Here is a 57,671-nt window from a genome sequence, read left to right on the forward strand (position 1 = left end):
TTCTGTAGCGATTCGTCATGCAATTAGAGCGATTAATGCGTCGGATAAAGACAATGGTTTTGAGGTTGAAATTGAAAGTTTCGGAAATTTATTTGACGAAGAAGATTTCAAAGAAGGAACAACTGCTTTTGTAGAGAAAAGAAAACCTAATTTTAAGTAAATTTTAATTTAAAATAGTTCATATAAAAGCTTCAAGATTACTTGAAGCTTTTTAATTTTACATCATGAAAAAAATAGTTGTTGGATTCATTTTGATGATGAGTTCTGTTGTGTTTTCACAAGAAATCTATCAAGTTATAGCACAAGAAGGATTGACTGTTAGAACAAGTCCTAATGGAAAACGAATAGGTAAAATTCCGTATGGTTATCCTGTTAAAATTTCAGAAAAAGGTGAAGCGTTTGCTATCAAAGATAATGGGAAAGCAAAAAGTGGAAATTGGGTAAAATTAGATGTTAGTGCCTCGAAATTAATTTTGGATGAAGGAGTCAACGATTCTTCTGCTCAAGGCGATTTGTATGCGTTTAGTGGTTATTTAATTACACAACAAAATTTTGTCAATCAATTCGAAACCGAAATTTCTACACATCCAGCTTTTAGTGAATTTTATTTGGCTACAGCTTATAAATGTTTCGCAATAAAAGGCGATTTTTTTGGAGATGGCGTGGTTGATTATTTGTATAGAATGATTGATACAAAAGGAAATATCCGTTTATTTATTGTGAATAACATGAAAACTGGAAGTCAAATTTATGGTTTGGGAGGAGCAAAAGATCCGTTCAAAATTACAAATTATGATTTCGGAACGTTGATGATGATTCCGAAAGGAACGCCACTTTATTCGAATTATAAAGATGGAGTGAAACGAAATTTAAATGGAGTTTCTAAAAATGAAATCGTAACTTTAGATTATGATGCGATTTATGTGCATCAAGATAATGCGAAAGAAGGCGGATTTATTTACCGAAAAGATGGTAAATGGAATTGGTTGAATCAAAAATAAAATAATTATGCAAAATATAGAAGGTAAAGTAGCTTATATAACGGGCGGAACAAAAGGAATTGGATTAGGAATTGCAAAATCATTGGTAGAAAATGGTTTAAAAGTAGCAATTTCTGGACGAAATATTGATGATGTTGAAAAGGCACGTCATTATTTAGGAAATCAGAATGTATTGGCGATTCAATCGGATGTGAGACATTTCGAAGATGAACAAAATGCAATTGAGCAAATTATTTCTGCGTTTGGACGTTTGGATATTGTGATTGCAAATGCTGGTTTAGGAAAATTTGCGCCAGTTGATGAACTTTCTTTAGAAGATTGGAATGCGATGATTGATACTAACCTGACAGGAGTTTTTCATACAATAAAAGCGTCTGTTGAAGCACTAAAAGTTTCGAAAGGATATTATATTTCGATTGCTTCTTTGGCGGGAACAAATTTCTTTGCGAATGGAGCGGGTTACAATGCTTCGAAATTTGGCGTTGTCGGTTTTACCCAAGCAGCGATGTTAGATTTGAGAAATTATGATATCAAATGTACAACGATTATGCCTGGTTCTGTGACTTCAAACTTTAATGATCATGTGCCAAATTCGGAGGATGGATGGAAAATTCAGCCCGAAGATTTAGGACAAATGGTAGTTGATTTATTGAAAATGAATCCAAATGTTTTGCCAAGTAAAATAGAAGTTCGTCCTACGAAAACAAAATAATTTAAAGATCTCGATAAGAGATCTTTTTTTATGAAAAAAATATTTCGTAATTACCAATAGTTTACATAGTTTCGTGGAAAAATAAGAATACAATAAAGGTATTTTTTTAACGAGCACTTTTTAATGAATTTTAAAAAATCAGTCAATCATTTTCGTCGTACAATTATGCGTCGATTAACAGGAGGAATAGGTGATGGTAATTTGCCAAAGATAGACAAAGAAAAACCTCTTGAACTTAATAGAGTACTGATAAACAGACCCAATCAGCGTTTAGGAAATATTCTATTGATTACACCTTTGATTCAGGAAATTATCCGATATAATCCTGGTGTTAAAATTGACTTATTTGTAAAAGGTAAGGTTGCTCCGATTATTTTTGAGAACTATCCTCAAGTTGATCAAATTATTGAATTACCTAAAAAACCTTTCAAAGAATTGATTCAATACGCTAAAGTTTGGCTAAAAATCAAAAAAAAGAATTACGATTTAGTCATTAATGTTGATAAAAATTCATCTTCAGGACGACTTTCAACTTCTTTTACGAATTCTAAGTATAAAATTTTTGGAAATGAATTTGAAATGAATTCGAATCAAGAAATTCATATTCATCAAGCGCAATATCCAGTTTATCTGTTTAGAAAATTCATAGAATTATTTAAAAATAAAGAAGGGAATTTAGATATTCCAACTCTAAATATTCAGCTAACAGAGAAAGAATCTTTGAAAGGAGTAGAAATGTTAAATGAATTGATTCAAGATCCTTCAAAGAGAACGTTGGCGTTTTTTACGTATGCAACAGGTGTAAAATGTTATGATGAGGAATGGTGGATAGAATTTTATAATTTATTTTATCCAAAATATTCGCAAGAATATAATCTAATTGAAATTTTACCTGTCGAAAATATTTCGATGTTAAATCATAGATTGCCTACTTATTATAGTAAAGATGTGAGAGAAATTGCAGCGTTGATGAAAAGTTGCGAATTTGTGATTGCAGCCGATTCTGGTATGATGCATTTGAGTTGTGCTGCGTCTACAAAAACAATTGGTTTGTTTAAAGATCAAAGCTTCTTAGAGCGTTATAAACCTTATGGAGTAGGAAATGCTGTAGTCTTGATTAATAATGAAGATAAGAGGATTCTTATTCAAGAAATGGATAAATTATTGGTTTAAAAAGCTGTTTTTTATCATTGAATAAAATTTATATTGATTTGATATAGAGTAAATTAACTTCTATAAAAATATTTTAATTTCGTTTGATAATTTCATAGCTTTGTCCTTTGAAATAATATAAAAATGTCAACAGAGTTTACAATTGTTATCCCAATTTATAATGAGGAAGATAACTTGATAAGATTGGAAGAAACAATGAATCAATATCTGTCAAAGTCAATAAAACAGACTGAAATTTTATTGATTAATGATGGTTCTAAAGACAAAAGTTTGGCTCTTATGAAAGAGATTTGTAGTAGAAATCAAGCTTTTCATTATATTTCTTTTGACAAAAATTATGGCTTATCTGCTGCTATAAAAGCTGGTTTTGATACAGTGAAATCTAAATGGGTTGGTTATATTGATGCAGATTTACAGACAGATCCAGAAGATTTCAATAAATTATTAGAGTTAGCAGATCAATTTGATTTGGTGACTGGTGTTCGTGCAGATCGCAAAGATTCTTTCGTGAAAAATATGTCATCTAAAATTGCCAATTCTATTCGTAGAGCATTTACCAATGACGGAATGGATGATACAGGTTGCCCATTAAAAGTTATAGATGCTGAAAAAGCGAAAAAAATTCCGATGTTCAAAGGATTGCACCGATTTTTACCAGCTATGATTTTATTACAAAACGGAACAGTAACTCAAGTTCCTGTCAAACATTTTCCACGTATAGCAGGCGAATCAAAATTCAATTTATGGAATCGTTTATTAGGACCGTTAATGGATTGTTTTGCATTTGTTTGGATGAAGAAAAAATACATCAATTATAAAATTCAAGAAAGAGCATAATGCCAAATTGGGTTATCATCAGTATTGGATTTCTTGCACAAGCACTTTTTTCGAGTCGTCTTATTTTACAATGGATTGTTTCCGAAAAGAATAAAAAAGTTCTTACACCAAAATTATTTTGGGAAGTTAGCTTGTTTGCCTCTGTTTTGCTATTTTTATATGGTTATTTGCGTCATGATTTTTCAATTATGTTGGGACAAACATTGACGTATTATATCTATATCAGAAATATTCAACTTCAAAATCATTGGAAAGAATTTCCAAAAATAGTACGTATTTTTCTGTATATTTTTCCTGCATTAATTGTTTTTTATGGCTTCAATAACGGAATTTTTGATGTAGATTTATTATTCAAAAACGAAAAAATTCCGATGTGGCTTTTATTTTTAGGAGTCGTATCTCAGGTACTTTTTACATTTCGTTTCGTCTATCAATGGATTTATTCCGAACGAAAACACGAATCGCAATTACCAATGGGATTTTGGGCAATTAGTTTAACAGGATCATTGTTGATTTTAATTTACGCGATTATTCGAAAAGATCCCGTTTTATTTGTTGGTCATTTTATGGGATTTATCGTTTATGCTCGAAATATATTAATCAAACGAAAAGAAAAAAATGGTTCAGTGGATTAAGCAAAATTCAGTTTTATTTTTAATCATCGTAACAATTTTGATGTTGTTTGTCAATCTTGGCGCTTTACAAACCAACATTATGGAAGCTCGAAACATTATTTCGGCGCGAGAAATGGTACACGATGGAAATTGGATTTTTACCACGCTTAACGGTTTGCCTCGTTATGAAAAGCCACCTTTACCAACTTGGATTACAGCTTTTTTTGGAAGTGTTTTTGGTTTCGAAAACTTTTTTTGGCTACGCATTCCAGTTGTTCTAATTACCATTTTATTAGTCGTTTGGTTCTATAAAACATTAACGCATTTCGATTTAACAAAACAACAAGTTGTTAATTCTTCATTGGTTTTAATCACTTCATTTTACGTGTTTTTCTCAGGGAGAGATAACAATTGGGACATGTACACGCATAGTTTTGTGATGGGAGCAATATTGTTTTTGGTGAAAGAATTTCAATCATCAAAATTTAATTTATTCAATTTTATTGCTGCATTTTTCTTGTTGGCTTGTTCGATAATGAGCAAAGGTCCAGTTTCGTTGTATGCGTTATTTTTACCTTTTTTAATTGCCTATTTTATTGTTTATAGATACAAATTAGGAAGAAATTTAGGAATTACAATTTTAACGATAATATTAGGTTGTGTTGTAGGATTTGCATGGATGATGTATGTGAAATATTTTGATCCAGAACATTTTTTAGCGGCTTCTCAAAAGGAAGTGAACAATTGGCATAGCTATAATACTCGCCCAATTTATTATTATTGGAGTTTCTTTACGCAATCTGGTTTATGGACAATTCCGGCTTTGGTAAGTTTGATTTATCCCTATCTAAAGAATAAAGTTGCAAACAAAAAAGCCTATCAATTTGCTTGGTTATGGACGATTTTATCGGTGGTTTTATTATCTGTAATTCCAGAAAAAAAATCAAGATATTTATTACCAGTTTTAATTCCTTTAGCGATGAATATTGGCTTTTACATCGAATATTTACGATTAGAATTCAAAAATTTATCAAATAAAACCGAACGATATTTTACCAATTTTACGTTTGGTTTATACGGAATAATAGGAATTGCGATTTCAGTTGGTGTTTTTATTTATACAAAAGATCGTTTGTCAGAATTTTTAATTTGGTCGATTCCTTTTGCTGTTGTTGGATTAATTTTAGGAATCTCAATTTTTAAAGGATTGAAGATAAAATCATTTGAACAGATATTTTACTCAACTATTTTATTGATGTGCTCGGTTGTAGCATTTGGATTTCCACTTTCTAAATTAACTTTTTCTGAAGAGTTGTATGCTTCTGCTAAAAATCTAAAGAAATTAGAACAACAAAATCAAATTAAAACATACGAATGGCAAAGTTTTGTTCCAGAAATAGTGTTGGATTATGGGACTTCAATTCATGCAATTAACGATGGAAAGAAAACTATTTTCCCGAAAGAAGAGAAGTTTGGAATGTTAGCTAGTCCGTCAGATTCTACTTTTTTTGCTAATCATTTTAATAATTATTCAATCAAAAAAATTGGTGTGGTCGATTTGAATCATTCTTCAAAAGATCAAAAAAATTATAACGATCGTATTCAAAGAAACTATTATTTGATTCAAAAAAAGTGATTAAATTTCGAGTAAAATTTTTAGCTTAAATTTTCGTTATTCTAATAAAATCTTTTGCAGTTTCGGATTCTATTTTTTCTATGTTTTTGGTTAGTGAACAGTTTTGTTTTTGCTCAACATTTTGGGTGGAAAAATCCTAATTTTAAACAAGATTCTGTTCAACTTTCTGATACGATAAAGCTGAAAAATAAAGGAATTTTATCCGAAAAATTTCAAATTTTAGATTCAACAGGAAATCCAATTTCAAAAGAATTTTATACGATAAATTTCGAACGAAACGAAGTTTATTTTAATTCATCAATTGCCAAACAAATGGTGAAAATTCAGTATTTTGTTAATCCAAAATTAGCCGAATCTATTTTTTATGCTAAAAATCCGAACATTATTGTCAACGATGCGAAACCAGTTGATATTTTTCATCAAATAGAACCTAATTCAAAACAAGCGAACAAAGATGTTTTTGATGGTTTGAATAGCAAAGGTTCGATGGTTCGTGGAATTCGTTTTGGAAATAATCAAAGTGCGTCTGTGCAATCTTCGTTGGATTTAGAATTGTCAGGAAAATTATCAGATGATATTACGGTAAATGCGGCGATAGCAGATAATAATGTGCCAATAGAATCGGATGGTTACACGCAAAATTTGCAAGAATTTGACAAAGTTTACATTGAATTAGCGAGTAAAAACTCAAAAATTCGAGCTGGTCATATTGATATTAATACGAATCAAGAACGAGATTTTTTTAATCCGTTTAATCAAAAAGTAACAGGTTTACAATTATCAACTCAGTTAAAAAGCGAAAAATCGTCGACCAATATTTTTGCTTCTGGAAGCATTACACGAGGTGAATTTATGCGTGTTAATTTTGTTGGACAAGACGGAAATCAAGGTCCTTACAGGCTTTCTGGAAAGAATAATGAATTGTATGTGATTATTATTTCGGGAAGTGAAAAAGTATATATTGATGGTGTTTTGTTGGAGCGTGGCGAGCAAAATGATTATGTAATTAATTACAATACAGGAGAAATTTCTTTCACTTCAAACCGATTGATTACCGCAAATACGCGTATTAATGTGGAGTATTTGTACAATTCTCGAAATTATTCACAAGTTTTACTTTATGGTGGAGCTGAATACGAATCGGAACGATTGAAATTGTCAGGTTTTTTCTTTTCTCAAGGAGATTCGAAGAATAATTCACTTGGAAATGATTTGACAGATGCTGAAAAGCAAATTTTAGCAAATGCAGGAAATGATCCAGATAAAATGTACACCATTTCTGCAGAGAAAACGACGTATGATTCGAATAAAATCTTGTATCGAAAAGTAAATCAAAATGGATTAGATATTTTTGAATATTCGACGGATCCAAACGATGAATTGTATCAAGTGGCTTTCACGTATGTTGGCGCTAATCAAGGAAATTATCGACAAATAAATGCGAATCAAAATGGGAAAGTCTTTCAATATAACGAAGCAATTGCTGGAGTTTTACAAGGTGATTATGAACCAATAAAGCAATTAATTTCGCCTAAAAAGTTGCAGATTTATACGTTGAATGGACAATATCAATTGAGAAATAATGGAAATGTTGGTTTTAATTTAGGTTTGAGTAATTATGATCAAAATTTATTTTCATCGATTGATGATCAAAACAATTCTGGTTTAGCAACTCGTGTTTATGGTGAAAAAACATTTTCTTTCAAAAATTGGAAAATTACACCTTATGCGGAATGGAATTTTATTAATAAAAATTATAAAAGTGCAGAGCGTTTACGAGCTGTTGAATTTGCACGAGATTTTAATTTGGAACAAGAATTAAGTGGCGTAAATCAGAATTTTATCACAGCAAAAATCAATTCATCTTGGAAAGAAAAATTTAATGCACAATATAAATTCGATTATCTTGAAAATACTGGTTTGTACAAAGGTTTGAGAAATCAACTTGATGCAAATTATAAAACTGAAAAAGACGAAATCGTTGCGCAAGCAAATATTTTATCAACAAAAGCAACGCTTCAAAATACCAATTTTGCGCGTTATATGGTAGATGGAAAACGAAAAATTGGAAATAAATTTTGGGTTGGAGCGAGAGTTTGGGGCGAGAATAATGACATGGATGATTTGACAAAAAATCAAAAATCAGATTTAAGTTTTAAATGGAATGAATTTCAGTTGAAAGGAGGTTTTGCAGATTCGCTTGGTCATAAAATCGATTTGACGGTTTATCAACGTCAAGACGATTCGGTTCGTTTAGGAACTTGGCAAAATATTCAACAAAGTAAAGGCGCTATTTTAAATTCAACTTTAATTCAAAAACAAAATCATCAATTGAGTTTAAATTTCCATTATCGACGAGTTAATTATCAATTTTTAGATGCGCCGAACGAAGATTTTATGACAGGAAGCGTAAAGTGGTACAAAGCTTTTTTCAATCAAGGTTTACAGTTAAATGTAGATTATGAAGTGGGAAGTGGTGTGGAACCGCAGCGTGAATTTCAGTATGTAAAAGTTTCGGATGGAATGGGAATTTACAAATGGACGGATTATAACGGCGATGGAATTGAGCAAATTGATGAGTTTGAAGTGGCAGAATTTATTGATCAGGCAAATTATATTCGCGTTTATACAAACACAATCGAGTATTTGAAAACGAATAAAAATCAATTCAATTTTACGTTGCGTTTTCGTCCAAAACAAGTTTTTAATACCGAAAATGAATTCTGGAATCGTTGGATGTTTCAGCAAAATATCTCGGCAAGTAATTCGTTACGCAAAGAAGGAACGACTTTGGAATGGAATCCTTTTACGAATTCGGCTCAAATTTTAGGAAAAACAAGAAGTATTCGTTCGTCAATTTTCTTTAATCAAGGGACACAATATAAATGGTCGTCGAATTTTATTTACAATCAACAACAATCCCAAACGTATGTTTATACAGGTTCTGAATATCGTGATTCGGACAGTTATTTGTTGCAAACGCGTTATAAGATTTTGCAAGATTTAATCGCAAGTTTCGATACCGAATATATGGTAATTAATAGCGATTCTGAATTATTTTTGAGTAGAAGATACAAGTTAAATAATCTTCGTTTATCACCAAAAATTACGTATCAAACAGAAAAAAATCTTGTTGCGTCGTTGTTTTATAATTATCAAAATAAGAAGAATGTTTCGGGTGAAGAGCAATTAAATCAGTCGGATTTGGGAACAGAAATTCAATGGAACGGTTCGGATAAAATGAGTTTGTTGGGAAGTTTTAGTTTTATCAACAATAAATTTATCGGAAACCAAGAATCTGTTGTTGGAAATCAAATGATGGAAGGTTTGCGCGCTGGAAATAATTTTGTTTGGCAGTTGCAAATCCAACGGCAAATCACAAGTTTTTTGCAATTGAATATTTCGTATGATGGACGAAAAACCGAAGAAAATAAGCCAATACATACGGGAAGTGTGCAAGTGCAAGCGAGGTTTTAAATAAAAAAAGACGATTTTATAAAATCGTCTTTTTTTATTATTTTTACATTCTATTTACTTCATCTTGATTTCCAGTTTCGCGATTTTTTACTGATAATTTATTACTTCCGAATTTATAATTCAATCCAATTCTTATGCTTTGAGTATCCCATACATTCGCAAAAGTTTGTACGATTCCATTGTTATTTTGTGATAAATATTCTTGCGCTTTGAAAATATCTGTTGCATTCAAACTCAATTCTAATTTTTTATCTAACATCAAATATTTGAACGAAAGATTGAAACGAGCATAAGGTTTTAGTTTATAATTTTGGAAAGTTTCTCCAAAATTTTGAAAATAAATCAAGTTAATAAACATCGTTTTTTGTTGATTAAGCGTAAAATCATTTGTCGAAAATAATGAACTCGACCAACCTTTGAATCGCTTAGAAGAAATTGCAACATTTGCGCTCGAATAAGAAACTTCAAAAGTAGTAACGCTTGACCACCATTTTGTAGGATTTATCGTCATATTTTGGCTCAAACCAAAGCTATCCGAATCTACAAAATTCATCCAAACAAAAGTATTATGTTTTGTGTTCTCATCAATGATTGAAGCTTGATTGACACCATCTCTCAAACTTGAATAATAAAGTCGAGTATCAAATTTTTTGTAAGTAAAAGTAAGTTCTAAATTGTGTGTAAAAGCTGGTTTCAAAAAAGGATTTCCTTCGTTGTAAACATATTCGTTTTGTATCATTCGAAAAGGATTTAAACTTTCGTAATTTGGACGATTGATACGACGCGAATAATTAATTCCTAAACTTTTACTTTTATCAAAAGTATGCAACAAATAAAATGACGGAAACAGTTTGATATAATCTGTTTTATTCGTTTGATTATTTTCTCTCGAAAAACCTTCTGTTTGTGTTGCTTCTAATCTCAAACCAGCTTGCATCTGCCATTTTTCTCCAAACTTTTTACTTCCGTTCAAATAAATTGCTTCGTTATTTTCTTTGTATTTGAAAAGATTCGACAAATTTTTATCAAATGTATAGTTGTAATTTTCGTCTGCTTTATATGCTTCAACCAAATTATTTGATTTTGATTGCGAAAATTTAGCCCCAAAACTCCAATTGAAATTTGTTAAAGGAAGTTCTACATCAATTTTAGATGAAAAATTCTCAATACGATTGTTTAAATTACTTTTTCCACCAAAAAAAGAATCTTCTATTAACTGATTATTTTTGTAAGAATTGGTTGCATAAGTTCTATTCATAGGAGATGAATAATTGGCGTAATCGGCATCAAATGAAATCTTTTTACCTAATGAATCAAGTGCAAATTCAGAATAAAGATTGACCAAAGATTGATTCGTCTTACCATTTTCGAATGAATTTCCTTTATTTGTTTGATAAACTTCGTTCGCTAAATTCTTGAAAAACATTTGTTGTGGATTTTCTGAATTATATTTCGAATTGTTGAATGAAAATTTAGAACCAATTGTCCATTTATCGGTTAATTTATAATCAACAGAGAATCGTCCTCCAAGATATTTGTTGATATAATCTGTGTAAGAAATGTTGTGTCTGCGCGCATCAGAGAAAAATAATTCGTTGTTCCATGTTCTCAGAAATCTTCTATCTCCAGCATTCAACGAAGTCTGAACTGTCCATTTATCTTTTTGTAAATTGTAAGCTGCATTGTAGCGCTCTGTGTTTCTTTTACTTCGCGTATATGATGCTCCAATAGTGGAATTCCAGCTATTATTTTTTATTTTTTTTGTTACAATATTTATAATTCCACTATTTCCTTCTGCTTCATATTTTGCAGGCGGAGTCGTGATGACTTCAATTTTTGAAATATCAGAAGCGCTAATACTTTCCAAATAATTAATCAAATCCGTTTGTGACATATAAGTTGGTTTGTCATCAATCAAAACCATTACAGAATTTTTTCCAGAAACCGCAATATTATCATTTGTTACATTCAAACCAGGAGTGACGCGCAAAACATCCATTGCAGTTCCGCCAGCCGCTGAAGTAGAATTTTCTACATTGAAAACAAACCGATCGATTTTTCGTTCCATGATTTTCTTTTCTGCTCCAACGACAACTTCTTTCAAGTTTGTAGATGTTTTAATTTCAATCTTTCCTAAATCGATAGAATTATTCAATTGAATATCTTTCTGAAAAACAATTTCTTCAAAATAGTTGATTTCAAATTTGTACGTATTTTTCTTTGCTTCAATAGCGAATTTTCCAAGTTCATCTGTTGTTAAATTGATAATTGTGTCTTGATTAGATAAGGTAATGTCAACATAAGGAAGCGCTTTATTTTGCTCCATAACTTCGCCTGTTAGTGTATAGTTTTGAGCAAATAGAAAACTAGCGCTAAATAAAATGATAAGTTGAATAAATGTTTTCATGTTGAATTAATTTTAAACAAATATTCTCCAAATCGATTCTTTTTGAACTTTAAAATCGACAAACCCTACTATATTATCGACGAATTTGATTAAAACCAAAAACCTCGAGAATCTCTTGAGGTTTTTGATTTAATTTATTTTTCCTTCATAATAAACAGGATTTCCTTTTTCATCGAAACCAATTATAGTTAATTGATAATCTTTTGGTTTATCGTTGTTGAAATATTCTATTTCTGTGTCTTCTCCTGGAGCTGTATACAAATTAGGATTCCAAAATAAAGTACTTCTTATGTCATTCGGAACATCGTTGTAAAGCGATTCGTAATCATCATTGTTAAAATATGGAAGGGATTGATTATAACCACCAATTTGAATTAAATTATTAGGTAACATAGGCGTGTTATCAACTGGCGCATCACTTCCTCGTTTAGAGTAAATTGCAATTGCATTACCAAGTAAACCAGCGCCTTTGAAAATTTTTACCATCGCAATATCTCTAGGATTAATACTAGTTAAATTATCTGAAGTCATTTTCATTTCGTTCCAATAAATTGCAACTTCAGAATTTCTAATTTTTGGAACTCCGTTAGAAACCGTTAATCCTGCAACTCGTCCAGCTAAAAAGTCCATAATATTTGTATAACCTTCTATTGGCTGAGATTCGTTTACGAAATCTATCACAGTTTCGTTTATGTTATTGAACATTCCGCTACTTAATTCATTGTTCAGCTTCTCAGTTTTCGATTTTTTATCCGCTTTTACAACAACTTCTTTCAGACGAATACTTTTATCATTGATGATTTTGATGTTCTGTTTATACGTATTCTGCTTCTCGACTTCTTCTTTATTCGTAATTTCTTCTAATAAATAAGGCGTTGCAGGCAATTTGGATTTATAACTTGTACTTTTATAATTTGGCACAACAGATAAAGTTAAAGTTCCGTTGTTGGCAGATTTTCCATTTTCCGAATTCAAGAAATAATTCATCGCCATTGGCCCATAATAAAACAAATTATTCATCTCGAAGTTTCCTTCATAATCAGTATCAAGCGTTGCAAATTCTTTTCCATTATTCTGCATTTTATAAATAATACTCAACGAAGCATTGCTCAATTCTCTCCCGTTATTATATGCTTTCACTTTGTAGGAAAGATATCTACGATCGTTGTCAATAGTAGGTTTTACGATATTTCCAACCACTAAATCTTCCCAATTAAATCTTTTCCATTTTTCTGTTATTAAAAGCGCATCCAGATTTTCTGAGAATTCATTATTTTTAAAATATTGTGTAGGATGATTAATTTTCGAACTAAAATCTCGCGTCAATAACATTGCAGAAATTAAATTGTCTTCATCATTATTTTTTTGATCTTTGATAACAGCCGAAAAATTAATTTCTTCAGGATATTTTACCTTAATTGTGTTTAATTCTCGTGGATTAGCCGTTGTTTCGAAAGAAATTTCAGGTTTTTTGTACGATTCTTTTGGATTGATAAATATCAAACGATGAGCAACCTGAATATCATTTGCATCAAAAATGGCAATGTTCAAAATACCTTTGTCATTGTCTAAAACCTCTTTTGGAACATAAGTTGAAACCGATTCCACACTTTTTACAATTTGAGAACTCATTACAAGTTCATTATTAATTGTTCCAATAATTTTATGATTCAATAAAGGATTTTCTTGATTGATGCTTTTTAATTGGATCACAATGTCTTTGCTATTTCGAACAACTTTCATCAGAATCCCATCTTTTTTAGCTTCAGGTAAATCAATAATTTGTTGATTTCCTTTTTCGTCATTTAATTGTACTTGATAAGATTTGCCTTCTTCTGCTCTCAACGCAAAAGTCGCAACGTTTTCATCTAGATTATCAAATGTTGTAATTTTATTGGTAGGATTATTTTTCTCGAATACAAAACCATTCCATTTTTTTGGTAAATCTCCGTCCGATTTTAATCTTACAGCAAATTTAGTTGTCTGATTTTGAATAAAATTTCCACCTTCCGCAAAAGCTTTTGCATTCCATTTTAAATTTGGATTTGGAACAAGTTTTAACTTAGAATTTGGATTATAAATCTTGACTTGATTGATATGTTGAAATTCTTCTGAGAAGAAAGTCATGTACGTTGTGTAGGCTCTTACAAAGTAAATTCCTTCCTCGTTTTCGTTTTTGGTATTTAGCGTTCCGTCACTTTCACCGTTCACAATCGGAACCAGTTTTCGGTCGATTAATTTTTTGTCTTTATTGTATAATTCTACAATAAGATTTGTAGAAATTAAGCTCGGTTTGTAGCCATTTAATGTATAAGCTTTGAACCAAATATTGTCGCCAGCAATGTAATTTTCCTTATCAAATAATAAATAAACTTTTTCTTGAGCGTAATTTGTATCCAGACTTTTTATAGCCGTTTCTAATTTTGATTGCGCAAAAGTTGTAATCGAGCAAAAGTATAATGCGAGTAAATAAATATATTTCATGCGAGAATGATTTATCTAATAGAATGAATTTGAATTCTTAAAATTATCATTATTTAGATGATTTTCATTCAAATATTTTATTAAAGTTTATCATAACTTTTGATTGAATGACGATTTTTCTTCTCGAATAATGTTAATTTTTGTTAATGAATTTAATTAAAAGACTTTAAACAAAAAAAAACCTCGAGAATTTCTCGAGGTTTTAATTTATAAAGAAATGTTGTTGGATTAAATTCCGTCAACAATTGCATTTAATGTTGCAGATGGACGCATTGCAGCAGTTGTTTTAGCAAAGTCTGCTTTGTAGTAACCACCAATATCTTGAGGTTTACCTTGCGCACCAATTAACTCTTCGTTAATTTTTGCTTCGTTTTCTTCCATAGCTTTTGCAACTGGAGCAAATTTAGCAGCTAAATCAGCATCTTTTGTTTGATTTGCTAACGCTTCTGCCCAGTACATTGCTAAATAGAAGTGAGAACCACGGTTATCGATAGTTCCTAATTTACGACCTGGAGATTTATCTGTAGCTAAGAATTTAGCATTTGCTTCATCTAAAGCGTCAGCTAAAGTTTGAGCTTTTGCGTTTCCTTGTGTTTGAGAAACGTGCTCTAAAGAAGCTTGTAATGCTAAGAATTCACCTAAAGAATCCCAACGTAAGTAACCTTCTTCAATAAATTGCTCGATGTGTTTTGGAGCAGATCCTCCCGCACCAGTTTCGAATAATCCACCTCCGTTCATTAATGGAACGATAGATAACATTTTAGCAGAAGTTCCTAATTCTAAAATTGGGAATAAATCTGTTAAGTAGTCACGTAAAACGTTACCAGAAACAGAAATAGTATCTTTTCCTTCTCTTGCACGGCTTAAAGTTTCTTTCATAGCATCTTTAACGTCCATGATACGAATATCTAAACCTGTTGTATCGTGATCAGCTAAGTATTTTTCAACTTTTTTGATGATTTGTTGATCGTGAGCTCTTCCTTTATCTAACCAGAAAATTGCTGGAGTATCAGATAAACGAGATCTGTTAACCGCTAATTTAACCCAGTCTTGAATAGGAGCGTCTTTAGTTTGAGACATTCTGAAAATATCAGAAGTTTCAACTTTTTGCTCTAATAAAGTGTTTCCGTTTGCGTCTTCAACTTTGATTGTTCCGTTTGCAGGAGCTTGGAAAGTTTTGTCGTGAGAACCATATTCTTCCGCTTTTTGAGCCATTAATCCAACATTAGGAACTGAACCCATTGTTGTAGGATCTAATGCTCCATTTGCTTTCATATCGTCTACAACAGCTTCGTAGAAACCAGCGTAAGAACGGTCTGGGATGATCGCTACAGTATCTTCTTCAGCACCATCTTTGTTCCACATTTTACCTCCGTTTCTTACTAATGCAGCCATAGATGCATCAACAATAATATCAGAAGGAACGTGGAAGTTAGTGATTCCTTTATCAGAATTAACCATTGCTACACGTGGTCCGTTTGCTAAATCAGCTTCAATTGCAGCTTTAACTTCTGCTTCTTGAGGTTGACCTTTTATTTTTTCGAATAAATCTGCTAAACCATTGTTTGGATTAATATCTAATGCTTTGAAAGTATCCGCATATTTTACGAAAACATCTTTAAAGAAAGTTTCTACGATAGCTCCAAAAATAACTGGATCAGAAACTTTCATCATTGTTGCTTTTAAGTGAGCAGACAATAATACGTTTTTGTCTTTTGCTTCTTGAATAGCTTCTTGAACAAATGATCTTAAAGAGTTTAAGTTCATTACAGAAGAATCAATTACTTCTCCAGCTTTTAAAGGTGCTGCTGATTTTAATTCTTGAACAGAACCATCTTCTCCGTAAAATTTGATTGTATATTCAGTTGCGTTTTCTAATGTAGTTGAATTTTCAGTACCATAGAAATCACCAGATTTCATGTAAGCAACTTCTGTCTTACTGTCTGTAGCCCAAGCTCCCATTTTATGAGGATTAGCTTTTGCATAGTTTTTAACAGCTTTTGGTGCACGACGGTCAGAGTTTCCTTCACGTAAAACTGGATTTACAGCAGAACCTAAAACTTTTCCGTATCTAGCTTTGATTGCTTTTTCATCTTCATTTTTTGGTTCAGCTGGATAATTTGGTACAGCAAAACCTTTCGCCTGCAATTCAGCAATCGCTTCGTCTAACTGAGGAACAGAAGCCGAAATATTAGGTAACTTAATGATATTTGCTTCCGGAGTAGTCGCCAAAGCTCCTAATTCTGCTAAAGCATCAGGAATTCTTTGTTCTTCTTTTAAGAATTCAGGGAAATTAGCTAAAATACGTCCAGCTAAAGAAATATCTGGAACTTCGATTGTAATATCAGCTGTTTTCGTGAATCCTTGTACGATTGGCAAAAATGAGTGAGTTGCCAACATCGGAGCTTCATCCGTAAGTGTGTAATGAATTTTTGACATTATGTTTTAAATTTTTTTGAGACTATTTTAATAATAGTCAATTAAAAATACATTTTTTCAATTTTGAATGCAGAAACTGCAAACTTTGCAAATATACAATATTTAGCAGATTAAGTTGACCATAAATCAATCATTTACACTAATTTTAGTATAATTTTTAACATGATTTTTGATAGGTAGTCAAGTTGATAATTTATTGAAACAAAATTGTTCAAGTTGATAATTTTTTACTGTTTTTTTTTTCAACTTCATGTATAATTTCACTTTTGAAAGAGCTGTCTATTTAATTCTTTTTAAGAAACCAATTTTTATACACTTAGTTTCTTTCTTAATTTTGCATAAAAACAATTCTTTTGAAACAAAATCTAGTGACAATCGCATTTTATAATGTCGAAAATTTTTATTCTAAATCTTCAGACGAATCTTTTTTGCCCAGTAATTTTATCAAATGGAAAGATAATCGTTATGACACAAAGGTGAAAAAGATTGCATTCTGCATCTCTAAAATTGGAAAATTAGAAACAAATGAATTACCATGTTTGGTTGGTTTGGCTGAGGTTGAAAATGAAGAGGTTTTGCAAGATTTGATTCAAAATGATTTTTTGAAAGATGGTGATTATAAAACACTTTTATATAAATCATTAGACGAAAGAAAAATAAATGTTGGATTAATTTATCGTCAACAATTTTTTGAAGTTATAGAAAGCGAACCAATTAGATTTATCTTTAAAGATCAGTATGATACAAAATCTTATACACGAGATATTTTATATGTGAAAGGAAATTTAGTTGGCGAAATTATTCATATTTTTATTGTTCATTTGCCTTCTAAAATTGATAAAGAAATCAATCAATTAAAACGTCAACATATTTTTAAAACGATTCGAAAAAGAATTAACGATTTGTTAACCGAAAATTATTCGGAAAAAATTGTTGTGATGGGAGATTTTAATGATTCTCCAACAAATTCTGACTTAATTGATGAATTGGATACGCGTTCTAAACAAGAAGAGATAAACAGAAACGAATTATTCAATCCAATGGTTAGTCTACAATCCTATAAAAGAGGTTCGATGATTTTTAAAAAACAATGGATGTTGTTTGATCAACAGCTTTTTTCGAAAGGATTTTTTACTTCTCACACAAATTTAGAATATATAAAAACAGATATTTTTGATGCTGATTTTTTGAAGAATACAGGCGGAAAATCAACAGGTTTACCATTTAGAACTTTTGTTGGTGGAAAATATTTCGGTGGATATAGCGACCATTTTCCCGTTTATACCATTTTAAAATATTAAATTTGTAGCAGTATAATTTAAGAATAGGTGAGAATCCACGAAAATGGTCAGGTTGAGATTGACGGAATCGATAAGTTGATTCTGAATGCCTTTATGGACAATGCTAACATGCCTGTTTCGCAATTAGCAAAAGAATTAGGTATATCAAATACGGCAGTTCATCAACGTATCAAGAAATTAGAAGCTTCTGGTGTGATTGATTCAACTAAAGTAATTGTAAATCCAGCAATTTTAGGTTATTCAACGATGTCATTTGTTGGTGTTTTTATGGACAAACCTTCTTCTTATAAATTAGTTGTGAAAGCTTTGGAAGAGATTCCAGAAGTAGTGGAAGCTCATTTTACAACGGGAAATTACGGGATTTTCCTTAAAATTTTGAGTCGTGATAATCTACATTTAATGAATGTGTTGAACAAAAAAATTCAGCAAATTGATGGCGTTACACGTACAGAAACTATAATTTCGTTGGAGCAACCAATAGATAGACAAATAAAACTTTAATATACAAAGATGAATATTAATCAATATTTAGACTCGACGTATCTTAAAACACCTGAACAAGCAGGTATTTCGAATTCTGATACATTAGAGATGGTGCATAAGTTAGCACAAGAAGCTATTGATAATGATATCTATGCGGTAATGATTCGTCCTGATTATGTAAGATCAGTTCGTGAATTATTGGATGAGAAAAAATCGAATGTTGTTTTGGGAACTGTAATTGGCTTTCCTGAAGGGACTTACGATTTGAATGAAAAGTTGAGAGAAGCGCAAAAAGCAATTGCTGATGGAGCCGATGAATTAGATTTTGTAGTAAACTACGAAGCGTTCAAAAAAGGTGATAGCGATAAAGTAAAAGAAGAAGTAGAAGCTGCAACATTAGTCGCATTGCGTGAAGGTAAAGTTGTAAAATGGATTATCGAAACTGCTGCTTTAACAGATGAACAGATTGTTGCTATAACACAATTAATTCGTGATACTGTTTTAGAAAAAGCAGGTGAAGAAAAAGCATCAAAAGTTTTTGTAAAATCTTCTACAGGTTTTTATAAAACTGAAAATGGAGAACCAAATGGAGCAAACGAGCATGTTATTAAATTGATGCTTGAAAATTCAGGTTCACTTCCAGTGAAAGCTTCTGGTGGAGTTCGCACAACAGAAGAAGCTGAAAAAATGATCGCTTTAGGCGTGAAAAGAATTGGAACATCTTCTGCATTGGCGATTGTAAAACGAGAGCAAGGAGCAGACGGTTATTAGAAAATTTCTACATTAAAATACGTTTTAAAAGTCTCAATATTTTATGAGACTTTTTTTATTCATTAAAAATAAGCTTTCTTTTTTAGTTAATTTTTTAAAATACTTAAATAGCATATTGTATTTTATTATTTTTGGAGTACTAAAATTATAACTATATTTAAATCAATTAATTTGGTTAAAAAAGGTCGTAATTTTGCATTGATAACACTGATAAAATAGTATAGACGTATGTTGTTGAATAATCGTAAAGTTTATAATAATTTGGTTTTTGATGTAGGTATAACTGCATTTGAATTGAATGATACTCTACAAATAGAGGAATTGAGAAAAGAGTTATCTGTTGATGAGTATTTTGGAATAATCTGGTCTGGTTCTAAAAAATTTGTTCATAAAATAAATGGAAAAGAATATTCGATTCCTAAAAACCATTTTCTTTTTATAGCTCCCAATATCTCTCAAGAATTTGTGAAACAAACTACTCGTACTGATGCTTATTATATTGTTTTTAAACAAGAATTTTATTCAAAATCAATCGAAGAGAACTTGAAGTTAGAAAATTCTACACTTTTTTCGCGAGATATTATAAATATTGTTGAGAATACAATTTGTTCTGCTCCAATTTTTGAGGCTAATTATTTGCAATATTTCTTTACTGCATTCGAAAATGAATTAGATATGAAGCTTGCTCATAATCTTTTGGAACGTATTATTATCAATGGTCAAATGGAAACATTTGATATGCAAACCCAATTTATACAAGATGATTTTGATGTAGAACTTGCGACAAAATTCAAAAAACTTTTGCAAGAAAATGTCAAGGAAAATAAACAAGTATCTTTTTACAGTGATAAACTTTTTATTACAAAAAGAAGGTTAGATAAAGCAACTCAAATCGTTTTTGGAAAAACAGCAAAAGGAATGATTGTTGAAGAATTGATGAAAAATGCAAAGATTTTATTAGTCAACTCAAAAATGTCAATAAAAGAGATTGCGCTGGAACTCAATTTCCTTCAAGAAACCAATTTTACTGCGTTTTTCAAGAAAAACACGGGGATTTCTCCGACTAAATTCAGACAAAGTACTCCGAATTAAATAGTTAGAATTGTCGTTTTTCATCATCTTTTGGTATGATTTAATCTTTTAAAAATAAAAAACAACTTCTACATTTGCAATCGCATTTGAGAATAACCAATCTTAAATGTACAAACTAATAGATTGTTTAACAAATATTTTTTAATAAATTTTTAACAAATTTTAAAATGATGAAAAAATTAGCATTTATTTTAACGATTTTCTGTGCATTAGTTTCTGGAATAGCTTTCGCTCAAGTGGGATCTAAAACTGCTTCAGCAACATTGAATGTAAAATTATACCCAATTCAAACAATTGTTATTGGAGGTGATAATACTGTAAACTTAGAATATAAAACAAAAGAAGATTATTCTACTGGTGTAACTGCAAACATGAACGACCACTTAATTGTATATAGCACAGGAGGTTTTGCTGTTAAAGTGAAATCTGAGAATGAAAATTTAGTTTTTACTAAAGATGGAACAACTGATAAAATTGCAGCTAATACAATTAATTTACAAGCGACTTTAGGTACTGGAAATGTATTAAATTCATCTTCTTTCAGTAACGTTGTATTAGATAAATCAGACAAAAACTTGATTTCTAGTACAGTTGGTGGTACAGATTTAAAATTCAACGTTGCGTATAACGGAAAAGGAAACAACGATTATGTAAACAAATATTACAATGTTGAGAACCCTAACGTGTATACAACTACTGTAACTTACACAATAGAAGCACAATAATATAAAAAATAGGAAGTGATATTGAAAAATGTCACTTCTGTTTTTGCTTATGAAAGTTCTTCGTTTTTTAACAATCGTTTCTTTTTTAGCATTAATCGTTTCAATTAAGATTAGTGCACAATCAGGTATTTCTGTAAGTCCTCCAAGGACTTATTTTACGTTAAACCCTGGTGAGTCTGAGCGTAAAAAGATTATGGTAACCAATGTAAGCGATGTACATACATTAGAGTTATCGGTTTCTTTTAAGGATTGGAAGTATGATGAGTTTGGAGGTAATGTTGTCTCTGAACCTAATACTTTACCAACAAGTAATGCAAACTGGATCACAGTTTTACCAAGCAATACATTTACACTTTTGCCAAGAGAATCGAAAGAAATAGAAGTTCTGATGCAAGTTCCTGAAAAGATAAATGCAGAGAGTGTGCATACTACGATGATGTACATCACGCAAACAAATCCGATCGATGGACAAAACAAAAGTGGAGAAAATATTAAAATCTCCATTCGTACAGGTGTCAAAATTTATCAACGATTAAATATTGCGCGTGATACAAATGTTGAGTTTACAAATTTTGTTTACGATAAAACTGAAAATCGTTTGGTGTTAAATATTTCGAATGAAGGAAATGTTTGGAGCGAAGGAACGATTAGAAATGAAATCATTAATCAAGAAAATGGTCAACAAATAAAATTGCAAGATGCAGTTTTTTATAGTTTACCAAATGATAAAAGAATTGTATATATACCATTGCCAAAGGATTTGCCAAAAGGTTCGTATATTGTTACCTCAACTTTAAGTTTTGAGAAAGATGATCAATTGAAAATTGCTGAATTGACGTTCTCAAATGATAAATAGTAATTCGTTTCAGAAAATAGTTTCAACAATTACATTATTGTTGACAATAGCGGTTTCTGCTCAGTTTACATTAAATGCCCACAATAATGGTTGGGTGCAGGTAAATGGAAGTAGTGGAGTTACGGTGACTAATGTTGTGGCTGTAGAAATGCACATGTCTGGTGCTTTAAATTATAAAAATTGGTCTTTAGTTGCGCGTGTTGTTTCGCCTATTGTAAATTCTCAGAAAAAAGAATTTCCTGTCGAAAAACTGAAGCTAAAATTCAATAATTATACAACTTCTCAATATTATTCAGAGAATTATCCTACGCTAAATCAATTAGGAGTTATTCAGAATAACATCGCGATGAGTTTTTCACCAAACTATTTTATCCGAAATTCTCCTTTAACAATTGCAACACCAGCAGGAAAATATGGTGCAATTGTACTGAATTATGATATTGTGATTGATGCAGGAGCATATCTAAATCCTCTAAAATCATGGAACAATTATCCAATTCAATTCGAGTTTTCTTTATTGAATGAATTTGGAACCCTGATTGGTAAAAGTCTTTTTTCGATTGAAATGCAAATTAGTCCAAACGGAAATTATGAACCAGTTCCGACGCTTTCTATTGCGGTCGATGGTTCTGCTGTAAATGGAGAATTGGTTTTCAATACGATACAAGATTATAAAAATGGTGTGAAGAAAGAATATCAAAATGGCTTAATTGTTTCTTCTGATACAGCTTACGATATTCAAGTTTCGTCGATTAATCAATATTTACAATCAAGTGATGCGCAGAATTTGGAATTAAATTCAATCAATGTTCAGATAAAAGACATCGAAACAAATAATCTTTCTAAGGTTATAAAACTTTCGAATTACAATCAATCATTGATGACGAATAGTTCTAAAACAGCTTCAAAAAAGTATAATATTATTTATTATACAACTCCGTCGGATAATAAAATTTTGAATAGCAAACCTGGGAATTATTCAACTTCTTTGTTGTACACGATTACACCTTTGTAAAACAATATGTTCTTTTCAATCAATTATTTTCGGAGCGTATTTTTTATTCTGCTTGTGCTTGTTAGCGGACAAAATTTGCGTGCTCAAACAATAAATAACGGATTGAAATTTAGTACAATAAAAGAAGTTAAATTAGAAGATAGCAACAACTTTTCTGTTATTCTTCAATTAGAAAATACAACCAATGATACGATAAATGCTCGTCTGGCACTTAAAATCCCTTCGGCTATAAAATCGTATTCGCAAGATAATCTTCAAATAAAAATCAATCCAAACAAGAAGGCTTTTATTCCTATGCAATTTACGGTGAGTAAATCGCAAATGGCTGGGAAATTAGATTTAGAATTCAATATTATTGATTTTTTAAGTAAAAAAGAAATAGGAAAATCTGTTACTTCAGTTGTTGTTTTGCAAAAGAGAAACATCAAAATTTTTCCTGTCCAGAGTAATATTTTTTACCGTCAAGAAGGAGATTCTATTCATTATGAATTAAAAGTAATGAATATGGGAAATCAAGCCGAAGAAATTTTGTTAACCAATGTACTTCCTGATTTCAGAGGAAGTTATACTTATAATAACAAACGACTTATAGTTGAAGCTTTTCAAGAAAAAATTGTTCGATTTTCTAAATATGTAGACCGAGATATGATTAAAATTGAAAGTTTTCAGGCAAATGTTTCGGGTTATACAACGACCAAAGATTTTGCAGGAAATGTGTTTTTTACGATACAGAATGCAAGTTCCAATCGTGTGTATATAGATCCAACAATGCTAAATCAGAATTGGACCAATTTTTCTTCAAATTATGTTCGATTAACTGCTCGCGATATTAATTCTGCTAATGCGAATTATAACTTAATGGCTCATCAAGAATTTTCGGTTGGGTTGAATGAATTTGCATATAATATTAATGGAACAACTTGGAATAAGAATCAAGACATGGTTTTGACAGATTCTTGGGTGAAATATCAACGCAAAGACAAAGGAATTTTAATCGGATCAATCAATAACAACGATTTTGATATTCCAGTTAACGGACGAGGAGTGATGTTGTTTAATAATTATGATAAGAATGATAACCGAATTGTAGTCGGAACGGTCGAAAAAAATTATAATTTATTAGATGATTTGAGTAATGATGTTTTCAAGAATAGCAACACAACTTTTGCGAATGGACGATTTTTGATAAAAGATAAAAACGAATTAGAAACAACCGCTTTATTTGATAGAAATTATTCGACAACGGACTTTGTTTTGACAAATGGTTACAAATGGATTACGCCAAATAAGTGGAATCACTCGGTGAAATTTGGGTATGGTTTGTCAAAATTTAAAGAGACAAATGATGTCGAAAATTCATTATCAGTTTCTGCAAATGTTTCAGGAACAATAGGTAAATTTGATTTTTATAGTTCCAATTATTACAGCTCAGGATATTATCCTGGAACGCGACGTGGAGCTTTGTATCTGAATCAGCGTTTGCAACGTACGTTTTCTAAATTTTCGTTGTGGTCTTCGTTAACGATTACGAATAACAATCCGAAATCTATCGATCCGTATTTGATTAATTATATGCAAGCAAATGAGTCGAAAACGTTGCGTTTTGAGACGGGTATATCATTCAAATTGGCAAGTCATTTTAATGTTTCGATTTCTCCTAAATTGAATTTAGAAAAATCAAATATTCTGAATTATGAGACGTTTAAGTATATGCCGATGGACTTTAAATCAGCTTATTTGAACGGAACATTTACGTGGTTGTCTAATTCTCGTGTGCATCAGTTGGTGTTGAATGCTTTGGGAGGATTTTCTGAACTAAAAGAATTGAGAAATGCTGATCCAATTGTTTATGGACAATTAACGTGGAGTGTTAAAAACTTTCAGTTAAACTCAATTTATCAACGAGGAAGTATGATGATTGCAGAAGTATATTCGACGAATAATCTAAATCATCAATTAGAACGTTTTACAACTTCGGCGAGTTTTCGTCAAAGCTTTTTTCAGAAAAAATTGAATACAGCAGTTTCTACTTATTATAATATTGACAAAAATTTTGGAAATACCTTAACTTTTGGAGCTTCTTTAGATTATCAACCAATTGATAATTTTATTGTGAGTACACAAGCGAATTTTAGCCATTACGATTCGAAAACATTGAATAGCAAACAAACTTATTTGCAAGTTGGTGTACAATATAATTTGCCTGCGAAACGTACTGTGACAGATGTAAAAGACGGAACATTAAATTTGTTTGTGTTTTATGATTACAATGCAAATGGTATTTTTGATGAAGGTGATAAAGTGGCTGATAGTCGTAATGTAAAGATAAATGAAACTAACTTTATTACAGATTTAGAAGGAAATATCAAGTATAAAAAAGTGCCTTATGGTAATTATTTAATCAAACTTCCTGGACAAAAATGGTTTGCACAAGATTATGCGGTTAATATTAATTCTAAAACGACTTCTATTTCTATTCCAATGCAACAAACTGGTGTTGTGAGAGGAAAAGTTGAGTATGAATTATCTTCAAATTTGGAGTATCAGGTTTCGGCAAATTTATTCGGTTTTACGTTGATTTTTAATCACGAAAATGGACAGATTTTTACAGTTAAAACAAATGATAGAGGTGAATATACAGCTTTTTTACCTGTCGGAAATTATACGTTTCACCTTTTAGAAAATAGTTTGCCAGAACATGTTTATGCAAAAACATATTTGAATAAAATAACGGTAGAAAAGGAACAAAATACAGAATATGAACCGCTTATCCTGAAAATTAAGGAGCGAAAAGTTAACATCAAACGTTTTGGGAGTTAATGGATATTTTGATTTACTTTGTATCAAAATAAACTCTAAATGCCACTAACTTTTTGTCATCCAGCAATTGTTCTTCCGTTAAAAAAGTTAAAATCGAATTGGTTTTCGATGACGGGATTAATCATTGGTTCGATGTCGCCAGATTTAGAATATTTCTCTCGAATGGAGATTGTAGCGACGCACAGTCATTTGTTCTGGGGTGTTTTGTATTTTGACTTACCAATTGCTCTTATTTATTGTTTCGTTTTTCACTTATTTGTCCGAAATGTTTTAATTCATCATTTACCAAACTTTTTAAAAGAACGATTTGTTCAATTCCTAACTTTCGATTGGATTGATTATTTCAATAAACATTGGTTAATTGTTGTTATTTCAATTATAATAGGAGCTTATTCACATCTTTTTTTTGGATGCTTTTACTCACGAATGGGGATATTTTGCGAAATTAATTACAACTTTAGAGGAAACTTGGTTTCAAATTCCTTTCAATAATTTCGAAGTAAAAGTGTATAAATTTCTACAACATTTTAGCACATTTTTAGGTGCAGTTTTTATTGCTTTTTGGATTTATAAAATACCAAAACAAACCCTTCCTAAAACTAAACTTGATTACATTTTTTGGTTAAAAGTAGTTCTATTTACAACAATTATTTCCGCAATACGATTTGTTTTCTTCCCAATAGAAATTGGATTAGGCAACATCATTGTCGTTATCGGAATGAGCGTTTTTTTGAGTTTGGTTATTTTTGGGATAAAGGAGAAAGTTTTTTAATCTTTCATTTTAACAATATTTTTCTCCGTTTTTCTGTAATTTCAAATCGCTTACATAAGTTTTTATAAACTGTACATTGCTTCGAGGACATATGAGTAATCCTTTCTCCGAATTAATAACGACATAACTATCTAACCCATCAATAATAATAGCTTTGTCTTGCGTAGAATAAATAAAATTATTTTTGGCGTTGTAACCAGAAAAGTGTTTACATAATAATGTATTGTGATTTTCGTCCTGATCTTCACCTGTATATTTATACTTTTCGTTGATTGCCGACCAAGTTCCAATATCACTCCAGCCAAAAGTTGTCGGAATGACATAAACATTATCTGCTTGCTCTAAAATTCCTTTGTTGATAGAAGTTACATCTAACGTTGTGTAAATAGGTTTTAACGTTTCTGTATTCTGTAAAGAACGATCAAGATCAAAATACTTTTTCAAAGTTTCTTTCATCGAAGGTAAATGTTGTTGAAAAGCTTTTACAATACTATCTACAGACCAAATAAGGATTCCTGTATTCCAAATAAATTCGCCACTTGTTATAAAAGATTCAGCAAATTCTAAATCAGGTTTATCGATATAAGATTTTACTTTTTTTATAGGTGTTATATTTTCGATGAACTGAATATAACTGTAATTAACATCTGGTCGTGTTGGAGCTACTCCCAAAGTAATCAATCTATCGTTGTCAGCATCCTCGAAAGCAAGATTTACTTTTTCTACAAATTCATCTTCATCAAAAATAAAATGATCTGAAGGAGAAATTATCAATTTTGCATTTGGATTAATTTGTTGGATTGTCATTGCGGCCAATAAATTACAAGCTGCGGTATTCATGACTCTTGGTTCGATGATAAAATTTTTATCCTCAAAATCTGGTAATTGTTCTTTTACAATCTCTTTATAATCTTGAATAGTTACAATGAAAATATTTTCTTGCGGAACGACTTTTTTAAGGCGATTATACGTTAATTGAATAAAAGTTTTTCCTATTCCTAATAAATCATGAAATTGTTTTGGTTTTTTAATTGTACTCAAAGGCCATAATCTCACTCCTGTACCACTGGCAAGGATAACAGCGTAGTTATCTTTATTATTCATGATTGTCTTTTAAAGTTTATTTACAGTTGCAGTTGCGTTTATCAAATATTTTTTCTTGGTTTTCAACTCTAAACAAAGATACCTTAATTTTCTTTTAGATTCTTTTTTAAAGATTCTTTTTCCTATCGAAAATATTGTACCATCCTCCAAATCTTCAAGATAAATTTGAGCAGGATTTTTATCATCTATAATATATTTTGAGATATTAATATCTGCTCCTAAACTCGCTTTCGGATGTTTGGCATGATGAAGAATATACGGTTGCAATTCTTCGGGATAAATGTGAAGAGATTCTAATAATAAATGCCCAAAAATGGTTTTCCATTCTTTTCCATGCGGATTTATTTTACGCGAATCAAACTGAACAAAAGTTTTGAGATGCGCCACTTCATGTGTAAAAACAAAAAAGAAAGCATACTGATTTAAGTCGCCATTCACTGTAATTTGATGACGATTATTTTCGACCAATTTGCGATAATCTCCCAACTTAGTTTCACGTCTTCTTGTAATTTTTAACGTTATAAAATGATTTTCTAACCACTTTTTTACATACAAGTCTGCATTATGAGGGAGATAAGAAGTTAAATGTTCTAAATTCACATTGTGCAAGATAAATAAAAAGCCTTTCCAATAAAAATATTAATTTTGTCGTAATGAAACTAATCGAAAATTTAGGGTCATACTTTATGCTTATGGGTAAAGTATTTAGCAAACCTCAAAAATTGAGCGTTTTCTGGAAATTGACCGTTAGAGAAATATATGATTTAGGTGTCAACTCTTTGGGAATTGTAACCTTTATCTCAACATTTATGGGTGCAGTTGTAGCAATACAAATGGCGAAAAACTTTCAGGGAGCGTCTATTCCTGTTCCAGATGCTTACATTGGTTATGCGACCAAAGTGGTTTTGGTGTTAGAGTTTGCCCCAACCATTATGTCGCTAATTTTAGTTGGTAAAGTAGGTTCGTACATCGCATCGAGTATCGGAACTATGCGTGTTACAGAACAAATTGACGCGTTAGATGTAATGGGGATCAATTCTGCAAACTTCTTGATTTTACCAAAAATTATCGCCTGTGTATTTTTCAATCCTTTATTGGTTATGATTTCTATCGGATTTGGATTATTAGGAGGTTACTACATTGGTGTTTTTACAAAACTATGGTCTGCAGCCGATTTTATTACAGGTTTACAAATGAATATGGCAACAAAATTGTTTGTCTATACATTCCTTAAAACAATGGTATTCGCGTTTGTTATCGCAACAATTCCGGCATATTATGGTTATAAAGTAAAAGGAGGTTCGTTAGAAGTTGGTCGTTCTGCAACAACAGCTGTTGTATGGACATCAGTAGCAATTATTGTGATCAATTTAATATTAACACAAACAATTTTGAGCTAATGATTGAGGTAAAAGATATCAGAAAATCATTTGATGCAGTAGAAGTTCTGAAAGGTTTTTCTGTCACTTTCGAGAAAGGAAAAGTTAGTTTGATTATTGGTCAAAGTGGTTCTGGAAAAACAGTTTTCTTGAAAAATTTGATTGGATTATTAACACCAACTTCAGGTCAAATTTTGTACGAAGGAGATAATATGATCGAGTTTGATTACAAAGAAAAACAACGTTTACGTTCAGAAATTGGAGTAGTTTTCCAAGGTTCGGCTTTGTATGATACGATGAATATTGTAGAAAATGTAAAATTTCCATTGCAAATGTTTTCGGATATGTCAAATGCTGATGCCGAAAAACGTGCGCGTGAAGTGTTAGATCGTGTAGAAATAGCTCGTACAGCGCTTAAAAAATATCCGTCAGAAATATCTGGAGGAATGCAAAAACGTGTGGCGATTGCGCGCGCGATTGTAAATAATCCAAAATATTTATTTGCAGATGAACCTAACTCAGGTCTAGATCCAAAAACAGCTTTGGTAATTGATCAATTGATCTACGATATTACAAAGGAATTAAATACTACTACAATTATCAATACACATGATATGAACTCGGTAATGGAAATCGGGGATCATATTGTATTTTTAAAGAATGGATATTTAGAATGGGAGGGAAACAAAGACGAAATTTTAGTTGCTGATAATCCTGCTGTGATAGATTTTGTTTACTCATCCAACCTATTCAAAAAATTAAGAGAAGCTTTACTTAAAGAAAAATAAAAAACATGAAAAAATTATTATTTACAGCTTTAGTTGCTGTTTCATCATTTGCTTCTGCTCAAAGTATAGATTTTGGTGCAAAAGCGGGGATTGTATTTAACGCAGACAATGGGTTCTGGGAAGGAATGGGTGAAGTTTCTGAAGGAAATGGATCTACTGGTTTTCAAGTGGGTGCTATGTTAAGAGCTCGTTTTGCAGGATTCTATGTTCAACCAGAATTAATGTATACGCAATTCAAAAACGAATATGATGTTGATGGACAAAAACTGAATGTAACTAAAAAACGTATGGATATTCCTGTAAATGTTGGAAAAAGATTTTTAGGAATCGGACATATTCAAGCTGGTCCAGTTTTCTCTTACTATTTTGATGATAAATTATCTGTAAAAGATTTTACAACTGCAAAACAAGACGAATTTAATGTCGGAATGCAAATTGGTGCAGGTGTAGAAGTTTCTAAATTATTATTCGATTTACGTTACGAATTCGGTTTAGGAAAAGTTGGATCTGACATTTTGAACGGATCAAATGGACAATATAGAACAGAAAATCGTCCGCAAATGTTAAACTTATCAGTAGCATATTTATTCTAAAAGGTTGTTTGTAAATAAATTTATTGGATATATTTGTTCCAAATTGTATTTTTGCAACCTCGTAAATTATTAAAATGGCAAAAAATAATAAAAAAGAAGAATTCGCTACAGAGCAATTCGTAGAAAAATTAGATAGAACAGCTTTCAACGTAGAGTTTTTTGTTGAAAAATATGCTAAAGCAATTGGTATTGGTTTAGGAGTAATTATTGTAGCTGTTTTAGGTTATTTTGCTTACTTAAAATTAGTCGTAGAACCTAAATCAGAAGACGCTTTCAAAGAAATGGTTCAAGCAGAACGTCTTTTTGATCAAGATTCTATTAACGTTGCTCTTAATGGTAGCGCAGGAAGTTTCCAAGGTTTACAACAAATTGTTGATGAATATGGAAATACTGATGCTGGTAATTTAGCACGTTTCAAAGCGGCAAGTTCTTATTATAAATTAGGAGATTACGCATCTGCGGTAAAATTATTAGAAGATTTTGACACAGATGACAATGTAATGTTGGCGCAAAAATATGGTATGTTAGGAAATGCATTAGTTGCTTCTAACAAATTAGAAGAAGGTTTACCTTACTATGTAAAAGCTGCTGAAGCGACAGAAGTTGAAACATTACAATCGACTTACTATACAAAAGCGGGTGAAATTGCGATGGAATTAGGTAAAAATGCTGATGCTTTAAAATATTTTCAAGCTTTAGAGGATAAATATCCAAATGCAAATAATGGTGAAACTGCGAAGTTTATTGAGCGTTTAAAATACGCTTCTGAAACTGCGAAATAATTCACTTCAAAAGATAATTACAAGCCGAACAATTTGTTCGGCTTTTTTTATTGATTCAAATCAAAGTTTATCCTAAATCATTTTTGTAATTTTACCATTCAAATTTTAAACAAAATGGCAACAGAAAATAAAAATTTATCTCAATATAATAAAGCAGAATTACCAAATGTAGCGGGCTCTAAGTTTGCAATCATTACATCTGAATGGAATAATCATATCACATTTAATTTACGAGATGGAGCAAAAGATACATTGATTGATTTGGGCGCAAATCCTGATGATGTTACATTATATGAAGTTCCTGGTAGTTTTGAGTTGATTTATGGAGCTGATAAAGTCGCGCAAGTTCATCCAGATTTGGACGGAATTATCGTTGTTGGATGTGTGATTCGTGGAGCAACAGCGCATTTTGATTATGTTTGTCAAGGTGTGACACAAGGTGTAAAAGATTTGAATATCAAACACAATATGCCAATTATTTTTTGTGTTTTAACGGACGAAAATGAACAGCAATCAATTGATCGTTCTGGCGGAAAACATGGAAATAAAGGAGTTGAAGCTGGTGTAGCTGCGGTTATGATGGCGGATATGAAAAAGAAATTAGGTAAATAATTTCAGCATAATAGATTCAAAGCTTTATCGATGCCAATAGCAGAAGATTTTAAATCAATTTATACGAAAAATTGGGAAATTTATTTTTCTCAATGTGATCCGACAGGTAAAATGAAATTGTCTGAAATGGCAAATCTTTTTCAATTAACAGCTTCAGAACATGCGATAAAAGGAGGTTTGGGATTCTTTGATTTACAAGAATTTAATCAATCTTGGGTAATGAATCGACTTCGAATAGAAATTGATGAATTACCTTCTTGGACAGATTTTGTTGATGTAAAAACGTGGATTGAGGTGCTGAAAGGTGCAAAATCTATTCGTGATTTTACGATTGAGAAAAATGGAAAAAAATTAATTGGAGCTTCAAGCTTGTGGGCGGTTTTCAATACAGAAAAACGTCGTCCGGATATTCTTCAACTTGATTCATCTCACATTGAACGTTTTCCAAATCTGAAACCTACAGAAGTCGAAAATTCTATTTTGAGCATAGACTTCGAGCCGACAGAAGTTGTTCAATATAAAGTTCAATTCTCTGATTTGGATATCGTAAAACACGCAAATAATACCAAATATTTGGATTGGTGCTTGAATATTATTGATCCTGAAATTATATTGAAACATCGTATCAAAGCGATTGATATGAATTTCTTGAAAGAATTAAGTTTACATGACGAAATAGAAATCCAGAAATTAGAAACGGAGCATTTAATTCAGTTTAAAATTGTTAATCAAGAAAAAGTAAACTTTGTTTGTCGATTGGAGTTGAGGTAGGGTTATTTGAATAGATATCAAACTGAATTTATTTCAGCTTATCATTAAATTTGTATATTATTCTAGTTAATAATAAAAAAGGTTTCATTACGAAACCTTTTTTATCTATTTTTCTTTTGTCAAAACAAATTTTATAGAATCAGCCGATTCGATTTTCTTTTGATTCTTATTTAACTGGATAATTTTTCCTTCTTCAACTAAAAAAGCATTCGGAACATTGGCAATTTCAGGAAAAACAATTGTATTTCCATCTTCTTTAAACTGAAAAGTTCCAGTTGTCATAATAGCCATTTTATCTAACCCCAAACGTTTTGTAGAATAAACATATCCTTTGTTTGGTAATAGTTTTATTTCCATTTCAACCTCTTTGCAATCTTTCTCGTAACAAGGCAAAATTCCTTTGTAAGCTCCTTCGTATTGAATAGATTCTTCTGCAGTTTTTGCTTCAACTTTTACTGAATCTTCTACATTTTCTACTTCATTTTTTACAGGTTCTGTTTCGCTTTTACAACTTGACACAACAAAAGCTGCGATTGTAAATGTGGCTAAAATTATTTTTTTCATTTTTTAGAATTTGATTTAAAGGTAAGTAAATTTTGAGCCAAAAAAAATCCTTCCGAATATTTTCAGAAGGATTTATATAATGTTTTGTAATCTTATTCGATTAGAAAATTTCTTTCGCAGCAAAGTGGAAAGCAGCTTCAATAGCAGCATTTTCGTCAGAATCAGAACCGTGAACAGCGTTAGCATCGATAGATTCAGCGTATTTAGCACGGATTGTACCTTCTGCAGCCTCAGCTGGGTTAGTAGCACCGATTAAAGTACGGAAATCAGCAACTGCGTTGTCTTTTTCTAAAACTGCAGCAACGATTGGTCCAGAAGTCATGAATTCTACTAAATCCTTGAAGAAAGGACGCTCTGCGTGGATAGCGTAAAATGCTTCAGCATCTTGTTTTGCTAATTGAGTCATTTTAGCTGCTTTGATTTTGAAACCAGCGTCAGTAATGTCTTTTAAAATATCTCCGATGTGTCCTTTTGCAACTGCATCAGGCTTAATCATTGTGAATGTAATGTTTGCCATTTTATTGAATTGTATTTATTACTTAATTTTTGAGGTGCAAAATTACAAAAATGATTCGAATGTTTGCGTTTTATGATTAAAATTTCTTGTTTTAATAAAATACATTAATTGTTATTCATTTAAGATTATTCCAATTCGATAATATTTTTTATTTTTAAGAAAAATCTAATAACTTATGAATACAAATAATCTTTCCACATTTCATCATAAAACGAAGCTCAAAAAGGTTGGTGATAAATATTTTCTGCCTTTCGAAATTTGGAATTATTTGGATTTAGGTTGGATGCTTTTACTTATTTTGTTGTTTACTTATGCCTCAAGTGAAATCAATATTATTTTTATTTCAATGATTGTAATTTTTGGAATCCGAATAATAACGACAATTAATGATAGATTTTTTGTAGAAATTAAAACATCAAAATCGTTAAGTGAGAATATTAATTTAATCAAAGAATTAGCGCAGCGACAACATAATTTTACAGAATCGTTGGATGAACAAGGTTTGTTTCTTTTTGAATATTCAGAACGAAATATTTTTTATAAATACAATTATCGAAGAAGAGATTATATCGAAACAGTTGTAATTTATTGTGAAGACAATTCGATTTGGATGAACTCTTTTAATCAACGTTATTTAGGAATTTTTAGACGATATAATCTAAAACAATGGATAAAATTAATCCAATTAAAAAGCGAGAATTAATCTCGCTTTTTAGTTTTAATATCTTTCGATTAAATCGTTTCCTATTTCGTTGATAGAATCATCAGTTTCTTTTGGGTTTGGTCCCCATTGATTAGAACCTGGTTGGCTATCTGTAATAAAGAATATTAATAAAATAAGATTTCCTCCAGGTATAAAAGTTAATAAATAAAACCATCCACTTTTTCCTGTGTCATGCAATCTCCTACTTATTAAAGCTAATCTTGGTATAAGAGTTATTAAAAAAAATAAAATGATTATTCCTCCGATAGTATATGAAACTATGTCTGATATATTTATAAATTTAAATAAACAAATGAAAGATATTAAAAAAAATATAGTATTAACTAAAGTTGTATACCAAAATTCACTTCTGCGGGCTCTTCCAGAGAAGTTAGCGTAATTGTCAAACATTACTCGTCTGTATATTTCAAACATAAATTAGGTTATTAAATTATGTTAAATATATTAAAAATAAATTTTATTACGCAACTCTTAATCTGCTTTTAAACGTTTAGTTTTGAACATTTCTGTCTTATAATTAATAATAAAAACACCAAGAATAATTAGAATTGTAGCGACAATAAACTTCGATGAAATCTGTTCGTCAAGAACTAACCAACCCAAAATAATTGCAATAATCGTATTGAAATAAGATAGAATAGAAACTTGAATCGGAGAAATTTTGGTCAACGCATAATGAAATGAAAAAAACGTAATCACAGAACCAAAAACAGCTAAATAAAGCATGGCAGAAATACTTTTTGTACTCCAATTCTCGAAGTTGTAATTTTCTGTAAAAGCGAAAGCAAAAATAATTTGTACAATTCCAGCAAATATAAATTGGTAAAAAAGATTGAGAGAAATATTTTTGGATTGAATATTCATTTTTTTTGTAAAAATAGTTCCTGTTGCCCAACCTGTAATCGCACAAAAAAGTAAAATAATTCCAGTTCTAAATGCTGGATTTGCTAATTCTTGAATTCCGTCCCAAAATATAAAAATGACGCCTCCAAAACAAAGTAAAACGCCTAATAATCCGCGGTAACTAAATTTTTGTAAACCAATAAAAATACTTCCTAAAAAAACGAGAATAGGTGAGGTTGCACTAATTAATGCAGCTAAACTACTCGATAAATTTTCTTCTGCAACAGTAGTTAAACCATTTGCAGCGATTAACATCAAACTTGAAAATATAAGTTGATAAGACAAATTTTTCCAGCCAATCCATTTTAATTCTTTTTTCGAAAGTAAAATAATTAGCATAATAATTCCTGCCAAAAATTGACGAATTCCAGCTACAAACCAACCTGGAATGGTTTCTACAGCTACACGAATGCCGAGGAAAGTCGTTCCCCAAACAATAGCAACGATGCTTACGGCAATCAATAATTTGATGTCTTTCAAGATTAAAAAAGTTAAAAGTGTTAATTCTAAATAGAGTTATAAAAATAAAAAAAGCGACTTGATTTATCAAGTCGCTTTTGAAGTATTATGATTGAGATTTGTTATTTAACAAAATCTTCTGCTTGTTTTAGTGCAGCATCTAAACCAGAAACCTCTTTACCACCTGCTGTAGCTAAGAAAGCTTGTCCACCTCCGCCGCCATTGATGTGCTTCGCGATTTCTTTTACAATTTGTCCTGCGTTATAACCTTTTTCATCTACAAGGTTTTTTGCGATAGAAATTGTAATCGATGGTTTTACTGCATCATTCGTACCAACAACGATAAATGCATTTTCGATTTCTTTTGTTAAATCAATTGCATTTTGTTTTGCGGCATTTGTATCTAAATTCGTTTTAACCGCTAAGAAATTAACACCATTAATTTCTTTAATCGCAGCTTTCCAAGTCGCTTTTTCAGCAGCAGCTTGTTGCGCAACAAAAGATTCTAATTGTTTTTTCAATTCAGCATTTTCATCTAATAAATGTTGAACCGCTTTTACCGCATCATTTTTCGTTTTAAGTGCAGCCAAAACATCATTGTAGTTTTTCTCAGCATCTTTGTACGCTTCGATAGCTTTGTTTGATGTAATTGCTTCGATACGACGAATACCAGCAGCAGTCGAAGATTCAGATAAAATTCTGAACAAACGAATATCCGCTGTGTTTTTTACGTGTGTACCACCACATAATTCGATTGAAGATCCGAAACGAATAACACGAACTTTATCACCATATTTTTCACCAAATAAAGCCATTGCACCTTCAGCGATAGCTTTGTTGATATCACAATCTCTTTTTTCGATTAATGGTAAAGCTTCTGCAATTTTATCGTTTACTTTTTGCTCAACAATTGCGATTTCTTCATCTGTCATTTTAGAGAAATGAGAAAAGTCAAAACGTAAATAATCATCTCCCACATAAGAACCTTTTTGTTCTACGTGAGTTCCTAAAACTTCGCGTAATGCTTCGTGCATTAAGTGTGTTGCAGAGTGATTTTTCGTTGTCTCGTTACGTTTTTCTGTGTCAACTTTTGCATTGAATGTAGCGTTTACATTTTCTGGTAAAGTTTCAACAAAATGAATCACTAAGTTGTTTTCTTTTTTCGTGTCAACAACTTCAATTGTTTCATTCAAAGTAGAAATAGATCCTGTATCACCAATTTGTCCTCCAGATTCTGCATAGAATGGCGTTTGGTTGAATACTAATTGGAAAAATTCTCCTTTTTTATTTTTTACTTTTCTGTAACGTGTAATTTTTACTTCAGATTCTGTACTATCATAAGCGATAGACGTTTCGTTTCCTTTGTCATCTAAAATAACCCAGTCATCCGTTACCAAAGCAGTTGCTTTTTTCGAACGTTCTTTTTGTTTTGCCATTTCAGCTTCAAAACCAGCTTCATCAATTGTGAAGCCGTGATCTTCTGCTACAATACGAGATAAATCTGCAGGGAAACCAAATGTGTCATATAATTCGAAAATCACATCACCAGGAACAATTTTAGAATCTCCTAATTGCTCAATGATTTGATTTAATCGGTTTAATCCTTGTTCAATTGTACGTAGGAAAGATGCTTCTTCTTCGCGAATAACGCCAGTTACAATTGTTTCTTGTTTCACTAATTCTGGGAAGAAATCGCCCATTTCAGCTTTCAAGATTGGATATAATTTATAGATAAAAGGTTCTTTAAGACCTAAGAAACGATATCCGTAAGAAATTGCGCGACGTAAAATACGACGAATTACATATCCTGCTCCTGTGTTTGATGGTAATTGTCCGTCTGCAATTGCAAAAGAAACTGCACGTAAATGGTCAACTACAACACGAATCGCGATATCTGTTTTTTCTGCTGTTCCGTATTTTACACCAGAAATTTCTTCTAATTTTTGAATTGTTGGTTGAAAAACATCTGTATCATAGTTAGATGATTTTCCTTGTAAAACCATTGCCAAACGCTCAAATCCCATACCTGTATCGATATGGCGAGCCGGTAAAGATTCTAAAGAACCATCCGCTTTACGTTGATATTGCATAAATACCAAGTTCCAAATTTCGATAACTTGTGGATGATCCATATTAACCAATGTTTTACCATCAACGGCTAAACGATCAGTTTCTGGACGAATATCTACGTGGATTTCAGAACATGGTCCGCATGGTCCGATATCACCCATTTCCCAGAAATTATCTTTTTTATTTCCGTAAAGAATTCTGTCTTCCGCAATATGTTGTTTCCAAAGTTCTAATGCTTCTTCATCTAATGATGTTCCGTCACCTTTATCACCTTCAAAAACGGTTACATAAATTTGATCTTTAGAGATTCCGTATTTTTCTGTTAGTAATTCCCATGCCCAAGCGATTGCTTCTTTTTTGAAATAATCACCAAAAGACCAGTTTCCTAACATTTCAAACATCGTGTGGTGGTAAGTATCTTTTCCTACATCATCCAAATCATTATGTTTACCAGAAACACGAAGACATTTTTGTGTATCCGCGATACGATTACTTTTTGGAGTTCCGTTTCCTAAAAAATATTCTTTGAATTGTGCCATCCCCGAATTATTGAACATTAATGTCGGATCGTCTTTCAAAACAATCGGCGCTGAGTCTACTATTAAGTGGCCTTTTGTCTCAAAAAAATGCAGAAATTCTTTTCTTATATCTTTGGATTTCATCTAATTAAATTATTTTTATCATTTGATTAACAAGTTTACTCGTACAATATTCGTTACTTTGCAAACGTTTTACAAAGATAATAAAAGGTTGGTTAAGTAATGGAAAATAAAAACTATAAGTATAATTCTGTGAAATTTTTGATGAGTTGGGCAAAGAAAAGAGTTCAAAAAACTCCTAAAACAGCATTATACGTATTACTATTTTTATGTCTATCGACAATATCTGCTGGTATGATTGGATATCATTTTAATGATTCTGAATATGCATCGAGAGCAGGAAAATTCAAAGACGACAAAAGCAAATTATTGGCTGAGTTGGAAAGAATGGAAAATGAAAATCAGCAATTACATAAAAAATTCAAAGAAGTAGAAGAAGCTTTGACAGAAATCGAAGAAAAAGATCGCAATATTTATCGTACAATTTATGATATGCGTGTCAATGAAAACATCGATTCTGTAAACAAAGAAATTGATAATTATACAGCAGAAGATATTGAGAAATTAATCGATAAAATCGAAATTGAATCAAAATCGTTGGACGAAGTGTTTCGTTCTGCTGGTGTTAAAGATGCTAATTTATCATCAATGCCAGTTCTAAAACCTGTTGCAGATAAATATGTAAGCAGATTAGCTTCTGGTTATGGATCTCGTTTTCACCCGATCTTGAAAGTGAATAAAATGCACAAAGGTTTAGATTTTGCTGCTTCTACAGGAACACCAATTTATGCAACTGGAGATGGTTCTGTAAAAGTTTCTGAATTTAATTCGGGTTACGGAAATATGGTTGTTTTAAAACACGGAAACGGTTACGAAAGTTTATATGCTCATATGTCGCGTGCTAAAGTTCGTAGTGGACAAAAAGTGAAAAGAGGTGATGTAATTGGGTATGTTGGTTCGACTGGACTTTCTACTGGAGCGCATTTGCATTACGAAATTCACAAGAATGGAGAACCTGTAGATCCGATTATGTATTTCTACAATGATGTTGATCCAGACGATTTCATTAAAATTTATCAAAACTCTAAAAAAATGTCATTATCTTTGGATTAAACGCTGATAATGAACGTAGACCTGCCTGATAAACTATATTACTCGATTGGCGAAGTCGCCAAAGCCTTTGATGTAAATGCATCGTTGATTCGATTTTGGGAAAAAGAATTTGAAATTATTCAACCCAAAAAGAACAAAAAAGGAAATCGATTATTTACCAAAAATGATATTGATTGTTTCAAGAATATCTATTATTTGGTCAAAATAAAAGGCTATACGTTAGAAGGCGCAAAACAAGCGATTGGTAAAAAAGGAATTGCGACAACGACAGATGAAATAGATGTTGTGAAACGATTAGAAAATATAAAAGATGAACTCATCAAACTTAAAATGAGTTTTGAATCGGAAGAAATTTTAGAAAAAGATGAACTGAATTAAGTTCATCTTTTTTGGTTATAAAACTTTTGTTTCAATAAATTTAAAGCCAATTGCAAGTATAAAACTTATAATGATTAAAATCCAGTTTGGTTTTAGTTTAGTTTTTAATTCAAATAGTTTCGAAAAAATTTCAATCATTCTTTCTCGGTCAATAATTAAGATAACAAAGATCAAAACTTGATAAAAAATAGAAGAATTTAGCGCAACAATTTCATAAAAATAATCTTGTAGAATTATATTGATTAAAATTGTGGTTAATAGTAAACATGCAAAAATTCTTGTCCTTCTAAAAAGTAAAGTAATTGCACCGATCACTTCAAAAATTCCAATGATTATTGGATAACCTTTGGTAAAACTATAAAAATTCCACATCAATCGATGACCTTCAGAAAGATGATTATTAATGTTGTTATCCATATTTGTGAATTGAGCTGGTTTTAAAATCCCATACACAAACATTGATATTGAAACCGTAAATATTGCTGCCCAATAGAGTATATAAATTAGTTTTTGTTTCATTTATTTTTTAAAATTATTTAGAATAATCATTACAATTTTTATAATTAATGCAATAATAGTGATAGGAAACAAGAAGAAAAAAATAGAATATAAAATCCAAGAGTCATCTAAAATTTTAAAATATTCTAAAAAATATAAACCGATATAATATAGCCAGAATAGAAAAACTAAAAGGAGAAGGTTATTTATTTTGAATATTTTTCGTTCAACGAAATAAAAAGACAAAATAATCAAAAGTGGTATTGCAATAGTATAAACGTAAAACATATTGGATATATATCTTTTAATAAAATTACATTTTCTATAAAAACTTTCTTAACTTATCTTAAGAAAATCTTCTCCTAAGATTTCGTAAATTTACAGATTCAAACGAAAACTCAATGTACTTAATATACGATACAGAGACAACTGGTCTTCCGAAAGATTGGAATGCGCCGATTTCTGACTCCGACAACTGGCCACGTTGTATACAAATCGCTTGGCAATTGCACGATGAAATGGGACAAATTATTGAACATCAAGATTATTTGGTTCGTCCAGATGGTTTTGATATTCCGTATGATTCTGAGCGTATTCACGGAATTTCGACTGATTTGGCTACCGAAAAAGGTGTTCCATTAAAAGAAGTTTTAGATAAATTCAACGAAGTTTTAGGTAAAGCTAAATTCATTGTTGGACAAAATTTAGGTTTCGATATTAACATTATGGGAGCCGAATTTTATCGTCTGAATTATGAAAATAATTTAGCTGAAAAACCTGTTTTAGATACCTGTACCGAGGTGACTGCCGAGTTATTGAAACTTCCTGGTGGTCGTGGTGGTCGTTACAAATTACCAACGTTGACGGAGTTGCACCAATATCTTTTTGGTGTTCCATTTGGTGAAGCGCATAATGCAACTGCCGATGTGGAGGCAACTACGCGTTGTTTTTTCGAGTTGATTCGTAAAGGTATTTTTACAAAAAATGAGTTAGAAGTTGAAGACGAATATTTTGTTCGATTTAATGAAATTAATGAAACAAATATTCAGCCAGTTGGACTAAATCACGTTAATCTTAAAAAGGCTTCGGAAGAAATTGCGAAAATTAAAGCCAAAGAAGATGGAGGAGATGAGGTAGTTGAAATTTCAGAGGAAGTTTTAGCGCAGTTTGAAAAAGCAAAATTTGCACATTTACATAATCACACGCAATTCTCAATTTTGCAATCAACGATTTCTGTCAATGATTTGGTGAGCGCTGCAGTAAAGAATAAAATGCCTGCAGTTGCAATTACCGATCATGGAAATATGATGTGTGCGTTCCATTTTAATGCGGCAGTTCAGAATCACAACAAAGCAGCAAAAGAAAAGAATGCAGAATTAATTGAAGAAGGAAAAGAACCAACGGAAGTATTGATTACGCCGATTATTGGTTCAGAATTTTTTGTGTGTGAGAATCATTTAGACAAATCAAAAAAAGATAACGGGTATCAAATTGTTGTTTTTGCAAAGAACAAAAATGGTTATCATCATTTAGCAAAAATGGCGTCGAAGGCATATACAGATGGTTTTTATTATGTGCCTCGAATTGATAAAGCGATTATCGAAGAATATAAAGAAGATTTAATTGTTTTGTCTGGAAATTTACAAGGTGAAGTTCCAAATAAAATTTTGAATCTTGGTGAAAAGCAAGCCGAAGAAGCCTTACTTTGGTGGAAAGAGCAATTTGGCGATGATTTTTACATCGAATTGATGCGTCACGGACAAGAAGATGAAGATCGTGTTAATCAGACTTTGCTTGCGTTTGCCCGTAAACACAATGTAAAAGTTGTTGCGACAAATAATACCTATTATATTAATCAAGACGATTCGAATGCACACGATATTTTGTTGTGTGTTCGCGATGCAGAAAAACAATCAACGCCAATTGGTCGTGGTCGCGGATTCCGTTTTGGTTTGCCGAATCAAGAATATTATTTCAAGTCTGAAGCTGAGATGAAACAATTGTTTCAAGATGTTCCTGATGCGATTATTAATATTCAAGAAATTATTGATAAGATAGAAGAGTACACGCTTTATCGCGATGTATTACTTCCAAAATTTGATATTCCAGAAGAGTTTCATCATGCAGAAGATGATGAAGATGGAGGAAAACGTGGAGAAAATGCTTACCTGAAACATTTAACATACGAAGGAGCCAAAATTCGTTATCCCGAATTAACAGATGAGATTAAAGAACGTTTAGATTTTGAATTAGCAACGATTGAGAAAACTGGTTATCCGGGTTATTTCTTGATTGTACAAGATTTCATTGCGGCGGCACGTGAAATGGGCGTTTCTGTTGGTCCAGGACGTGGTTCTGCTGCGGGTTCTGCTGTAGCATACTGTTTGTGGATTACCAATTTAGATCCAATTCAGTACGATTTACTTTTCGAGCGTTTCCTGAATCCTGACCGTGTATCTATGCCCGATATCGATATCGATTTTGATGACGAAGGTCGATCGTTGGTAATGGATTATGTAATTGATAAATATGGTGCAAATCAAGTTGCGCAAATCATTACGTATGGTACAATGGCGGCGAAATCTTCTATAAAAGATACCGCTCGTGTATTAGATTTACCATTGTTTGATGCGAACCGTGTTGCAGGTTTGATTCCGAATATGAAGTTATCTAAAATCTTCAATTTAGATGAAGCTGCATTAAAAGGAGCCTTAAAACCAGAAGAATTTGATGCTGTAAGCGAATTAAAACGTTTATCAACTGGAGACGATTTAGCTGCAGAAACTATTCAGCAAGCAAAAATCTTAGAAGGTTCTGTTCGTAACACGGGAATTCACGCGTGTGGGGTAATTATTACGCCAGATGATATCACGAATTTCGTGCCTGTAACAACGGCAAAAGATTCAGATTTATATGTAACACAATTTGATAACTCGGTTGCAGAAAGTGCCGGATTATTGAAGATGGACTTTTTGGGGTTGAAAACCTTAACCTTGATTAAAGATACCATCAAATTAGTAAAAGCGAGAACAGGAATCGAAATTAATCCGGATGAAATTCCGATTGATGACGAAAAAACATATGAGCTTTTCCAGCGCGGAGAAACGGTTGGGGTTTTCCAATACGAGTCTCCCGGAATGCAAAAATACATGAAGGATTTACGTCCGACAGTTTTCGCCGATTTAATTGCTATGAATGCCCTTTATCGTCCGGGTCCTATCGAATATATTCCGTCGTTCGTTCGTCGTAAAAATGGGGAAGAACCGATTCAGTACGATTTGGATGCGATGGAAGAATATTTATCAGAAACCTACGGAATTACGGTTTATCAGGAGCAAGTAATGTTGCTTTCGCAAAAATTAGCAGGTTTCTCGAAAGGTGATGCCGATGTTTTGCGTAAAGCAATGGGGAAAAAGCAAAAAGCTGTCTTGGATAAAATGAAACCAAAATTTGTTGCGCAAGCTTCAGAAAAAGGGCATGATCCTAAGATTTTAGAAAAAGTTTGGACAGACTGGGAAGCCTTTGCATCCTACGCCTTCAATAAATCGCACTCGACGTGTTATGCATGGGTTGCGTACCAAACGGCTTACCTAAAAGCGCATTATCCTGCCGAATATATGGCGGCTGTTCTTTCAAATAATATGAATGATATCAAGCAGGTTACGTTCTTTATGGAAGAGTGTAAACGCATGGGATTGGCGGTTCTTGGACCGGATATCAACGAGTCGATTACGAAGTTTAACGTAAACGAAAATTATGAAATTCGTTTTGGAATGGGTGCTGTAAAAGGAGTTGGACATGCTGCGGTAAATTCAATTATATCAGAACGAGAAGAAAATGGACCTTTCAAAGATATTTACGATTTTGTGAAACGTGTCGAATTAAGAACGGTGAACAAAAAAACAATCGAAAATTTAGTTTTGGCTGGAGGTTTTGATTCGTTCGAATTTCATCGTGGACGTTATTTCTTTATCGATAATACAACGACGAATTTGGAGAAATTAATCAAATATGGAGGAAATTATCAGGAGCAAAAAAACTCTTCTCAAACTTCTTTATTTGGTGATTTCGGAGGAGATTCTGTTGTAGAAGATGTGGTTCCGATGTTGCCAGATTGTGAGAAATGGAATATGTTACAACGTTTGTCGAAGGAGAAAGAAGTTGTTGGAATTTATATTTCTTCGCATCCTTTGGATGATTTCAAACATGAGTTGAAAATGGCTTCAAATTGTAGTATTTCTGATATCAATGCGAATGAAGATAATTTTGTCAACAAAGAAGTTTCGATTTGTGGAATGATGTCAAATATTCAACATAGAATTGCCAAAAATGGAAACGAATTTGGTATTTTTACGTTTAGCGATTATACAGATTCGATGGATATCATGGTTTTTGGGAGCGATTATATGAAGTATAGACACTTTATGCAAGAAAATATGTTCTTGAATTTGAAATTGAATATCTCGAAAAAAGAATTCAAAGACAAAGAAGGAAATGTAACACAAGGTCGTGTGTATAAAAACATCACAAATATTTTGTTGTTGAATGAAATTGTGGAAAAGCAAGCCGAAAAAATGACGGTGAAGATTGAAGTTCCAGAATTTTCGGAAGAAACATTTAGCAAATTATCAGATATTATGTTCAAATATCAAGGAGATAAATTATTAAAAATTCAATTAATTGATCCAAAAGATTATTTGAACAATTTGGATTTACCAGCAAGTAAAATCAAAATTAACATTTGTCGAGATTTGTTGAAAGAATTAGATGAATTGCAGGAAATTACATTCAAACTGAATTAATTATTCGTTTCATCTATTCAATAATTGATAGATAATATGAACGAAATTTTTCAAGAATAAAATTTTATGTAGATTTGTAAACTTAAGATTAGATAAAAAAATATAAGATTATGGCATTAGAAGTAACAGACGCATCATTTGCATCAGATATTATAGAGTCAGGAAAACCAGCAATGGTTGATTTTTGGGCTGTTTGGTGTGGTCCTTGTAGAATGGTTGGTCCAGTTGTGGAAGAGCTTGCTACAGAATATCAAGGAAAAGCAGTTATTGGTAAAGTTGATGTAGACACAAACCAAGAAGTTGCTGCGAAATATGGAATCCGCAACATTCCTACAATTTTATTCTTCAAAGACGGAGAAGTAGTAGACAAAGTTGTAGGAGTTGTTCCAAAAGAGCAATTAGTAGAAAAATTAAACGCGATTTTATAATAAATTAAATCGCTGATTTTGAAATAAAAGAATCTCGGATGCAAAATTTCCGAGATTTTTTTTGAAAAAAGTTTAGGTTTTATCAGAAAACCGCCTATATTTGCAATCCGAAATCGATACAGATTTTGATCCGGTAGTTCAGTTGGTTAGAATACTTGCCTGTCACGCAAGTGGTCGCGGGTTCGAGTCCCGTCCGGATCGCAAAAAGTTCGTTCTTTTACACAATATATTTTTTATAATTTCTGATCCGGTAGTTCAGTTGGTTAGAATACTTGCCTGTCACGCAAGTGGTCGCGGGTTCGAGTCCCGTCCGGATCGCCAACTTTTATAAGCTTCACTTATTGTGAAGCTTTTTTTTGCTCCAAACTTTCCTAAATTCTACTTTTGCATAACGCATAACGCATAACAATGAATTATATTTATTTGGTGAACGCCTTGGTTACAGATGAAATAGGTAGAATGTTAGCTGTCCGAAAAAAGAAATCGAAATTTTTTCAGATGGTTGGAGGAAAACGAGAGCAAGATGAAGAATTATTAACAACGCTTCGACGCGAATTTTTAGAAGAGATTAATGTTGATATTCTACAGAACGATGTTTCATTTTTAGGACAACATACTTCTATTGCCGTTAACGAAGCGAATACTGAAGTTCATGCAAATGTGTTTCATGTTAAATTAAAATCATTAGAAACGCTTAAAATCGCTTCTGAGATAGAAGAAATGGTGTGGATAACGAAAGAAAATTACAAAGAATTTCAATTGGCTCATTTATTAGAAGAATTCAGTTTACCAATTTGGTTAGAAATGGAATTTTAAGCAAATATTTTTGAAACACACTAATGCGATTGTATTGCATTAATTAAAAAATAATCTATCTTTATTTAAAAAATAAATGATGGAGATAATTATAAAAACAATATTGGTTGGCGTTGGAGCAACAATTGTGATGGATATTTGGGCTTTTATTTTGAAATTATTCAATATTAAATCTTTGGACTATAGATTTGTAGGCCGTTGGATTGGACATTTTGCAAATGGAAAGTTTACGCATGATAAAATATTTGATTCAAAACCAATTCAAAATGAAGTTTTTATCGGTTGGTTGGCGCATTACTTAATCGGAATTACATTTTCTATTTTATTAGTCGTGATTTTTGGGGTAGAATGGTTAAATCATCCTACAATTTTTCCTGCTTTATTTGTAGGATTATTTACAATTGTCGCACCTTTTTTTATTATGCAACCAGCATTTGGGCTTGGAATTGCATCTTCAAAACTTCCGTCGCCAAATGTAATGCGTTTTCGCAGTTTACTCACACATCTTATTTTTGGTTTTGGCTTATATATTTCTGCATTAACTCTTTCTCTATTCTAAATATTTTTCAAAAAAGTTTGTAACGTTTTTACTTTTTTCCTACTTACTAGTAAACACTAAAATAATTAAACGATGAAATCTATTTGGGAAACAACAGTTGAAAATAATGTTATCAGAATCGAGAATAATTGGTTTTCTGGCGAAAAACTTTTTGTAAATGACAAATTACAAGATTATCAAATTAACTATTTTTCTGCACCAATTTTAACGGGGCATTTAAAAAATTCTAAAGATGAAAAGTTAAAGATCAAAGTAAATATTTTGCAAGAATTTTTCGGAGTCAATTGTATTTTATTTATCGACGATGAACAAGTTGCGTTGAAAAAAATAAAGTAACGATTTTGGAAGCTAAACAAACTCTTTTTTTAGAATTAATCGATCAACACAAAGGGATTTTACACAAAATCGCTAAGATGTATATGGATAATTCTGAAGATCAAAATGATTTGATACAAGAGATTGTTTTGCAACTATGGAAATCTTTTGATCGATTCGAAGGTAAATCTCAATTTTCAACTTGGATGTATCGCGTTTCGTTGAACACGGCGTTAACTTATTTTAGAAAAGAAAAGAAAAAAGCAGATCGTCATACTTTTTTAGAAAATATTGATCAAGTAGATGAGATGAATTCTGGTGAAAAAGAAACACAACTCGAATTGTTTTATAAAGCAGTTCATGAATTGAATAAAGTAGAAAAAGCATTGATTTTTCTGTTTTTGGAAGGACAGAATCACAAGGAAATTAGTATGAACTTGGGAATTTCGGAAGGAAACGCACGTGTGAAATTGAACAGAACGAAAGAAAAAATACAAATCATCATAAAAAAATACGGTTATGAATTTTGATGAATTACAAAAACAATGGGACAATCAATCTTCAGATGAAGTGAAAATTGATCCAAATCTTGAGCTTAATCAAGAAGCAAATACCATTATTGATAAAGTAAGAAAAACATTGAAACAAGAGTTTTATTTTCAATTATTAGGATTATTGTTTTTATATACTTTTCCTTTCTTATTTGATGCAAATACGCCAACAATTTGGTGGACATTGTTGTGTGTTTCGTTGACTTTTTTGGTGCCGTTTATTTATGTTTTCAAGTTTTATAAACGATCATATCATCTGGAATATAATTCGTTAAAGAACATCAATTGGTTTTATTTCAATTACAAATCTGCGATTGATATTTACAGTATTTACTCGTACATGATCTGTATTTTAATGTTGATGATTATTGGTGTTTCGTATATACAACATCCAAACTCGTTGCAATTTGAATACAAATTTCAGTTTTATCTTTATATTTTTCTCACACTATTTTTCTATGTTTTAATTTGCGTTTTATTATTAAAATGGTGGATTTCTACTTATTATAAAAAGAATCTGGTAGAATTAGAAAATATATTACATCAATTAGAAGAGTAACCAAAAGTTACTCTTTTTTTAATATGGAATATTAAGTACAAACTTAAATTTCATTGGAACATTATTTCGGAGAATTTCTACAGAAATTTGCTGAAATTCATTTTTAATCATAAATTTTTCGATATCATCTAAACTCATTTTATTCACTTGTTTTCCGTCCAATTTTGTAAGTATATCATTTGCTTTCAAACCCACTAAATCTGCATTCGATTTTTTACGAACCGCTTCTATTTTATAAATAGGTTTCATCACATATTGATAGTTAACTTTGTTTGTCGTGATAGAATTATATTCAGATATAGATGTATTTTGTGATACAATATTTATTTTTTCATTTTTCCATTCAAATTGATCATGAATTATCGTTAATCCACTTCTATTGTAGTGAAAAGCATCTTTGAAATTTCGATTCGGTTTATAATAAAACAATTGATTTTTATAATCTAAAATAATTGTAAATCTTCTCAAAATTTCATTTCCGAGAGAGCCTTTTCGATTATTTTTAAAGTTAATATATTGGATTGATTCGATATCTGGAATGGCAATTAAAGGTTGATTAAGTTTATATTTATTTAAGTTTACAGCATCTATAACCCCACGTTTACCATTAATAGAACCATTAAAACCTTTGCCCAATTCATCCGAAAATACATGTTGTAAAGGTGCTAAATTCTCAATTTGATTCTCGAAAAGCCATAAACCATCACTATTTCCGATATCTATCAACATTTTTTGATTTGTGTAAGTTGTTTGATGCGTAAAATCAACAGTTGTGAAAGGCTTTATTTCTGGACTTATTTCTAATGGATTTGATTGAAATTTCTTTAATTTTTTAACTTCAAGAATCGATTTATAAATGGTGATTTTTCTTTTTGCATAATCTATTTGAATTGGATAGTTTTTGAAAAATTCAGAACCTATTATTCCATGAACCTCAATTCCTAATCGAGAAAAGAGGTTGAAATTCTCGTCTTGTATCACGATAATATCCATATTATTTGAAGAATAATTTTTACCAATCTCGATTTGATTATTTGATGAAAAAAATCCTTTGGTATCAGCATTATCTTTTCCTAGACCTTTTAAATTAATTTGGCGAAGATTGTTTTTGTTAATTGTTTTGTCATATTGGCTGAATAAAATAATTTCTTTAAGACCAGAATCTACAATGAAATTCATTTGATGACCATTAAATGTAATTGGAACAACAACTAAATTCTTGATAAATTGAAATGAGATAGTTTCTTTATTTACATTTTCGGCCAAAGAAAGTTCCTTTTTTTGTGCATGAATTAGTAAAAAAGTAAACACAAAAATTATTGAAAGTAATAATCTAATTTTCATTCAAATTTCAGTTTTTATTAAAATTATGCAAAAAAAATGATGTGATAATAAGATTATTCTTAATGTTAGAATTAAAACTTTAACATGTTATTGTGTAACCTTTGTGAATTTTGAACATCTATATTTTATAAAATTGATAAATGATTTAAAAACCAAATAGATGACAAAAATTTACTTTCTTTTTTTATGTTTTATAACGTTTGCAAATGCACAAGATTATAAAAAAGATACGATAGAATTACATGAAACGATTTTGTATGATAAAAGCAAATTTCGATTGAAACGTGTTGGTTCGGATACCAAGACGAAATCAATTTTAATCGGATTAACGGCTGATATTAATTTTAGTAAAGATTCACTTCCTAAGTTTACCAAAGAATTTGCAATTCCAATAAATGCGCCTAAAAAAGAATTCACTTTTCAACGTATTAATTTCAATTTTAGTAATAGTTTGAAATTAGATTCTATTCTTTTGAAAGTTGATTTAACGGCAATGAATAATGGGAAACCAGCTCAATCAATTTTAGAAAAACCTTTTGAAGTTGTTGTAAAAAAAGAATATCAACAGAATGATGTCTTTTCGATGGATTTACGTGATTTGAATATTAAATATCAAGATGATTTTTTCATTAAAGTAGAATTATTAACAGAAGTTGAAAAGCCAATTTATTTTAGTGGAGCTTTGCTGGCTAAATGTTTATATAAAACGACTGATTCTGATGTGTGGATGAAAACACCATTAGGAATTACGCCTGCAATCAATGCTGATTTATTGATAAAAAGATAAAAGAGCTTTTCAGCTTTTTATTATCGAGGTGTTCCCCAACCCCAAGGTGCTGGCGGAGTTTCAATTTCTTTTGTCAAGTCAAAATAGACGTTGAAAGGTGTTTTAGAACCTGCTTTTTGCAAATTGTAACTAAACGTTTTATCATCCAAGGTAATCCACCAAATATTTGTCGAAGCATAATCTATTAATCTTGCAGTTTCTTGATCAGCAGGAAACATCTGGAAATCTTTGAAACCATAATTTGTATTTATTCCTCCATAAAATGTAATTGTTTCCGAAGTTCCATTTTCGTGATGATGATCGTGTTTTAGCGTGATGATTCCATCTTTTTTAGTCAAAATCCACGTTCTCGAATAATTATCACCAACATTGAACGGAATTTTAATTTCGTTTGTTGAACAACTTTTTACATGCATGGTTAATTTTTTACCTGCAAAATCATCGCGCGTAATATGTTCAGGCAATTTTCCTTCGTAAGCTTTACCGCAATGTTTTTCGAGATTTTTCCAGAATATTTCTGAAGGTTTTTCAGTTTGTGCAAAAAGTGAAGAACAACCAATTAAAACGAATCCAAGTTGTAAACATTTTTTAATCATAATCAGTAATAAAAATTATTCAATAATGATTTAAAGATAATATTTTAAAAATGATTAAGCATTAGTTTATTAGTTTGAAGAATAAGACTAACAAAAAAGCCCTCGCTTGTTCAGGGCGAGGGCATATAGTTAAGTGCTTTTTTCTTTTTTCAAATAAAAATTTTGAATTAAAATTAATTAATATCTATAATATTCTGGTTTAAATGGTCCTTCAACCGTTACACCAATGTATTCTGCTTGTTCTTGAGATAAAACTTCTAATTCTACTCCTAATTTAGCTAAATGCAATTCTGCAACTTTTTCATCTAAATGCTTAGGCAAAGTATATACTTCGTTTTTGTAAGCTGATGAATTTGTCCACAATTCGATTTGAGCTAAAGTTTGGTTAGAGAAAGAGTTTGACATCACAAAAGAAGGGTGTCCTGTTGCACAACCTAAGTTAACTAAACGTCCTTCAGCCAAAATGATGATGTCATTTCCGTTGATGTTGTATTTGTCAACTTGTGGTTTAATTTCTTCTTTCGTGTTTCCGTAGTTTCCGTTTAACCAAGCCATATCGATTTCGTTATCGAAGTGACCAATGTTACACACAACTACTTTGTCTTTCATTTTCTCGAAATGCTCTGCACGTACAATTCCAAAGTTACCAGTAGTCGTAATTACGATATCAGCGTTTGCAACCACTGTATCTAATTTTTTTACTTCGTAACCTTCCATAGATGCTTGTAAAGCACAAATAGGGTCGATTTCTGTTACTGTAACAATTGCTCCAGCACCGCGGAAAGAAGCCGCTGTACCTTTACCAACATCACCAAATCCACAAACTACAACACGTTTACCAGCGATCATCAGGTCAGTAGCACGTTTGATAGCATCTACTGCAGATTCGCGACATCCGTATTTGTTGTCGAATTTAGATTTTGTTACAGAATCATTTACGTTAATTGCAGGCATAGGCAATGTACCTTTCTCCATTCTTTCGTAAAGACGGTGTACACCCGTAGTTGTTTCTTCTGATAATCCTTTGATCTCAGCAACCAATTCTGGGTAACGATCAATCACCATATTCGTTAAGTCTCCACCATCATCCAAAATCATGTTTAATGGTTTACGATCTTCTCCGAAGAATAATGTTTGCTCGATACACCAATCGAATTCCTCTTCGTTCATCCCTTTCCAAGCATACACAGGAATCCCAGCAGCAGCAATTGCAGCCGCAGCGTGATCTTGTGTAGAGAAAATATTACATGACGACCATGTAACATCAGCTCCTAAAGCAACCAACGTTTCGATAAGAACTGCAGTTTGGATTGTCATGTGTAGACAACCTGCAATGCGAGCACCTTTCAAAGGTTGAGCAGCTTTGTACTCTTCACGGATAGCCATCAACCCAGGCATTTCTGCCTCAGCCAACGTAATTTCCTTTCTTCCCCACTCAGCTAAAGAAATATCTTTAACTTTGTATGGAATGTATTGCGTTTTTGTATCCATCAATTGATATATTTAACTAACTTTTTTTTAAAGTTTATAAGGAACAAATTTACAAACAAATTTCGATTAATAAAATGCCCGTTATCGATTATATTAACGATTTTAAACATACCCGCATTATTACGTGGAATGTAACAGAATCGAATGAAGAATTATTAGAATATCTTCATTTAGAGGAGTATAGGATGGAAAAATATAATAATCTTCGACCTAAACAGGCCAGAGAATATCTTGGTTTGCGCGCTTGTCTAAAGAAATTGGACTTGGATTATGATGTAAATTATGACGAACGTGGAAAACCTTTTTTACCTACAAATAAAGAAATTTCTATCACACATTCTTATGGATTGGTTTCTGTTGGTGTGAGCGAATATAATATTGGGATTGATATTGAATTGGCTCGTCCAAAAAAAATCCTAAATATTAAACACAAGTTTGCCCGTCCAGATGAAATAGCTTGGATTCCTCAAGAGCACGAGACTGAATATCTGCATATAATTTGGGGAATGAAAGAAGGTTTGTACAAGTTGAATGGTGGTAATCTTTGGAATTTTTTGAATCATTATCGTGCAGAAGAATTTGAATTAGTAGAGAATAAACAATTTATTTGTTGGATTTCGGACGATGTGAAATCTCGTAAATATCATGCATTCTATAAAATGATTGGTGAATATTATTTGGTTTGGGTGTTGGATTATGAATAAGTAAAAGTTAGAAATTAGAATTACGAATTTAGATTTTTGATTTACGATTTAGAAAGAATTATTTTTAACTCACAACTCACAACTCACAACTCACAACTCACAACTTAAGAATGAACGATTTTATTGATTACATCCTTGCGCCTTACAAAACTTATTCTACACTGAATATTTTACTTGAAATAATAGCAACATTGTTCGGAATTATTTCGGTTTATTATACCTATAAACGCAATATTTGGGTTTATCCAACTACAATTATTTCAACATTTATTTTCATTTATTTATTTTTTAATTGGGGATTATATGGTGAAACAATTATTAATGTTTACTATACTTCAATGGCGATTTATGGTTGGGTTTTGTGGCAAAAAAATCTCGAAGCCGATCATAAACATGTAGATGTTTCGTGGGCAACGAAGAGAGAGTATCTGTACGCAACGTTACTTTTCGCGTTGAGTTTTATCTTTATTTTGACGATTTATTATTTCCGTCCAGTCATTCAAAACGGGTTTGATGTTAATTTTATCAATCAATGCAAATTACATTATACCAAAATTGATTTTGTAGACGCTTCGACGACCGCTATCTTTTTGATTGGAATGTGGATGATGGCGCGACGAAAAATTGATAACTGGTATTTCTGGATTATCGGCGATTTAATCATGATTCCATTAATGATTTACAAAGGAGCAGTTATCACTTCGGTGCAATATATTGTCTTGTTGATTTTATCATTTATCGGATTAATCGATTGGATAAAATCAGCCAAAAATTCACAGAAAATAGTGAGCTAAGAAATAATTTAAAATTAGTATTTTAGCCTTGTAAATTGAATTTGAAAAACCTATAAAAATTACGAATATGGAAAATCAACACGTATATCAACAAAACCAATTGGTTGCACAGGCAACAAGCGTAGAAAGGGCAAATTTCTATAAACATACTTACGGACACGTTGCTGGAGGAGTTTTGGTATTTGTTTTAATCGAATCTTTGATGTTAAAATCAGAAGCATTAGTCAGCTTTATGTTAAGTTTAACTTCTGGATATCTTTGGCTTATTTTATTAGCAGGTTTCATGGGAATTACATGGGTTGCACAAAAAATGGCGTACGGATCGATTTCAAAATCTAAACAATATTTAGGCTACTTTTTATACATAGTTGCAGAAGCTTTAATCTTTGTGCCAATGCTGTACATTGCATTATATTATGGCGGAACTTATGTGATAAAACAAGCGGCCGTTGTAACAGGTGGATTATTTGTAGGATTATCGGCTATTGTATTTTTAACAAAAGCAGATTTCTCTATTTTACGAGGAGCATTAACTATAGGATTTTTCTTAGCAATTGGATTGATTATTGCAGGAATGTTATTCGGGTTCGATTTAGGATTATGGTTCTCAGTTGGAATGTGTGCCTTGGCTGGAGGAGCAATTTTGTACAACACTCACCAATTAAAATATGAGTTCGGAACACAACAATATGTTGCAGCGGCATTGTCGTTATTTGCTTCATTAATGTTATTGTTTTGGTATATTTTGAGAATTTTTATGAGTAGAGATTAATCATTAAGAAACAATAAATTTGTATATTGAACCGTAGCATTTTTGTTGCGGTTTTTTTATTTAAAATACTATGACAGATAAAGAAAAGGAAGACGATAGAATACAATCTCCGTTTCGACCAAAAGATTGGAACGAGATTAGAATAAATGATTCTTGGGCGTTGTTCAAGATTATGGCAGAATTTGTAAATGGTTACGAAGTAATGTCTAAAATAGGACCATGTGTGTCTATTTTTGGTTCGGCACGTACTTCTCCAGATCATCCATATTATGCATTAGCAGAAGACATTGCATACCGATTAACGCAGATTGGTTTTGGAGTAATTACTGGTGGAGGTCCTGCAATTATGGAAGCTGCAAACAAAGGAGCGCAAAAGGGTGGAGGAACTTCTGTTGGATTGGGAATTACATTGCCTTTTGAAACAGAATTGAACAAATATATCGACCGCGAGTATGAAATTAATTTTGATTATTTCTTTGCACGAAAAGTAATGTTTGTGAAATATTCGCAAGGATTTATCGGAATGCCAGGAGGTTTCGGAACGTTAGACGAATTATTTGAGTCGATGACATTGGTACAAACGAAGAAAACAGGTCGTTTCCCAATTGTGTTAGTTGGAACTGAATATTGGTCAGGTTTAATCGATTGGATCAAAGAAACAGTTTTGAGAGAAGGTTATATTTCTGAGAAAGATTTGGATCTTTTCCGTTTGGTTGATACAGCGGAAGAAGCCGTTGCTCATATCGAGAATTTCTACGAAAAATATAATATTAAGCTTAATTTTTAAGCAACGAAAAACCTCATCATTTGATGAGGTTTTTTTATGTTTTTATGATTGAATTTATTTTAAATCAACTACTTCAAAAACCATATCTTGATAATCATCAGCTTCATAAAAAATTCCGACTTTATTTTTTGAGATATTTGTTAAAACGGAATAAGCCGAAGAATTTGGTTCTATTGTTTTTATAAAATTCCATGTTTTCGCTTGATCTTTACTTACTTTCAATCCCAAGTTTTGACGATCTTTCGGATCATGCAAATTACTAAACACAATATCTTTTCCTAAAACCAATGTAGAAGCATTACAAGTTGGATCAATTAATTGTTCTTCCATTTTAGACGTCCACGTTTTTCCTTGATCTTTCGAGATAAATATTTTTCTGAAACCAGCATTCTGAATACGTGCATTCAACATCCAATCTTTGTTTGGAAGCTGTACAATATTTGTTTCATCCGCTTTTTCCGCAACACTCGAAATTCGTTCCCACGTTTTCCCATGATCTTTACTTCCGAATACATAAACACCATCTTTCAATCGAACCAATGTATTCAAAATCCAACCTTCTTTTGTGTATGTACCTCGACCAGAAGTAATGAATTTAAAATCTTTTTTCCATTCGGTTGGCGTAATTTGATCTGTAATATCAACAGGTTTTGACCATGTTTCTCCGTTGTCAGCACTTTTTACAAAATGTAATCTGAATTCATTTTTTGCAATTTTATGATTCATGTAATTGTAAAAAAGATAGATTTCTTTTGTCTTTTCATCCATAACCATCGATACATCAGAAGCAGATTCTTGATCAGGAAAATCAACAATTCGTTTGATTTCTGACCATGTTTTTCCTTTGTCATCACTTGTTCTAATTACAATATTGATATCAGGATTGTAAAGCAAATCGCCACAATTTGGAACACGTTCGTCAATCGCTGCAATCAATGTTCCTTTTGCTGATGTAATAATACTCGGAATGCGATAACATTTGACATTCGATTTATTTTTGCTTGTAAATAAAACTTGTTTGTTGGTTTGGGCAAATCCCAGCGTATAAGCGATGGAAAAAAAGGTAAGTAGAATTTTCTTTTTTGTCATGGTGTGTAAATTAACCGACAAGTTATAGAATTTTCAACGATTTGAGAAAATGAAAAAGCCATTAAAATTTGTTTTAATGGCTTTTTTGAAAAATTAATTTTTAATCAGCTTCGCAGACGATTTTCGATTTTTAGCTTCAATGTCAAGAATGTAAATACCTTTTGGTAATTCTTTGATGTTAAATTGATGTATCGCTGAAAATTTTCCTGAAAACTCTTTGATCAGTTTTCCTGTTAAATCATAGATTTTTACTTTTTCTGAATTAATATTTAATGAAAAAGAGGAAGAAACTGGATTTGGAGTTACAGAGATTTTTTCTGAATTAACCTCAATATTATCTGTTGATAAATTTGCTTTTGCATTCCCGAAAATTCTAAATTCACCTGGATTTAGATTAACTGTAAATGATGAATTTGTATTGGTGACATTCAGCGTTGTTTCGTCCATCAAATTGTACCAATTTCCTGTAAATGGAAAAAGTGGCGCAATTGCTTGAGTGCTTGTTGTGAAGTTTGCAATAACAATTACCTCATATAAATCAGACGACGATAATAAATTATTTGTAATCTGAATACGCGGTTTTAAATCTCCAGATGTAATTGTATAATTATCAGTTTCGAAAACTTTGTTGTTTAATTTAAGACCAATAATTTTTGACCAAACTTCATAAACAGATTTTCTATCGGCATTTGTTAAGTAACCAATTTCGCTTGGAATAGGTTTTGGATTGGTGCGACATCCGTCATTATTTGTTCCATCTTCGCAATGATTTATCGAGTAATCATATCCTAATTCTCCGAATTGCCAC

At 31.5% G+C, this 57,671-nt stretch carries 53 protein-coding genes, 2 tRNA genes and 1 pseudogene (2 of these 56 running past the window's edge); 40 read left to right on the forward strand and 16 right to left on the reverse strand.

All coding sequences use genetic code 11. The annotated features are described in order from the left end of the window. The 8 genes from B4H69_RS15960 to B4H69_RS15995 all read left to right on the forward strand — a co-directional run. Positions 1–160, forward strand: the 3' portion of a protein-coding gene (locus B4H69_RS15960) for an enoyl-CoA hydratase/isomerase family protein (RefSeq protein ID WP_038330806.1). Its footprint begins 617 nt before the window's first position; the window shows 160 of its 777 coding nt (coding positions 618–777); its start codon lies beyond the left edge, outside the window; it ends in the stop codon at positions 158–160. A 64-nt stretch (positions 161–224) separates the two neighbouring features. Next, on the forward strand, positions 225–1,001 hold the full coding sequence (locus tag B4H69_RS15965) for a hypothetical protein (RefSeq protein ID WP_038330802.1): 777 nt from the start codon (positions 225–227) through the stop codon (positions 999–1,001). A 7-nt stretch (positions 1,002–1,008) separates the two neighbouring features. Beyond that, positions 1,009–1,713 (forward strand): SDR family oxidoreductase, encoded by a 705-nt coding sequence (locus B4H69_RS15970; protein ID WP_038330800.1) that lies wholly within the window; start codon positions 1,009–1,011, stop codon positions 1,711–1,713. Positions 1,714–1,836: 123 nt separating this feature from the next. Then, positions 1,837–2,886, forward strand: coding sequence for a glycosyltransferase family 9 protein (locus B4H69_RS15975; protein WP_291094859.1), 1,050 nt, complete (start codon positions 1,837–1,839; stop codon positions 2,884–2,886). A gap of 123 nt (positions 2,887–3,009) precedes the next feature. Beyond that, entirely contained in the window at positions 3,010–3,723 is a 714-nt protein-coding gene (locus B4H69_RS15980) for a glycosyltransferase family 2 protein (protein WP_221855457.1), read from the forward strand. Then, positions 3,723–4,358, forward strand: coding sequence for a lipid-A-disaccharide synthase N-terminal domain-containing protein (locus tag B4H69_RS15985; protein ID WP_221855455.1), 636 nt, complete (start codon positions 3,723–3,725; stop codon positions 4,356–4,358). The genes B4H69_RS15980 and B4H69_RS15985 overlap by 1 nt, the downstream gene beginning before the upstream one ends. Next, positions 4,342–5,973 carry an ArnT family glycosyltransferase gene (locus tag B4H69_RS15990; RefSeq protein ID WP_291094861.1) on the forward strand — a complete coding sequence of 544 codons (1,632 nt, stop codon included), beginning with the start codon at positions 4,342–4,344 and terminating at the stop codon, positions 5,971–5,973. The genes B4H69_RS15985 and B4H69_RS15990 overlap by 17 nt, the downstream gene beginning before the upstream one ends. 93 nt (positions 5,974–6,066) lie before the next feature. After that, positions 6,067–9,450: a hypothetical protein gene (locus tag B4H69_RS15995; protein WP_291094863.1), complete on the forward strand. Its 3,384-nt coding sequence runs from the start codon at positions 6,067–6,069 to the stop codon at positions 9,448–9,450. 43 nt (positions 9,451–9,493) lie between these two features. Here B4H69_RS15995 and B4H69_RS16000 read toward each other — a convergent pair whose 3' ends face one another. From B4H69_RS16000 to B4H69_RS16010, 3 genes are all read right to left on the reverse strand, one after another. Further along, positions 9,494–11,857: a TonB-dependent receptor domain-containing protein gene (locus B4H69_RS16000; RefSeq protein ID WP_291094865.1), complete on the reverse strand. Its 2,364-nt coding sequence runs from the start codon at positions 11,855–11,857 to the stop codon at positions 9,494–9,496. A gap of 129 nt (positions 11,858–11,986) precedes the next feature. After that, positions 11,987–14,341, reverse strand: coding sequence for a hypothetical protein (locus B4H69_RS16005; RefSeq protein ID WP_125349999.1), 2,355 nt, complete (start codon positions 14,339–14,341; stop codon positions 11,987–11,989). Positions 14,342–14,569: 228 nt separating this feature from the next. Beyond that, positions 14,570–16,780 carry an NADP-dependent isocitrate dehydrogenase gene (locus B4H69_RS16010; RefSeq protein ID WP_114998765.1) on the reverse strand — a complete coding sequence of 737 codons (2,211 nt, stop codon included), beginning with the start codon at positions 16,778–16,780 and terminating at the stop codon, positions 14,570–14,572. A gap of 353 nt (positions 16,781–17,133) precedes the next feature. Here B4H69_RS16010 and B4H69_RS16015 point away from each other — a divergent pair, with 353 nt between their 5' ends. From B4H69_RS16015 to B4H69_RS16475, 9 genes and pseudogenes are all read left to right on the forward strand, one after another. Beyond that, positions 17,134–18,081: an endonuclease gene (locus B4H69_RS16015; protein WP_291094869.1), complete on the forward strand. Its 948-nt coding sequence runs from the start codon at positions 17,134–17,136 to the stop codon at positions 18,079–18,081. A gap of 27 nt (positions 18,082–18,108) precedes the next feature. Continuing rightward, positions 18,109–18,582, forward strand: coding sequence for an Lrp/AsnC ligand binding domain-containing protein (locus tag B4H69_RS16020; protein WP_171623291.1), 474 nt, complete (start codon positions 18,109–18,111; stop codon positions 18,580–18,582). A 9-nt stretch (positions 18,583–18,591) separates the two neighbouring features. Beyond that, positions 18,592–19,335 carry a deoxyribose-phosphate aldolase gene (gene deoC, locus B4H69_RS16025; protein WP_291094871.1) on the forward strand — a complete coding sequence of 248 codons (744 nt, stop codon included), beginning with the start codon at positions 18,592–18,594 and terminating at the stop codon, positions 19,333–19,335. A 228-nt stretch (positions 19,336–19,563) separates the two neighbouring features. Next, complete coding sequence (locus B4H69_RS16030) at positions 19,564–20,427, forward strand: helix-turn-helix domain-containing protein (protein ID WP_291094873.1); 864 nt, start codon at positions 19,564–19,566, stop codon at positions 20,425–20,427. A 170-nt stretch (positions 20,428–20,597) separates the two neighbouring features. After that, complete coding sequence (locus B4H69_RS16035; protein WP_280045463.1) at positions 20,598–21,152, forward strand: hypothetical protein; 555 nt, start codon at positions 20,598–20,600, stop codon at positions 21,150–21,152. A 28-nt stretch (positions 21,153–21,180) separates the two neighbouring features. After that, positions 21,181–22,008, forward strand: coding sequence for a molecular chaperone (locus B4H69_RS16040; RefSeq protein ID WP_291094876.1), 828 nt, complete (start codon positions 21,181–21,183; stop codon positions 22,006–22,008). Further along, positions 21,998–23,023, forward strand: a complete 1,026-nt coding sequence (locus tag B4H69_RS16045) for a hypothetical protein (protein ID WP_291094878.1) — start codon at positions 21,998–22,000, stop codon at positions 23,021–23,023. The genes B4H69_RS16040 and B4H69_RS16045 overlap by 11 nt, the downstream gene beginning before the upstream one ends. Before the next feature lie 102 nt (positions 23,024–23,125). Beyond that, positions 23,126–25,843, forward strand: coding sequence for a hypothetical protein (locus B4H69_RS16050; RefSeq protein ID WP_291094880.1), 2,718 nt, complete (start codon positions 23,126–23,128; stop codon positions 25,841–25,843). A 39-nt stretch (positions 25,844–25,882) separates the two neighbouring features. Next, positions 25,883–26,615: pseudogene (locus tag B4H69_RS16475) on the forward strand (DUF4184 family protein). Positions 26,616–26,624: 9 nt separating this feature from the next. Here B4H69_RS16475 and B4H69_RS16060 read toward each other — a convergent pair. Both B4H69_RS16060 and B4H69_RS16065 read right to left on the reverse strand, forming a co-directional pair. Further along, entirely contained in the window at positions 26,625–27,719 is a 1,095-nt protein-coding gene (locus B4H69_RS16060) for a mannose-1-phosphate guanylyltransferase (RefSeq protein ID WP_280045468.1), read from the reverse strand. A 9-nt stretch (positions 27,720–27,728) separates the two neighbouring features. Then, positions 27,729–28,319 (reverse strand): SprT-like domain-containing protein, encoded by a 591-nt coding sequence (locus B4H69_RS16065; RefSeq protein ID WP_180905771.1) that lies wholly within the window; start codon positions 28,317–28,319, stop codon positions 27,729–27,731. A 53-nt stretch (positions 28,320–28,372) separates the two neighbouring features. Between B4H69_RS16065 and B4H69_RS16070 the strand changes: the two genes are divergently transcribed. The 6 genes from B4H69_RS16070 (at position 28,373) to B4H69_RS16095 (ending at position 32,644) form a co-directional block, all read left to right on the forward strand. Next, a complete protein-coding gene (locus tag B4H69_RS16070; RefSeq protein ID WP_038330976.1) occupies positions 28,373–29,119 on the forward strand; it encodes an MlaE family ABC transporter permease in 747 nt (248 codons plus the stop codon). Then, positions 29,119–29,886, forward strand: a complete 768-nt coding sequence (locus B4H69_RS16075) for an ABC transporter ATP-binding protein (RefSeq protein WP_291094885.1) — start codon at positions 29,119–29,121, stop codon at positions 29,884–29,886. Before B4H69_RS16070 ends, B4H69_RS16075 begins: the two co-directional genes overlap by 1 nt. A gap of 5 nt (positions 29,887–29,891) precedes the next feature. Beyond that, entirely contained in the window at positions 29,892–30,479 is a 588-nt protein-coding gene (locus B4H69_RS16080) for a porin family protein (RefSeq protein WP_291094887.1), read from the forward strand. Positions 30,480–30,553: 74 nt separating this feature from the next. Further along, positions 30,554–31,261 (forward strand): tetratricopeptide repeat protein, encoded by a 708-nt coding sequence (locus B4H69_RS16085; RefSeq protein WP_125349548.1) that lies wholly within the window; start codon positions 30,554–30,556, stop codon positions 31,259–31,261. A gap of 114 nt (positions 31,262–31,375) precedes the next feature. Continuing rightward, positions 31,376–31,873: a 6,7-dimethyl-8-ribityllumazine synthase gene (gene ribH, locus B4H69_RS16090; protein ID WP_291068657.1), complete on the forward strand. Its 498-nt coding sequence runs from the start codon at positions 31,376–31,378 to the stop codon at positions 31,871–31,873. Positions 31,874–31,903: 30 nt separating this feature from the next. Beyond that, positions 31,904–32,644, forward strand: a complete 741-nt coding sequence (locus tag B4H69_RS16095) for an acyl-[acyl-carrier-protein] thioesterase (RefSeq protein ID WP_291094889.1) — start codon at positions 31,904–31,906, stop codon at positions 32,642–32,644. Between the two features lie 105 nt (positions 32,645–32,749). Here the strand turns inward: B4H69_RS16095 and B4H69_RS16100 are convergent, their stop codons facing one another. Then, complete coding sequence (locus tag B4H69_RS16100; RefSeq protein WP_280045474.1) at positions 32,750–33,208, reverse strand: copper resistance protein NlpE N-terminal domain-containing protein; 459 nt, start codon at positions 33,206–33,208, stop codon at positions 32,750–32,752. A 100-nt stretch (positions 33,209–33,308) separates the two neighbouring features. Next, on the reverse strand, positions 33,309–33,725 hold the full coding sequence (locus tag B4H69_RS16105) for a nucleoside-diphosphate kinase (protein ID WP_038330990.1): 417 nt from the start codon (positions 33,723–33,725) through the stop codon (positions 33,309–33,311). Positions 33,726–33,900: 175 nt separating this feature from the next. Here B4H69_RS16105 and B4H69_RS16110 point away from each other — a divergent pair, with 175 nt between their 5' ends. After that, a complete protein-coding gene (locus B4H69_RS16110) occupies positions 33,901–34,428 on the forward strand; it encodes a hypothetical protein (protein ID WP_280045475.1) in 528 nt (175 codons plus the stop codon). A gap of 15 nt (positions 34,429–34,443) precedes the next feature. Here the strand turns inward: B4H69_RS16110 and B4H69_RS16115 are convergent, their stop codons facing one another. The 3 genes from B4H69_RS16115 to alaS form a co-directional block, all read right to left on the reverse strand. Next, a complete protein-coding gene (locus tag B4H69_RS16115) occupies positions 34,444–34,863 on the reverse strand; it encodes a DUF805 domain-containing protein (RefSeq protein ID WP_347881523.1) in 420 nt (139 codons plus the stop codon). A 57-nt stretch (positions 34,864–34,920) separates the two neighbouring features. Beyond that, complete coding sequence (locus B4H69_RS16120) at positions 34,921–35,832, reverse strand: DMT family transporter (protein ID WP_280045476.1); 912 nt, start codon at positions 35,830–35,832, stop codon at positions 34,921–34,923. A gap of 101 nt (positions 35,833–35,933) precedes the next feature. Continuing rightward, positions 35,934–38,543 (reverse strand): alanine--tRNA ligase, encoded by a 2,610-nt coding sequence (gene alaS, locus B4H69_RS16125; protein ID WP_280045477.1) that lies wholly within the window; start codon positions 38,541–38,543, stop codon positions 35,934–35,936. 99 nt (positions 38,544–38,642) lie between these two features. Between alaS and B4H69_RS16130 the strand changes: the two genes are divergently transcribed. Both B4H69_RS16130 and B4H69_RS16135 read left to right on the forward strand, forming a co-directional pair. Further along, positions 38,643–39,593 carry a M23 family metallopeptidase gene (locus B4H69_RS16130; RefSeq protein ID WP_280045478.1) on the forward strand — a complete coding sequence of 317 codons (951 nt, stop codon included), beginning with the start codon at positions 38,643–38,645 and terminating at the stop codon, positions 39,591–39,593. A 9-nt stretch (positions 39,594–39,602) separates the two neighbouring features. Beyond that, complete coding sequence (locus tag B4H69_RS16135; protein WP_038331000.1) at positions 39,603–39,971, forward strand: MerR family transcriptional regulator; 369 nt, start codon at positions 39,603–39,605, stop codon at positions 39,969–39,971. Between the two features lie 15 nt (positions 39,972–39,986). Here B4H69_RS16135 and B4H69_RS16140 read toward each other — a convergent pair whose 3' ends face one another. Next, positions 39,987–40,490, reverse strand: coding sequence for a hypothetical protein (locus B4H69_RS16140; protein WP_280045479.1), 504 nt, complete (start codon positions 40,488–40,490; stop codon positions 39,987–39,989). A 380-nt stretch (positions 40,491–40,870) separates the two neighbouring features. On the opposite strand from B4H69_RS16140, the gene dnaE reads away from it, so the two are divergent. The 9 genes from dnaE (at position 40,871) to B4H69_RS16185 (ending at position 48,499) form a co-directional block, all read left to right on the forward strand. Further along, positions 40,871–45,271 (forward strand): DNA polymerase III subunit alpha, encoded by a 4,401-nt coding sequence (dnaE, locus tag B4H69_RS16145; RefSeq protein WP_280045480.1) that lies wholly within the window; start codon positions 40,871–40,873, stop codon positions 45,269–45,271. A 110-nt stretch (positions 45,272–45,381) separates the two neighbouring features. Beyond that, positions 45,382–45,699 carry a thioredoxin gene (gene trxA, locus B4H69_RS16150; RefSeq protein ID WP_038331009.1) on the forward strand — a complete coding sequence of 106 codons (318 nt, stop codon included), beginning with the start codon at positions 45,382–45,384 and terminating at the stop codon, positions 45,697–45,699. A gap of 127 nt (positions 45,700–45,826) precedes the next feature. Then, positions 45,827–45,900 (forward strand) — tRNA-Asp (locus B4H69_RS16155). A gap of 43 nt (positions 45,901–45,943) precedes the next feature. After that, positions 45,944–46,020, forward strand: a tRNA-Asp gene (locus B4H69_RS16160). An 87-nt stretch (positions 46,021–46,107) separates the two neighbouring features. After that, the gene (locus tag B4H69_RS16165) at positions 46,108–46,515 is read left to right on the forward strand and encodes an NUDIX hydrolase (RefSeq protein WP_180905780.1); all 408 of its coding nucleotides are present in this window, start codon (positions 46,108–46,110) and stop codon (positions 46,513–46,515) included. A 79-nt stretch (positions 46,516–46,594) separates the two neighbouring features. After that, positions 46,595–47,074 carry a DUF2938 domain-containing protein gene (locus tag B4H69_RS16170; protein ID WP_180905781.1) on the forward strand — a complete coding sequence of 160 codons (480 nt, stop codon included), beginning with the start codon at positions 46,595–46,597 and terminating at the stop codon, positions 47,072–47,074. A gap of 72 nt (positions 47,075–47,146) precedes the next feature. Further along, entirely contained in the window at positions 47,147–47,410 is a 264-nt protein-coding gene (locus tag B4H69_RS16175; RefSeq protein WP_180905782.1) for a hypothetical protein, read from the forward strand. A 77-nt stretch (positions 47,411–47,487) separates the two neighbouring features. Continuing rightward, positions 47,488–47,919, forward strand: a complete 432-nt coding sequence (locus tag B4H69_RS16180; RefSeq protein WP_244958052.1) for an RNA polymerase sigma factor — start codon at positions 47,488–47,490, stop codon at positions 47,917–47,919. Continuing rightward, positions 47,909–48,499 carry a hypothetical protein gene (locus B4H69_RS16185; protein WP_180905784.1) on the forward strand — a complete coding sequence of 197 codons (591 nt, stop codon included), beginning with the start codon at positions 47,909–47,911 and terminating at the stop codon, positions 48,497–48,499. The genes B4H69_RS16180 and B4H69_RS16185 overlap by 11 nt, the downstream gene beginning before the upstream one ends. Positions 48,500–48,517: 18 nt before the next feature. On the opposite strand, the gene B4H69_RS16190 is transcribed toward B4H69_RS16185, so the two are convergent. Then, positions 48,518–49,843, reverse strand: coding sequence for an aspartyl protease family protein (locus B4H69_RS16190; RefSeq protein ID WP_180905785.1), 1,326 nt, complete (start codon positions 49,841–49,843; stop codon positions 48,518–48,520). 160 nt (positions 49,844–50,003) lie between these two features. On the opposite strand from B4H69_RS16190, the gene B4H69_RS16195 reads away from it, so the two are divergent. Continuing rightward, a complete protein-coding gene (locus tag B4H69_RS16195; RefSeq protein WP_180905786.1) occupies positions 50,004–50,630 on the forward strand; it encodes a hypothetical protein in 627 nt (208 codons plus the stop codon). A gap of 20 nt (positions 50,631–50,650) precedes the next feature. On the opposite strand, the gene B4H69_RS16200 is transcribed toward B4H69_RS16195, so the two are convergent. Further along, on the reverse strand, positions 50,651–51,226 hold the full coding sequence (locus tag B4H69_RS16200) for a hypothetical protein (protein WP_180905787.1): 576 nt from the start codon (positions 51,224–51,226) through the stop codon (positions 50,651–50,653). 177 nt (positions 51,227–51,403) lie between these two features. After that, positions 51,404–52,717 carry an adenosylhomocysteinase gene (ahcY, locus tag B4H69_RS16205; protein WP_038331025.1) on the reverse strand — a complete coding sequence of 438 codons (1,314 nt, stop codon included), beginning with the start codon at positions 52,715–52,717 and terminating at the stop codon, positions 51,404–51,406. A 74-nt stretch (positions 52,718–52,791) separates the two neighbouring features. Between ahcY and B4H69_RS16210 the strand changes: the two genes are divergently transcribed. The 4 genes from B4H69_RS16210 to B4H69_RS16225 all read left to right on the forward strand — a co-directional run bounded on the left by B4H69_RS16210 (position 52,792) and on the right by B4H69_RS16225 (position 55,774). Continuing rightward, positions 52,792–53,421, forward strand: coding sequence for a 4'-phosphopantetheinyl transferase family protein (locus B4H69_RS16210; protein WP_180905788.1), 630 nt, complete (start codon positions 52,792–52,794; stop codon positions 53,419–53,421). 110 nt (positions 53,422–53,531) lie between these two features. Continuing rightward, positions 53,532–54,215, forward strand: coding sequence for a nicotinamide riboside transporter PnuC (gene pnuC, locus B4H69_RS16215; protein ID WP_180905789.1), 684 nt, complete (start codon positions 53,532–53,534; stop codon positions 54,213–54,215). A gap of 67 nt (positions 54,216–54,282) precedes the next feature. Next, positions 54,283–54,987: a Bax inhibitor-1/YccA family protein gene (locus B4H69_RS16220; protein ID WP_180905790.1), complete on the forward strand. Its 705-nt coding sequence runs from the start codon at positions 54,283–54,285 to the stop codon at positions 54,985–54,987. A gap of 70 nt (positions 54,988–55,057) precedes the next feature. Then, positions 55,058–55,774: a TIGR00730 family Rossman fold protein gene (locus B4H69_RS16225; RefSeq protein WP_180905791.1), complete on the forward strand. Its 717-nt coding sequence runs from the start codon at positions 55,058–55,060 to the stop codon at positions 55,772–55,774. 54 nt (positions 55,775–55,828) lie between these two features. Here the strand turns inward: B4H69_RS16225 and B4H69_RS16230 are convergent, their stop codons facing one another. Then, positions 55,829–56,863: a sialidase family protein gene (locus B4H69_RS16230; RefSeq protein ID WP_180905792.1), complete on the reverse strand. Its 1,035-nt coding sequence runs from the start codon at positions 56,861–56,863 to the stop codon at positions 55,829–55,831. Between the two features lie 93 nt (positions 56,864–56,956). Further along, a protein-coding gene (locus B4H69_RS16235) for an alpha-amylase family glycosyl hydrolase (RefSeq protein WP_291094902.1) crosses the window boundary here: on the reverse strand, positions 56,957–57,671 show its end. It continues 2,096 nt past the right edge of the window; 715 of the gene's 2,811 nt are visible here — the last part of the coding sequence; the start codon falls outside the window, past its right edge; its stop codon occupies positions 56,957–56,959.

Origin of the sequence: Empedobacter sp. UBA6745 (assembly GCF_002453775.1) — a bacterium.
Classification (GTDB): domain Bacteria; phylum Bacteroidota; class Bacteroidia; order Flavobacteriales; family Weeksellaceae; genus Empedobacter; species Empedobacter falsenii_C.

Coding starts and splice junctions, on each gene's coding strand:
- B4H69_RS15965 (WP_038330802.1), top strand. CDS start 225: ATGAAAAAAATAGTTGTTGGATTCATTTTGATGATGAGTTCTGTTGTG.
- B4H69_RS15970 (WP_038330800.1), top strand. CDS start 1,009: ATGCAAAATATAGAAGGTAAAGTAGCTTATATAACGGGCGGAACAAAA.
- B4H69_RS15975 (WP_291094859.1), top strand. CDS start 1,837: ATGAATTTTAAAAAATCAGTCAATCATTTTCGTCGTACAATTATGCGT.
- B4H69_RS15980 (WP_221855457.1), top strand. CDS start 3,010: ATGTCAACAGAGTTTACAATTGTTATCCCAATTTATAATGAGGAAGAT.
- B4H69_RS15985 (WP_221855455.1), top strand. CDS start 3,723: ATGCCAAATTGGGTTATCATCAGTATTGGATTTCTTGCACAAGCACTT.
- B4H69_RS15990 (WP_291094861.1), top strand. CDS start 4,342: ATGGTTCAGTGGATTAAGCAAAATTCAGTTTTATTTTTAATCATCGTA.
- B4H69_RS16000 (WP_291094865.1), bottom strand. CDS start 11,857: ATGAAAACATTTATTCAACTTATCATTTTATTTAGCGCTAGTTTTCTA.
- B4H69_RS16005 (WP_125349999.1), bottom strand. CDS start 14,341: ATGAAATATATTTATTTACTCGCATTATACTTTTGCTCGATTACAACT.
- B4H69_RS16010 (WP_114998765.1), bottom strand. CDS start 16,780: ATGTCAAAAATTCATTACACACTTACGGATGAAGCTCCGATGTTGGCA.
- deoC (WP_291094871.1), top strand. CDS start 18,592: ATGAATATTAATCAATATTTAGACTCGACGTATCTTAAAACACCTGAA.
- B4H69_RS16030 (WP_291094873.1), top strand. CDS start 19,564: ATGTTGTTGAATAATCGTAAAGTTTATAATAATTTGGTTTTTGATGTA.
- B4H69_RS16035 (WP_280045463.1), top strand. CDS start 20,598: ATGAAAAAATTAGCATTTATTTTAACGATTTTCTGTGCATTAGTTTCT.
- B4H69_RS16040 (WP_291094876.1), top strand. CDS start 21,181: ATGTCACTTCTGTTTTTGCTTATGAAAGTTCTTCGTTTTTTAACAATC.
- B4H69_RS16045 (WP_291094878.1), top strand. CDS start 21,998: ATGATAAATAGTAATTCGTTTCAGAAAATAGTTTCAACAATTACATTA.
- B4H69_RS16060 (WP_280045468.1), bottom strand. CDS start 27,719: ATGAATAATAAAGATAACTACGCTGTTATCCTTGCCAGTGGTACAGGA.
- B4H69_RS16070 (WP_038330976.1), top strand. CDS start 28,373: ATGAAACTAATCGAAAATTTAGGGTCATACTTTATGCTTATGGGTAAA.
- B4H69_RS16075 (WP_291094885.1), top strand. CDS start 29,119: ATGATTGAGGTAAAAGATATCAGAAAATCATTTGATGCAGTAGAAGTT.
- B4H69_RS16080 (WP_291094887.1), top strand. CDS start 29,892: ATGAAAAAATTATTATTTACAGCTTTAGTTGCTGTTTCATCATTTGCT.
- B4H69_RS16085 (WP_125349548.1), top strand. CDS start 30,554: ATGGCAAAAAATAATAAAAAAGAAGAATTCGCTACAGAGCAATTCGTA.
- ribH (WP_291068657.1), top strand. CDS start 31,376: ATGGCAACAGAAAATAAAAATTTATCTCAATATAATAAAGCAGAATTA.
- B4H69_RS16095 (WP_291094889.1), top strand. CDS start 31,904: ATGCCAATAGCAGAAGATTTTAAATCAATTTATACGAAAAATTGGGAA.
- B4H69_RS16100 (WP_280045474.1), bottom strand. CDS start 33,208: ATGAAAAAAATAATTTTAGCCACATTTACAATCGCAGCTTTTGTTGTG.
- B4H69_RS16105 (WP_038330990.1), bottom strand. CDS start 33,725: ATGGCAAACATTACATTCACAATGATTAAGCCTGATGCAGTTGCAAAA.
- B4H69_RS16110 (WP_280045475.1), top strand. CDS start 33,901: ATGAATACAAATAATCTTTCCACATTTCATCATAAAACGAAGCTCAAA.
- B4H69_RS16115 (WP_347881523.1), bottom strand. CDS start 34,863: ATGTTTGAAATATACAGACGAGTAATGTTTGACAATTACGCTAACTTC.
- alaS (WP_280045477.1), bottom strand. CDS start 38,543: ATGAAATCCAAAGATATAAGAAAAGAATTTCTGCATTTTTTTGAGACA.
- B4H69_RS16130 (WP_280045478.1), top strand. CDS start 38,643: ATGGAAAATAAAAACTATAAGTATAATTCTGTGAAATTTTTGATGAGT.
- B4H69_RS16135 (WP_038331000.1), top strand. CDS start 39,603: ATGAACGTAGACCTGCCTGATAAACTATATTACTCGATTGGCGAAGTC.
- B4H69_RS16140 (WP_280045479.1), bottom strand. CDS start 40,490: ATGAAACAAAAACTAATTTATATACTCTATTGGGCAGCAATATTTACG.
- dnaE (WP_280045480.1), top strand. CDS start 40,871: ATGTACTTAATATACGATACAGAGACAACTGGTCTTCCGAAAGATTGG.
- trxA (WP_038331009.1), top strand. CDS start 45,382: ATGGCATTAGAAGTAACAGACGCATCATTTGCATCAGATATTATAGAG.
- B4H69_RS16165 (WP_180905780.1), top strand. CDS start 46,108: ATGAATTATATTTATTTGGTGAACGCCTTGGTTACAGATGAAATAGGT.
- B4H69_RS16170 (WP_180905781.1), top strand. CDS start 46,595: ATGGAGATAATTATAAAAACAATATTGGTTGGCGTTGGAGCAACAATT.
- B4H69_RS16175 (WP_180905782.1), top strand. CDS start 47,147: ATGAAATCTATTTGGGAAACAACAGTTGAAAATAATGTTATCAGAATC.
- B4H69_RS16180 (WP_244958052.1), top strand. CDS start 47,488: ATGTATATGGATAATTCTGAAGATCAAAATGATTTGATACAAGAGATT.
- B4H69_RS16185 (WP_180905784.1), top strand. CDS start 47,909: ATGAATTTTGATGAATTACAAAAACAATGGGACAATCAATCTTCAGAT.
- B4H69_RS16190 (WP_180905785.1), bottom strand. CDS start 49,843: ATGAAAATTAGATTATTACTTTCAATAATTTTTGTGTTTACTTTTTTA.
- B4H69_RS16195 (WP_180905786.1), top strand. CDS start 50,004: ATGACAAAAATTTACTTTCTTTTTTTATGTTTTATAACGTTTGCAAAT.
- B4H69_RS16200 (WP_180905787.1), bottom strand. CDS start 51,226: ATGATTAAAAAATGTTTACAACTTGGATTCGTTTTAATTGGTTGTTCT.
- ahcY (WP_038331025.1), bottom strand. CDS start 52,717: ATGGATACAAAAACGCAATACATTCCATACAAAGTTAAAGATATTTCT.
- B4H69_RS16210 (WP_180905788.1), top strand. CDS start 52,792: ATGCCCGTTATCGATTATATTAACGATTTTAAACATACCCGCATTATT.
- pnuC (WP_180905789.1), top strand. CDS start 53,532: ATGAACGATTTTATTGATTACATCCTTGCGCCTTACAAAACTTATTCT.
- B4H69_RS16220 (WP_180905790.1), top strand. CDS start 54,283: ATGGAAAATCAACACGTATATCAACAAAACCAATTGGTTGCACAGGCA.
- B4H69_RS16225 (WP_180905791.1), top strand. CDS start 55,058: ATGACAGATAAAGAAAAGGAAGACGATAGAATACAATCTCCGTTTCGA.
- B4H69_RS16230 (WP_180905792.1), bottom strand. CDS start 56,863: ATGACAAAAAAGAAAATTCTACTTACCTTTTTTTCCATCGCTTATACG.